Source organism: Daejeonella sp. JGW-45 (assembly GCF_029360805.1).
Taxonomy (GTDB): domain Bacteria; phylum Bacteroidota; class Bacteroidia; order Sphingobacteriales; family Sphingobacteriaceae; genus Daejeonella.
The window spans coordinates 290,113-347,783 of the sequence record NZ_JARKNC010000006.1 but is presented as its reverse complement, the minus strand read 5'-3'; the positions used below and the strand labels follow the sequence as shown (position 1 = coordinate 347,783).

General features: G+C 43.9%; 44 protein-coding genes (1 of these 44 running past the window's edge). 31 read left to right on the top strand and 13 right to left on the bottom strand.

Annotation, left to right across the window (positions count from 1 at the left end):
• The 4 genes from P2W76_RS08980 to P2W76_RS08965 form a co-directional block, all read left to right on the top strand.
• Window positions 1-578, top strand: partial view of an ROK family protein gene (locus P2W76_RS08980; protein ID WP_276347410.1) — the final stretch only. It extends 613 nt beyond the left edge of the window; 578 of the gene's 1,191 nt are visible here — the last part of the coding sequence; the start codon falls outside the window, past its left edge; the stop codon is at window positions 576-578.
• A 94-nt stretch (window positions 579-672) separates the two neighbouring features.
• Window positions 673-3,783 (top strand): SusC/RagA family TonB-linked outer membrane protein, encoded by a 3,111-nt coding sequence (locus P2W76_RS08975; RefSeq protein ID WP_276347408.1) that lies wholly within the window; start codon window positions 673-675, stop codon window positions 3,781-3,783.
• Between the two features lie 139 nt (window positions 3,784-3,922).
• Window positions 3,923-5,830, top strand: coding sequence for a SusD/RagB family nutrient-binding outer membrane lipoprotein (locus tag P2W76_RS08970; protein ID WP_276347407.1), 1,908 nt, complete (start codon window positions 3,923-3,925; stop codon window positions 5,828-5,830).
• Window positions 5,831-6,016: 186 nt separating this feature from the next.
• Complete coding sequence (locus P2W76_RS08965) at window positions 6,017-7,690, top strand: amino acid permease (protein ID WP_276347405.1); 1,674 nt, start codon at window positions 6,017-6,019, stop codon at window positions 7,688-7,690.
• 366 nt (window positions 7,691-8,056) lie between these two features.
• Here P2W76_RS08965 and P2W76_RS08960 read toward each other — a convergent pair whose 3' ends face one another.
• Complete coding sequence (locus P2W76_RS08960) at window positions 8,057-10,000, bottom strand: KUP/HAK/KT family potassium transporter (protein WP_276347404.1); 1,944 nt, start codon at window positions 9,998-10,000, stop codon at window positions 8,057-8,059.
• 215 nt (window positions 10,001-10,215) lie between these two features.
• Here P2W76_RS08960 and P2W76_RS08955 point away from each other — a divergent pair, with 215 nt between their 5' ends.
• From P2W76_RS08955 to P2W76_RS08905, 11 genes are all read left to right on the top strand, one after another.
• Window positions 10,216-10,755: a T9SS type A sorting domain-containing protein gene (locus P2W76_RS08955; protein WP_276347403.1), complete on the top strand. Its 540-nt coding sequence runs from the start codon at window positions 10,216-10,218 to the stop codon at window positions 10,753-10,755.
• A gap of 152 nt (window positions 10,756-10,907) precedes the next feature.
• Entirely contained in the window at window positions 10,908-11,519 is a 612-nt protein-coding gene (locus tag P2W76_RS08950; protein WP_276347402.1) for a fumarylacetoacetate hydrolase family protein, read from the top strand.
• Between the two features lie 15 nt (window positions 11,520-11,534).
• The gene (locus P2W76_RS08945; protein ID WP_276347401.1) at window positions 11,535-13,241 is read left to right on the top strand and encodes a M23 family metallopeptidase; all 1,707 of its coding nucleotides are present in this window, start codon (window positions 11,535-11,537) and stop codon (window positions 13,239-13,241) included.
• A gap of 653 nt (window positions 13,242-13,894) precedes the next feature.
• Window positions 13,895-14,362: a thioredoxin-dependent thiol peroxidase gene (bcp, locus tag P2W76_RS08940; RefSeq protein ID WP_276347400.1), complete on the top strand. Its 468-nt coding sequence runs from the start codon at window positions 13,895-13,897 to the stop codon at window positions 14,360-14,362.
• 87 nt (window positions 14,363-14,449) lie between these two features.
• Window positions 14,450-15,295, top strand: coding sequence for a transketolase (locus tag P2W76_RS08935; protein WP_276347399.1), 846 nt, complete (start codon window positions 14,450-14,452; stop codon window positions 15,293-15,295).
• Window positions 15,296-15,462: 167 nt separating this feature from the next.
• A complete protein-coding gene (locus P2W76_RS08930) occupies window positions 15,463-16,416 on the top strand; it encodes a transketolase family protein (protein ID WP_276347398.1) in 954 nt (317 codons plus the stop codon).
• Between the two features lie 286 nt (window positions 16,417-16,702).
• The gene (locus P2W76_RS08925; protein WP_276347397.1) at window positions 16,703-17,254 is read left to right on the top strand and encodes a sigma-70 family RNA polymerase sigma factor; all 552 of its coding nucleotides are present in this window, start codon (window positions 16,703-16,705) and stop codon (window positions 17,252-17,254) included.
• Between the two features lie 30 nt (window positions 17,255-17,284).
• Complete coding sequence (locus P2W76_RS08920) at window positions 17,285-17,911, top strand: hypothetical protein (protein ID WP_276347396.1); 627 nt, start codon at window positions 17,285-17,287, stop codon at window positions 17,909-17,911.
• Window positions 17,908-18,345 (top strand): hypothetical protein, encoded by a 438-nt coding sequence (locus P2W76_RS08915; protein WP_276347395.1) that lies wholly within the window; start codon window positions 17,908-17,910, stop codon window positions 18,343-18,345. Before P2W76_RS08920 ends, P2W76_RS08915 begins: the two co-directional genes overlap by 4 nt.
• 261 nt (window positions 18,346-18,606) lie before the next feature.
• On the top strand, window positions 18,607-19,791 hold the full coding sequence (locus tag P2W76_RS08910) for an aspartate aminotransferase family protein (protein ID WP_276347393.1): 1,185 nt from the start codon (window positions 18,607-18,609) through the stop codon (window positions 19,789-19,791).
• An 86-nt stretch (window positions 19,792-19,877) separates the two neighbouring features.
• Window positions 19,878-21,140 carry a DEAD/DEAH box helicase gene (locus tag P2W76_RS08905; RefSeq protein ID WP_276347390.1) on the top strand — a complete coding sequence of 421 codons (1,263 nt, stop codon included), beginning with the start codon at window positions 19,878-19,880 and terminating at the stop codon, window positions 21,138-21,140.
• A 93-nt stretch (window positions 21,141-21,233) separates the two neighbouring features.
• Here P2W76_RS08905 and P2W76_RS08900 read toward each other — a convergent pair whose 3' ends face one another.
• Window positions 21,234-21,890 carry an SGNH/GDSL hydrolase family protein gene (locus P2W76_RS08900; protein ID WP_276347389.1) on the bottom strand — a complete coding sequence of 219 codons (657 nt, stop codon included), beginning with the start codon at window positions 21,888-21,890 and terminating at the stop codon, window positions 21,234-21,236.
• Window positions 21,891-22,015: 125 nt separating this feature from the next.
• Here P2W76_RS08900 and P2W76_RS08895 point away from each other — a divergent pair, with 125 nt between their 5' ends.
• The gene (locus P2W76_RS08895; protein ID WP_276347388.1) at window positions 22,016-24,304 is read left to right on the top strand and encodes a glycosyltransferase; all 2,289 of its coding nucleotides are present in this window, start codon (window positions 22,016-22,018) and stop codon (window positions 24,302-24,304) included.
• Window positions 24,304-25,311: a glycosyltransferase family 4 protein gene (locus tag P2W76_RS08890; protein ID WP_276347387.1), complete on the top strand. Its 1,008-nt coding sequence runs from the start codon at window positions 24,304-24,306 to the stop codon at window positions 25,309-25,311. The genes P2W76_RS08895 and P2W76_RS08890 overlap by 1 nt, the downstream gene beginning before the upstream one ends.
• Here P2W76_RS08890 and P2W76_RS08885 read toward each other — a convergent pair.
• On the bottom strand, window positions 25,285-26,772 hold the full coding sequence (locus tag P2W76_RS08885; RefSeq protein ID WP_276347386.1) for a glycoside hydrolase family 130 protein: 1,488 nt from the start codon (window positions 26,770-26,772) through the stop codon (window positions 25,285-25,287). The two genes, P2W76_RS08890 and P2W76_RS08885, sit on opposite strands and share 27 nt — an antisense overlap.
• Before the next feature lie 38 nt (window positions 26,773-26,810).
• Window positions 26,811-27,731, bottom strand: a complete 921-nt coding sequence (locus tag P2W76_RS08880; RefSeq protein WP_276347385.1) for a DUF58 domain-containing protein — start codon at window positions 27,729-27,731, stop codon at window positions 26,811-26,813.
• 203 nt (window positions 27,732-27,934) lie between these two features.
• Here P2W76_RS08880 and P2W76_RS08875 point away from each other — a divergent pair, with 203 nt between their 5' ends.
• Window positions 27,935-30,082: a S9 family peptidase gene (locus tag P2W76_RS08875; RefSeq protein WP_276347384.1), complete on the top strand. Its 2,148-nt coding sequence runs from the start codon at window positions 27,935-27,937 to the stop codon at window positions 30,080-30,082.
• A gap of 66 nt (window positions 30,083-30,148) precedes the next feature.
• Here the strand turns inward: P2W76_RS08875 and trxA are convergent, their stop codons facing one another.
• Entirely contained in the window at window positions 30,149-30,469 is a 321-nt protein-coding gene (gene trxA, locus P2W76_RS08870) for a thioredoxin (RefSeq protein ID WP_276347383.1), read from the bottom strand.
• 76 nt (window positions 30,470-30,545) lie between these two features.
• Window positions 30,546-34,178: a DNA polymerase III subunit alpha gene (dnaE, locus tag P2W76_RS08865; protein WP_276347381.1), complete on the bottom strand. Its 3,633-nt coding sequence runs from the start codon at window positions 34,176-34,178 to the stop codon at window positions 30,546-30,548.
• A 192-nt stretch (window positions 34,179-34,370) separates the two neighbouring features.
• On the opposite strand from dnaE, the gene P2W76_RS08860 reads away from it, so the two are divergent.
• The 5 genes from P2W76_RS08860 to P2W76_RS08840 all read left to right on the top strand — a co-directional run bounded on the left by P2W76_RS08860 (window position 34,371) and on the right by P2W76_RS08840 (window position 38,608).
• Window positions 34,371-35,132: a hypothetical protein gene (locus P2W76_RS08860; protein WP_276347380.1), complete on the top strand. Its 762-nt coding sequence runs from the start codon at window positions 34,371-34,373 to the stop codon at window positions 35,130-35,132.
• A 225-nt stretch (window positions 35,133-35,357) separates the two neighbouring features.
• A complete protein-coding gene (gene mdh, locus P2W76_RS08855) occupies window positions 35,358-36,296 on the top strand; it encodes a malate dehydrogenase (RefSeq protein ID WP_276347379.1) in 939 nt (312 codons plus the stop codon).
• A gap of 31 nt (window positions 36,297-36,327) precedes the next feature.
• On the top strand, window positions 36,328-36,768 hold the full coding sequence (locus tag P2W76_RS08850) for a retropepsin-like aspartic protease (RefSeq protein ID WP_276347378.1): 441 nt from the start codon (window positions 36,328-36,330) through the stop codon (window positions 36,766-36,768).
• Between the two features lie 40 nt (window positions 36,769-36,808).
• Window positions 36,809-37,702 carry a hypothetical protein gene (locus P2W76_RS08845; protein ID WP_276347377.1) on the top strand — a complete coding sequence of 298 codons (894 nt, stop codon included), beginning with the start codon at window positions 36,809-36,811 and terminating at the stop codon, window positions 37,700-37,702.
• A 21-nt stretch (window positions 37,703-37,723) separates the two neighbouring features.
• Complete coding sequence (locus P2W76_RS08840; RefSeq protein ID WP_276347376.1) at window positions 37,724-38,608, top strand: hypothetical protein; 885 nt, start codon at window positions 37,724-37,726, stop codon at window positions 38,606-38,608.
• A 28-nt stretch (window positions 38,609-38,636) separates the two neighbouring features.
• On the opposite strand, the gene gyrB is transcribed toward P2W76_RS08840, so the two are convergent.
• Window positions 38,637-40,595, bottom strand: coding sequence for a DNA topoisomerase (ATP-hydrolyzing) subunit B (gene gyrB, locus P2W76_RS08835; protein WP_276347375.1), 1,959 nt, complete (start codon window positions 40,593-40,595; stop codon window positions 38,637-38,639).
• A 162-nt stretch (window positions 40,596-40,757) separates the two neighbouring features.
• On the opposite strand from gyrB, the gene P2W76_RS08830 reads away from it, so the two are divergent.
• Together P2W76_RS08830 and P2W76_RS08825 are read left to right on the top strand one after the other, a co-directional pair.
• Window positions 40,758-41,348 (top strand): OmpH family outer membrane protein, encoded by a 591-nt coding sequence (locus P2W76_RS08830; RefSeq protein WP_276347374.1) that lies wholly within the window; start codon window positions 40,758-40,760, stop codon window positions 41,346-41,348.
• Between the two features lie 91 nt (window positions 41,349-41,439).
• Window positions 41,440-41,919 carry a nucleoside deaminase gene (locus tag P2W76_RS08825; RefSeq protein WP_276347372.1) on the top strand — a complete coding sequence of 160 codons (480 nt, stop codon included), beginning with the start codon at window positions 41,440-41,442 and terminating at the stop codon, window positions 41,917-41,919.
• 52 nt (window positions 41,920-41,971) lie between these two features.
• Here the strand turns inward: P2W76_RS08825 and P2W76_RS08820 are convergent, their stop codons facing one another.
• Entirely contained in the window at window positions 41,972-42,364 is a 393-nt protein-coding gene (locus P2W76_RS08820; RefSeq protein WP_276347371.1) for an RNA-binding S4 domain-containing protein, read from the bottom strand.
• Between the two features lie 68 nt (window positions 42,365-42,432).
• On the opposite strand from P2W76_RS08820, the gene P2W76_RS08815 reads away from it, so the two are divergent.
• From P2W76_RS08815 to miaA, 6 genes are all read left to right on the top strand, one after another.
• Window positions 42,433-43,251 (top strand): 2,3,4,5-tetrahydropyridine-2,6-dicarboxylate N-succinyltransferase, encoded by an 819-nt coding sequence (locus tag P2W76_RS08815; RefSeq protein WP_276347370.1) that lies wholly within the window; start codon window positions 42,433-42,435, stop codon window positions 43,249-43,251.
• Between the two features lie 65 nt (window positions 43,252-43,316).
• Window positions 43,317-44,426 (top strand): glycosyltransferase family 1 protein, encoded by a 1,110-nt coding sequence (locus P2W76_RS08810; protein WP_276347368.1) that lies wholly within the window; start codon window positions 43,317-43,319, stop codon window positions 44,424-44,426.
• Window positions 44,419-44,985: an L-threonylcarbamoyladenylate synthase gene (locus P2W76_RS08805; RefSeq protein WP_276347367.1), complete on the top strand. Its 567-nt coding sequence runs from the start codon at window positions 44,419-44,421 to the stop codon at window positions 44,983-44,985. The genes P2W76_RS08810 and P2W76_RS08805 overlap by 8 nt, the downstream gene beginning before the upstream one ends.
• A 77-nt stretch (window positions 44,986-45,062) precedes the next feature.
• Window positions 45,063-46,472 (top strand): HD domain-containing protein, encoded by a 1,410-nt coding sequence (locus P2W76_RS08800; RefSeq protein WP_276347366.1) that lies wholly within the window; start codon window positions 45,063-45,065, stop codon window positions 46,470-46,472.
• 71 nt (window positions 46,473-46,543) lie between these two features.
• Window positions 46,544-47,197, top strand: coding sequence for a hypothetical protein (locus P2W76_RS08795; RefSeq protein WP_276347365.1), 654 nt, complete (start codon window positions 46,544-46,546; stop codon window positions 47,195-47,197).
• Window positions 47,198-47,220: 23 nt separating this feature from the next.
• Complete coding sequence (gene miaA / locus P2W76_RS08790; protein ID WP_276347364.1) at window positions 47,221-48,150, top strand: tRNA (adenosine(37)-N6)-dimethylallyltransferase MiaA; 930 nt, start codon at window positions 47,221-47,223, stop codon at window positions 48,148-48,150.
• Between the two features lie 42 nt (window positions 48,151-48,192).
• Here the strand turns inward: miaA and P2W76_RS08785 are convergent, their stop codons facing one another.
• From P2W76_RS08785 to rplL, 5 genes are all read right to left on the bottom strand, one after another.
• Entirely contained in the window at window positions 48,193-48,507 is a 315-nt protein-coding gene (locus tag P2W76_RS08785) for a DUF3467 domain-containing protein (RefSeq protein ID WP_276347363.1), read from the bottom strand.
• Between the two features lie 55 nt (window positions 48,508-48,562).
• Entirely contained in the window at window positions 48,563-48,817 is a 255-nt protein-coding gene (locus P2W76_RS08780) for a hypothetical protein (protein WP_276347362.1), read from the bottom strand.
• Window positions 48,818-48,946: 129 nt separating this feature from the next.
• A complete protein-coding gene (gene rpoC / locus P2W76_RS08775; RefSeq protein WP_276347360.1) occupies window positions 48,947-53,233 on the bottom strand; it encodes a DNA-directed RNA polymerase subunit beta' in 4,287 nt (1,428 codons plus the stop codon).
• Between the two features lie 89 nt (window positions 53,234-53,322).
• On the bottom strand, window positions 53,323-57,132 hold the full coding sequence (rpoB, locus tag P2W76_RS08770; RefSeq protein ID WP_276347359.1) for a DNA-directed RNA polymerase subunit beta: 3,810 nt from the start codon (window positions 57,130-57,132) through the stop codon (window positions 53,323-53,325).
• Between the two features lie 149 nt (window positions 57,133-57,281).
• A complete protein-coding gene (rplL, locus tag P2W76_RS08765; protein WP_079700633.1) occupies window positions 57,282-57,662 on the bottom strand; it encodes a 50S ribosomal protein L7/L12 in 381 nt (126 codons plus the stop codon).
• Between the last annotated feature and the right edge of the window lie 9 nt (window positions 57,663-57,671).

Below are 57,671 nucleotides of genomic sequence, written 5' to 3'. Positions count from 1 at the left end.
TGCAGGATGCCCTGGTAGTTAACGTGGGCTGGGGAACAGGTTTGGGAATAATTATGAAGGGCAACCTGTACCGCGGCAGTACGGGCTATGCCGGAGAATTTAGTCATATCCCCCTCTCAACAACCAACAATCTCTGTTCATGCGGTAAACGGGGCTGCCTGGAAGTAGATACTTCCCTATGGGTGATGGTCGAAAAAGCAAAGGCGGCACTTGCAGAGGGGACTGAATCAAGTATGAACAAGCTCTTTAAGGACCGATCAAAACACTATGGCGATCATTTTTTAGACGCAGTTGTTCAACAAGACCCATTGGCAATATCCATTCTTTCTACCGCCTGCTTCCAATTAGGAAAGGGCTTATCCACATTAATCCATATCCTGAACCCGGAATGTATCGTGCTTAGCGGCCGGGGTGCCCGGGCAGGTAAAATGTTACTCCCGGCAATACAGCAGGCCATCAATGAATTTTGCATACCCCGTATAGCTGATCAAACCAGAATTGCCTTATCAACATTGGCAGATAACGCCGAATTGCTGGCTGCCGCCAGCCTGGTGGTAGAGAACAGCCTGTATGAATAAATTAAAATAATGGCCGGTACACCCGGTTAAAGAATATATACGATAAAAGACCAATTATAAACAACTAACCACGATCAATTAAAACAACAACAACATGAAAAAAAACTACTTAAGGTGTTTAAGTGTGTTGATGCTCATCATGCTGAGCATTACTGCATTTGCGCAAAGAACCATTACCGGAACGGTAAGGGACAATTCGGGGCCGGTTCCCGGAGTTAACGTTACAGTCAAAGGTACAACCAGAGTAACCCAGACTGACGCAGGTGGAAAGTTTTCGGTTTCGGCGAGTCCAAGCGACATACTCGTCTTTACCATGGTAGGTTCTGCCAGGCAGGAAATCACAGTCGGTACACAGCAAACAATTGACGTAACACTTACGTCGTCAGACAGTGAGCTCGGCGAGGTAGTTATTACCGCGTTAGGGATCAAGCGAGAGAGAAAATCGCTGGGATACGGCGTGCAGGAAGTCAAGGGAGAAACATTAGTTTCAGCTAAAGAACCCAACCTGGCTAATACGCTCACCGGAAAGATCGCCGGTTTGCAGGTGGTCAGGTCAAGTGACGGGCCTGCCGGATCTTCAAAGATCTTACTCCGCGGAAGTAATTCGCTTACTGGAAGTAATCAGCCGCTGATCGTTGTGGACGGAGTGCCGATCGATAACTTTACCGGAGCACCGGACAATGGCTACTGGAACAGGGCTTTAGACAGGGGTAACGGTATTGCGGATATAAACCCGGATGATATTGAGACGCTTTCTGTGCTGAAAGGGCCTTCTGCCGCTGCTCTGTACGGTTCACGTGCGGGCAACGGGGTTATCTTGATCACCACAAAATCCGGACGCGCACAGGACGGCCTGGGTATTACCGTATCCAGCACCTATGGCATCTCCAATATCTTCACAAACCCGGAGGTTCAGGACTCGTTCGGTCAGGGTAATAACGGTACTTATAATGCGCAGTTAACCACGAGCTGGGGGCCGCAGGCCACCGGGCAGGCCGTCACAAACTGGAATGGACAGCCTGCTAACCTGACGACCTATGATAACGTGAGCAATTATATGCAGCCGGGTTCAAACTTCAATAATAGCATTGCCTTCCAGCAGCTATACAAGAACACTTCGGTGTACAGCTCTTTCAATCGGCTGGAGGACGAAGGTATTGTACCGGGCACGAAACTCGTACGTAATAACCTGACTGCAAGGGCAGTGAGCAAATTCGGCGCCAACGAACGCTGGGTAACTGATACCAAGATCCAATACAGTAATTCCACAGCCAACAACAGGCCGCAGGGTGGCCGCGACAACAGCAGCGCCTATGTACTGTACATGCTGCCGCGCTCTATGGATGTGAGAGATTTCGAATCCGCCACAAACGCTTCCGGCAATATGCTCTGGTATCCGGGCAGCGGAAACGCCATTAATCCTTACTGGAACAGGCAGTATAATCTGAACGAAGATTCAAGGGACCGTTTCATTATGACCGGTTCGGTTAAATATAATTTTAACAGCTGGCTGAATGCTGAAGTAAAAGGCGGAGCCGATCTATATACTACGAATACCAACTCCCACGTTTACGCCGGCAGCCCGATTGCTGCAAGCGGCCGTTATGGCATGGGTAAACAAACGTTTTCAGAAACTAATTTCAGCACCATGGTAACTGCACGGAAGGACAACCTTTTCGGCAAGGTGGGCGGTATGCTTACCCTGGGCGGTAACCTTATGGCGACTGAATTCACTTCACTGAGTTCAAGCGTAGGCTTGCTGGTTGTTCCCAACCTGTTTTCACTGAATAATGGTGTAAGCCCTGCAGGGGTCAGCGAAAGCGTCTCAAGGCGCAGGATCAACTCTGTATATGGCAGCGGACAACTAAGCTATGACGGATTCCTGTACCTGGATGCGACTTTCAGGAACGACTGGTCATCAACCCTGAGCCCGGCAAACCGTTCATTCTTCTATCCTTCAGTGAGTTTATCATACGTGTTTACCGAAATGATGACCAATATGGGCAGTACTTTGCCTGACTGGTTCAACTACGGTAAGTTAAGAGCGTCTTATGCACAGGTAGGTAACGACCTTGCCCCTTACCAGTTGTACAACACCTTCAACATCGGCAAAGACCCCAACGGAAATACTACAGCGGGAAGAAATTCGGTGCTGTATGATCCAACCGTCCGGAGCGAGCTGATCAAATCCCTGGAATTAGGTGCCGAGATGAGGTTCATTAAAGGCCGCTTAGGATTAGACTTCTCTTACTATAAATCAAACGCCACCCGGCAGCTGATCGATTTGCCGATGGATGCTCAAAGCGGGTACACAGCGATGAAAATAAACGCGGGCGATATCCAGAACACGGGCTTTGAGATCGTGTTAGACGGCCGTGTTATTGAGAAACCAAACGGCTTCAACTGGGCTACCTCGTTCAACTTCTCACGAAATAACAACACCATCGAATCACTATATCCGGGGATCAACCGCTACGCACTAGGTGGCTTTGATGATGTATCAGTACTTGCAGTTGTAGGCGAGAAATACGGCGATATTTATGGCACCCGCTACTCACGCGTGAAAGACCCCGCCAGCCCATATTTTGGCCAGGTTATCCTGAATGCTAACGGAGTTCCAACCCGCGACCCGGAAATTGTGAAATTAGGAAACCAGCAGGCTAAAGCACTGGTAGGCTTCACCAACTCATTCGATTATAAAGGTATTGGCCTGTCGTTCCTTGTTGATGCAAGAATCGGCGGCGAGATATTCTCCGGCACACAGGTAGCCATGCAGGCTGCAGGAACTGCGGCTATAACAGCTCCGGGCGGTACGAGAGAAAGCTTTGTAGCACCAGGTGTAAAGTCTAACGGTACCGGCGGCTATACTCCTAATACCACAGCGGTAACTCCGCAGCTTTACTGGGTTGGTGTTGCCACGGCAAATAACCTGGGTATTTCTGAGGCAAACATTTATGATGCAACTAACGTCCGGCTGAGAAACATTCAGCTTAGCTACACCTTACCGCGTAAACTGCTGGGAACTTCGCCGGTGAAAAGCGCGAAGATCGGGGTGTCAGCCAACAACGTGTGGATGATAAAAAGTCACATGAGAGGCATTGACCCGGAGTCGATCTATGCTACTAACAGTAATGCTGTAGGTTTTGAGAACGCAGGACTGCCGACAATGCGCACGATATTATTTAACCTGGGATTAGGATTTTAATCTTTAAAAAATTACAAGATGAAACCATCATGATTTTGCCAAAGCCCGCAGGGGTATAAACATTAAATCATGATAGCCCGCCCGGCTGAACGCCGTTCGGACAGGCTTCATCACCATTGAAAACCAAATTATATACAAGATGAAAAATAGATATATAGGAACATGTTTACTGGCTGCCGCTTTAGTAACGGCATCATCATGTAACAAGTTCGACGAGATCAATAACAACCCCCTGGCAGCTAACAGCGACCAGGTGCAGGTTGACTATTTTATTAACAACAGTATCATCTCTGCGCAGCAGGATCCGCATATTGCAGAGCGTGTATTCGTACTTTACTGGAAAACTGCAGGACGCCAGCAAATGGGCGGCGGAATTTCAAGCGGCGGCTACGATGACGGATGGTCGTCTGACTACTACGGCGGAGGCTACATGTCCGGCTGGCTGAACCACGCCAATTCTGCCATCGAGGTGGGGAATGACCAAATTGCCAAAGGTACAAGTAAAGCCTACACAAAAAACCTGGTCCAGGTTGCCCGGATCTGGCGCGCCTACCTGATGAGCGAGCTGGCCGATAATTTCGGACCTATTCCCATTAACGGCTTCCAGGGTAAAAACCCCGAGTTCTCCAGTGTAAAGGATGTTTACTATCACTTACTGGACGAGTTGAAAGACGCCACATCAAAACTGGATATGAGTGTGGTCAATCCGGATGCTGTCAAGAAACAAGACCCTGCATTTGCCTATGACTATGATAAATGGAAAAGATATGCTAACTCATTGCGTTTGAGATTATCTATGCGCCTGTCGGAGGTAGACGCCGCCAAGGCCAAAGCTTCGTTTGAAGAAGCTGCCAGTCAGCCGCTATTAACCGGTGCCGATCAGATGTTTACAATTAAAGAGCGTCCGGGATGGGATGCGCTGACAGGTGTAATGAGCCGCGAATGGAACGCTCAGATCATGAGCGCGGCTTACCGGAACATCACTTTTAACCTGGGAGGTATCCCTGCAGCCACCCAGGTGGGTGCAGCGTTGCAGCCGGCGGTTAAGCCGGATAACTATATCGGGCTGCGTTACCTGGATCACTTTACCACGAAGACCAACGATCCTTTTGCAGGATATTGGCTGGACGGTTTGCCAAACAAAGTAGATCCGCGAGCCTTTAAAACATTTATCATTCCCGGTGATGTAACTAATCCGAATTTTAACAGTTACCCTTCCTGGGATAACACTGCAAAAACAACGACCAACACGCTGACAAATGGTACCACTACACTTCAAACCATTGATGCGAAGTATACCTGGAACGCATACACCAGCGGCGACTGGGGAACTCCCGGCTCCAAAAATAACGTAAGAGCTTTCAACGGTACCATGCCGCGTGTTTCCAACGAGTTCAGGACCAGTGCCAGCTCAAGGATATTCTTCGCTAACTGGGAAACTTATTTTCTCTTAGCAGAAGCTGCCGTGCGGGGCTGGACTGTACCTATGTCAGGCAAAGCAGCTTACGAAGCAGGTGTAAAAGCCAATCTGGATCATTGGGGCGTGGGCGCGCAGAGCACTGCCTACTTAACTTCCACAGCTTATAACAATAATGGTACTTCGGCCAGCTGGGATCATACCACTGAGCCGCCTGCCACCCATGCGATGGACTATAAAGATGGCTATACCAACACCACCGGCACGGTTCAGATCAAATATCCGGACAATACCATTTATAAAGCTGGCGCAGTAAAAAATGACCTGCTGACCAAGATCATCACCCAGAAATTCATCGCGCAAACTCCATGGCTGCCTTTGGAAACGTGGAGTGATCACCGCAGGCTTGGTCTTCCGTTCTTTGAGAACCCGGCAATTGAAAATCCCCTGGTTAATTTGCCAAACCTAACCTCAGGCAACTTCATGACCAATAGCGTGAAAAATTTCCCGCAAAGGCTAAGATATCCTTCCGGGCTTAAAAACAGTAATGCTGCCGGCTATGCTCAGGCTGTAGGGTTTTTAGGAGGCGAAGATGCCGTGCTTACCCCGTTATGGTGGGCTAAGAAGTAATTAAAACTAACCGTTTGAAGGCTGCTAAGAATAGATATTTTTAGCGGCCTTTTTTTATTTGCTTACCCATCAATTACCTTTGCAAATTCACCCCCATCAATCCGAATAAATTTTTAAGTTTGATGGTAAATCACCTCATGCAATATGGCCGGGACCTTTTTTCGTAAAAAATCTATTGACCGGATAATGGCAGACCGACACGCCGGTTTTTCAGATTCTGAAGTAGCGGAACAGGGCTTGCGAAGGATCCTCACGGTAAAAGACCTTACTTTCATGGGCATAGCTGCGGTGGTCGGCGCCGGCATTTTCTCCACCATCGGTAACGCGTCTTTTCACGGAGGCCCGGGAGTAAGTCTCTTATTTGTAATCACAGCCATTACCTGCGGGTTCTCCGCCCTATGCTATGCTGAGTTTGCATCCAGGATACCCGTGGCTGGAAGCGCTTACACCTATGCGTATGCTTCGTTCGGCGAGCTGATCGCATGGATAATCGGCTGGGATCTCCTGATGGAATATGCAATTGGAAATATCGCTGTTGCAATATCATGGAGCGAATATTTCACCAACCTCTTAGCAGGATTTAACATACATATTCCGGCTTACCTGACAATGGATTACCTCTCGGCTGCAAACGCTCATGCGGAGGTTTTAGCCGCCGGCGGCAATCTGAGCGCTATAAGTGACAAAGTAAAATTTGCCGCCCGGGCCTGGGATACAGCACCCGGACCGGGCAGCTTCAAACTTATTGCCGACCTGCCCGCGCTCGGCATCGTCTTTCTCATCACCTACCTGGTCTACATTGGCATCCGTGAAACGAAAAAAGCTACTAATGCGATGGTTATCCTTAAAGTCGGGGTAGTTGTCGGCGTAATTATGCTGGGTCTTTTCTATGTCACCCCGGCCAACTGGGACCCGTTTATGCCGAATGGCTTCGAAGGTATGATGAAAGGCGTATCGGGGGTTTTCTTTGCGTACATCGGGTTTGATGCAATATCAACTACCGCCGAGGAATGTAAGGATCCGCAGCGCGACCTGCCCAAAGGCATGATATATTCCCTGGTCATCTGTACCGTTCTCTACATCCTGGTTGCCCTGGTCCTAACCGGCATGGTTAATTATCAATACCTGCAGGTGGAAGATCCGCTGGCTTTTGTTTTTAAGAGCGTCGGACTTGACAACGTCAGTTACGTGATCTCGGTTAGCGCGGTAATAGCCACAGCAAGCGTACTGCTGATCTTCCAGATGGGCCAGCCCCGGATCTGGATGGCCATGAGCCGTGACGGACTGCTGCCTGAAAAATTCTCAAGCATTCATCCCAAATATAAAACTCCCTGGTTTGCTACCATTGTAACGGGCTGCCTGGTGGCCATACCCGCGCTCTTTATGAACCTCACTGAGGTTACCGACCTGACCAGCATCGGAACCTTGTTTGCTTTCGTGCTCGTTTGCGGAGGGGTGCTGCTTTTACCCCGGGAGTCCCCTGCCGACGCCAATCACAAACGCTTCCGGATACCGTATATCAGCAGCCGTTATATTGTGCCGGCATTAATGATTTTCCTGTTTATTGTCTTCCGCACTCAGATCCAGTCCCTGTTTCAATATGACGGCGACTGGCATGTCTATAAAGATAAGCTTCCCTATTTTTTGTTTCTTATCGCTGCAGTAGTGATGTCGGTATTGTCCTTTGTCAAAAAACTTTCGCTGATACCTGTTTTAGGCCTCCTGAGCTGTTTATACCTGATGACAGAGCTTGGCTATACCAACTGGCTGAGGTTCCTGATATGGCTTGGTTTAGGGCTGATCATTTATTTCACCTATGGGTATCGTAAGAGTAAGCTGAATGTGAAGCAGGAGCTATGAGGTAGGTCCCTCGCTACGTTCGGGATGGCAGGTGTTTTTGAAATTATAAAAGGGTGAGGAGGCTCACTGCGGCCAATGTCATGAAGTTAAGGGATTTTGATGTCCTTTTGCTAAATGCAACCTATTGAGACAGATTCACTGACTCCGAAGGAGTCAAATGTTTCCAGAAAATTATTTAGCGCGTTTTACCGACCCCGAAGGGCGGTCGCATGTGATAAACACATTATCATTCAATCCAGCACATACGACCCCGTCCGAACGGTGTTAATCCGGGCGGGCACCCTCGGGGTCGGGTATAGGTGAATGCATTCATCTATAAACATGCGACCCCTAGAGGGTCGGCTGTATCCCGAACGCAGCGAGGGACTACAGCCTCGTCAACCCGATATCATCCTGCGATGACACGATCAGCGGAACACGTTCGATCGTTACAAAACTGATATCCAGCCCGAAGCCACGCTCTTCAGAAAGGGAGAACTTTTTCAGGATGAAATAGTAGTCCATGATAAACCTCTCGACAAAGGTAAGAACATTGGATTTCGACAAGACCTTCTCCAGCACAATAAACCTGAAATCGCCTATTATCCTGTGCTTATTGAGTGATTTATACCTACTGGTAATATCAACTTCGCCGTTTTTTACCAGTTCTTCCACCACCTTCCGGAAGAAGACATTGATCTGCTGCTCCACCCGGAAACCAAGTTTAAAATCGATACGTATCAGCTTATTAGGAATCAGGAAATCCACTTTATAATCACGGGTAAATGGTTCATCAGTTACATCGACATGGACGAGCCAATATACATCTGCCCGCTTCGGCTGCTTTTGCAGGATCGAATACATGATCTTGGATTCAATTTCCGAATTGAAGTTCGCACTGGTCAGATACACCAGCTGTGAGGCATATTTCGGCACCGACTGATCATCGCTCAGTTCCTTCAGAATAGTATAATAGGAATCAATCTCCACGAACTTCACAAAGCGGTTCTTGATCCTGCGGGCAGAAGACCAGGCCCACATCACTGATAGGATCATCGAGGCTAACAATATCGTAAACCAGCCACCGTGCATAAATTTTGCCATATTAGCCACGAGGAATCCCAGCTCTATGATTCCGTAGATACTCAGGAATATTGCAATGATATAATTTGGGAATTTCTTTCTTTTGAGATAAGCAGCTACCAGGATGGTGGTCATGAGGAACGTCAGGTTTATAGCAAGGCCATACGCCCCTTCCATATTTGCTGACTCACGGAAAATAAGAACCACAATGATACATCCTACCCACAAGAGGATATTGATGGATGGAACATATAGCTGTCCCTTCTGATTGCTTGGATAATTAATCTTCACCTTTGGCCAGAGATTTAAACGCACCGCTTCAGATATCACAGTAAAAGAACCCGATATCATTGCCTGACTGGCGATAACAGCCGCGGCCGTCGCGATACAGATCCCAAAAATCCGGAACTCTGCAGGCATAATGCTGTAAAATGGATTTTCGGTCTTTCCTAAGGAACCGCCCAGGTGCTGCCATAACCATACTCCCTGCCCGAAATAATTTAGAAGGAGGCAGGTTTTAACAAAGATCCAGCTTATGCGAATGTTTGCCCGTCCGCAATGGCCCAGATCAGAATAAAGCGCTTCTGCTCCGGTAGTACATAAAAATACTGCGCCGAGAATGAACAGGGCGTTCGGATTTGCCGACAAAAGCGCATAAGCGTAATACGGATTAACAGCCTTCAATATCTCAGGAAGCTGTACGAGATAAATGCTGCCCAGCACAGCCATCATGCCAAACCAGACCGACATAATGGGTCCGAAGGCCTTCCCGATAATGGACGTTCCAAACTGCTGGACTAGAAAAAGAATAGAAATGATGATAATAACGATAGGTACCGTCGGAATATCCTCATAGCCTTTAAGAACCCTTAGTCCCTCAATCGCTGCTGACACTGTGATTGGAGGAGTGATCATTCCATCGGCCAGCAATGCCGAGCCGCCGATCATAGCGGGGATCACCAGCCACTTGGCCTTCTTCTTAACAAGTGAGAAAAGCGATAGTATTCCACCCTCCCCTTTGTTATCGGCGCGTAACGTAATTATCACATACTTTATTGTGGTCTGTAAAGTCAGGGTCCAAAATATGCAGGATAACCCCCCTAAAATCAGGTCGCTCGTTATGGTTCGATCACCGACGATGGCTTTAAAAACGTATAAAGGCGACGTTCCTATATCACCGTAAATAATCCCTAAACTTAATAATAAACCTGCTGCAGATAGTTTATGGAGGTTTTTTAAATTTGACACGCTGATAAATCTATGTCACAAAAGTACACGTTAAAAACAATTAAACAACCTTCAGAAATTTATGTTTAATTATCTGGGGTTTTCCGTAATTTCAGCAGGCTGGCAGCAAGAATATTAACCTAAACGAGAGAATTTAGTTAAAAATTGTTAAAAACTTTATGGACCTGCCAGCGTATAAGTAATAAAGCCCTATATTTATTGTGAATTTAGTGCGTATGAGAAACAACTACCTTAAACTACTTGTATTAATCGTCCTTTTTGCCAGCATCACAATGCCGGGGCAGGCGGATGTTATTGCGGGTATGCGGGCAGTTTTATCTGATACGTCCAGGATTATCAAAGCCACTATCTCCACTAAGATCACGGATACGCGTCTTAACAAACCTGCCTTTCTTAAAAATGGCGTAATGGTAAACTTTGTTCCCTTTAAACCCTCCAAGGAAAAGGTTTTTGCGGGATCACCGAAGTCTATAAAACAATCTGACAATGATAAGGTGTTAAACAACGTTAAAGTTTACCCTAACCCGGTGGCAGATCACCTTAACCTATCTTATTCTATATCCAAAGACGCGAATGTGATAATTAAGATCATGGACGTTCTTGGCAATGAGGTTACAACACTTCTGACTGAGAGGCTTTCGGCCGGCGAGCAATCCAATTCCTTCAATATCGCATCACGCCTCAACAGCGGGTTCTATTTTATCCGGGTTAGCGTATCAGGCGAGACGGTTACGAAACGGATTTCGATTTTATAAGGTATCAGGTGTGAGGTGTCAGGTATCAGGTACTGGATGCATAGCTGGAAAGCGATTTATATAGGAACACACCTCATACTCATACTCATACCTGACACCTGACACCTCATACCCGATCCTCTTCATTATTTGAGAACTCTTTAATAAATTCCATGAAAATAATTGCTATCGGCCGTAACTATGCGGAGCATGCCAAAGAACTAAATAATCCCGTTCCTGCGGTTCCGGTAATATTTATGAAGCCGGATACTGCTGTTCTGAAAGACAATAAGCCGTTCTACCACCCTGAATTCTCATCCGACATACATCATGAGATAGAGCTGGTACTTAAGATCTGCAAAGAGGGAAAGCATATAGCAGAGAAATTCGCGTCCAGATATTACGAGGAAATTGCCTTGGGAGTGGACTTCACGGCCAGGGATATCCAGCAAAAGCATAAGGAAAAAGGATTACCATGGGAACTTGCCAAAGCATTTGATAACTCAGCGCCTGTAAGCGAATTTCTGCCGAAAACTAAGTTTCAGGATCTTGAAAACCTGCATTTCAGGCTGGATGTTAATGGTACAACAGTTCAGACAGGAAACACCCGCGACCTGTTGTTTTCCTTTGAAAGGATAATCGCATTTGTATCGCAATACATTACCCTGAAAAAGGGAGACCTGATCTTTACCGGAACCCCGGCAGGTGTAGGCAAGGTTAATATCGGCGATCATTTGGCAGGCTATTTGGAAGAGGATAAATTACTGGACTTTTACATCCGGTAACACTTCAGCGCAATTATGTTTAGATACCTGGCTTTATGCCTTTATATTTTCGTGTATACCGGTGTGCTCGCACAAGACAACCAGAAGGTTTACCCCGGCTCCTATTTCAGGTACCCACTGGACCTGAGTCCTATTATTTCCGGGAATTTTGGGGAGTTAAGGTCCAACCATTTCCATTCGGGGCTTGACTTTAAAACCAACCAGCGTCAGGGCTACCCTGTCTACGCTCCGGCAGATGGATACGTATCGCGGATCCGCGTTCAGATAGGTGGCGGCGGGAACGCCCTTTATATCACTCATCCTAATGGCTACACGTCTGTGTATATGCACCTGAAAGACTACAATGAACGGATCAGCCGGACGCTAAAGGCCTACCAATACCGGATTGAAAATTACGATGTCGACTTTCCGCTTCTTGCGGTTGAAATCCCGGTCAAAAAAGGTGAGGTCATTGCCTGGTCGGGAAACACAGGCGGGTCGAGCGGACCGCATCTGCATTTCGAGATCCGGGATTCAAACACCGAGGAAACCATCAATCCCCAGCTTTTCGGGATCACTATCCCCGATAGGGTGAGGCCGGTGATAAGCGGGTTATACCTGTACCATCTGAACGGAGAGCCTTTTAGTGAGAATACCCCGAAGCAATACTTCCCGGTAAGCGGAACAGCCGGCAGATACCAGCTGAACCCATCAAGGGTTATTAATGTAAGCGGAGAAGCGGGCTTTGGTATAATAACAACAGACAGGAATTCGGCGTCCGAAAACACGAACGGGCCTTATTCTATCGAACTCAGACTTGACGGTGAGACAATTTATTCATCGGTATGGGAGAAGTTTTCTTTCGCCAATTCGAGAGGAATTAACTCGCACCTGGATTACCCCGCATTAATCAGCACCGGCAGAAGGATACAAAAAGGTTTTATTGAACCGGGCAACCCCTTACAGATCTACAAATCCAGAGTTAATAATGGCCTTATAAATCTTAGCGGACAGGATATTCATGACCTGCAATATATTGTAAAGGATGTTGCCGGGAATGAAAGCATTCTCAATTTCAAAGCCACGTATAACGAAGCTTCGGCAAGGGTTTCCAAAAAAGTTCCGGGTACTCTTTTCCGGTTCGACCAAACCAATGAGCTGGACACGAACGGGATGAAAATTGCCGTCCCTGCTAATGCGCTTTACAGCGATCTGAACTTTGTGTATTCAAGTTCACCGGGGCCGCCGGGCTCATTCTCACCGGTTCACCATGTGCACAACCGCTTAATACCTGTTCATACTCCTTATACCTTGTCGATAGCGGTCGACCCAGGTATGCCTCAGCAGCTTCAATCGAAAGCCCTATTGGTAAATTCCACTAAAATAGCCCAGGGAGGTACGTATGAAGGAGGCAATATCAAAGCTGACCTCCGGGCATTTGGAAGCTACTTTGTGACAGTTGATACAATCCCGCCGAGAATAAGCGCTGTAAATATCAGTGAAGGAAAATCTTTCCCGGCTAACTCTTCCATTCAATTCAGGATCTCAGACAACCTCTCTGGGATCAGGTCATTTACAGGCAAAATTGACGGAAAATGGGTGCTGATGGAATATGACTCTAAAACCGCATCGCTTTGGCATACCCTGGACGACCGTACACCGCCCGGCAGGCATGAGTTCGAACTTACGGTGAGTGATATGAAGTCTAACACCAGTGTGTTCAGGTCGAGTTTTTCCCGATAACCGCCTATACGTGACTTGTCATCCCGATCGAAACGGGTAATGTCATTACGTTAAGGAATTTTGATATCCTTTTGGTTGTTAAATGCAACTTCTTCAAACGGCTTAGCCGCCCTCGTAGGGCAATGCCATTATTTAAGGAATTTTGATATCGTTTTGTCAAATGCAACCTCTTAAGACAGATTCACTGACTCCGAAGGAGTCAAATGTTTATAGAAAATTATTTAGTGCGTTTACCCGACCCGGAGGGGTCACACGTTTATAGAAAAAGCAGCCAGCGTTGATCAACCGACCCCGAAGGCGGTCACATGTTTATAGTGATCGATATTCCCGATAAATCGACCCCGAAGGCGGTCGTATATGTTTAAAATCTTACATACGACCCCGTCCGAACGGTGTCCATCCGGGCGGGCACCTTCGGGGTCGGAAAAAGATCATAATGAATTCTTCTATAAACATGCGACCCCTTCCGGGTCGGCCTATAGTGTGATCTACAGATCAAATCGCTTAAATGATGTCAATCAAAATTCTGAATCCCTTAAATAATGCTACCGCAGGCAGACCAGAACCTCCCAAATCATTCGTTCAGACACTTTTCATTACCTAATACCCTTACGTTATTTATTTTATTAATTTAGCCCTCAAATACCTCTTCTATGGCTGAACTACGCGAAGGACAAAAAGCGCCGGGCTTTACCTCTAAAGATCAGAATGGCGATACCATTTCGCTAAGTGATTTCCTGGGCAAAGATGTGATCCTATATTTTTATCCCAAAGATGATACACCGGGATGTACTGCTGAGGCCTGCAGCTTCCGGGACAATTACGAATCGCTGCTGGGAAAAGGATTCCAGGTATTGGGAGTGAGCACAGATGATGAAAAATCGCATCATAAATTCATCACAAAATATAGCCTGCCATTCCCGCTCATCGCGGACACCGGTAAAAATATCGTCGAAAGTTATGGTGTGTGGGTAGAAAAGAACATGTATGGCAAGAAATACATGGGAGTAGCCCGTAAAACTTTCATTATTGGTAAGGACGGGATCATTAAAAAGATCATTGCAAAAGTGGATACCCAGAATTCATCACAGCAGGTTATCGATGCTGTTAACGACCTGTAATTATTAAGCCTTTCGAACAGTCTAATCCATTTAACCTTCTCAATTCAAACAACATTAGCTAATTTAGCGGCGCTTTAAGCAAATATTATGACTCCAGACATTGATAAATTAACAAAACTTGCTGCCCAGGTTCGACGTGACATCGTCAGGATGGTACATGGATGCCAATCAGGCCACCCGGGCGGTTCTCTTGGCTGTGCCGATTATTTCGTGGCTTTGTATTTCCACGCGTTAAAACATAATAAGGATTTCAATATGGACGGAACCGGCGAAGACCTGTTCTTCCTGTCGAACGGACATATTTCCCCTGTATGGTATAGTGTGCTTGCACGTTCAGGATACTTTGACGTAAGCGAACTGGCGACTTTCCGTAAGATAAATTCCCGGCTGCAGGGGCATCCTACAACTCATGAGGGCCTGCCAGGCATCAGAGTTGCTTCCGGTTCACTTGGACAAGGAATGTCGGTGGCCATCGGAGCAGCATTGGCAAAAAAGTTAAACAACGATGGACGTGTCGTTTATTCCCTTCACGGAGACGGCGAGTTACAGGAAGGCCAGACCTGGGAAGCAGCTATGTATGCTAGTCATAATAAAGTTGACAACCTGATCTCGGCAATCGACGTTAACGGACAACAAATAGATGGCTCAACTGAAACTGTTCTTTCTCTGGGGAATTTAAGAGCTAAGTGGGAAGCATTCGGCTGGGATGTATTAGATATGAATGGTAACGATATGGCTGATGTTGTTCGTGTTCTTGACCTGGCTCTTGCAAAAACAGGCAAAGGCAAGCCGATCATGATACTCATGCAGACCATGATGGGCAACGGAATTGATTTTATGATGCATTCACACAAATGGCACGGCGTGGCTCCGAATGATGAGCAGTTAGCCCTTGCCCTTGCCCAGGTTGAAGAAACGCACGGGGATTATTAGCTGTGAGTTGGGGGCTGGGAGCCGTAGATATCAGGTGTCAGCTATCAGCGTCTTTCAAGCGCCTAACTACCGTCGCTTAGAAGCCCTAAGCTGAAACCTGATACCTGAAACCTGATACCCGATACCGCTCAGTAATTATTAAACTTTCACCTTACAAAGGTTTTTAAATGAAAAAATACACATACACCGAGAAAAAAGACACCCGTTCTGGCTTTGGGGCCGGTTTATTGGAAGCAGGAAAAAGAAATGAGCAGGTTGTCGCCTTATGTGCCGACCTGATAGGTTCCCTGAAGATGGACGCCTTTATAAAAGAATTTCCTGACCGCTTTTTTCAGATAGGGATCGCGGAAGCTAACATGATGGGAATTGCTGCCGGTTTAACCATCGGGGGCAAAATACCGTTCACCGGCACCTTTGCGAATTTCTCTACCGGCCGTGTGTATGATCAGATCAGGCAATCTATTGCTTATTCTGACAAAAATGTAAAGATCTGTGCGTCGCATGCTGGTCTTACCCTCGGCGAAGATGGTGCTACGCACCAGATCCTTGAGGATATAGGCATGATGAAAATGCTCCCGGGGATGACTGTGATAAATCCATGTGACTATAATCAGACCATGGCTGCTACGATTGCTATCGCAGACCATCATGGTCCGGTTTACCTGAGATTTGGCCGCCCTGTAGTTCCTGTGTTTACTCCGGCGGATCAGAAATTTGAGATCGGCAAAGCCTGGATGGTCAATGAAGGTACCGACGTTTCCATTTTTGCTACAGGCCATATGGTGTGGAAAGCTATTGAAGCGGGAGAGAAACTTGCAGAAATGGGCATCAGTGCAGAGATTATTAATATCCATACCATTAAACCATTGGATGAGGAGGCAGTCTTAAAGTCGGCAGCCAAGACAAAATGTGTTGTTACCGCCGAAGAACACAACCGTTACGGTGGTTTGGGCGACAGCATCGCACAGGTGCTGAGCACAAATAACCCGGTGCCTCAGGAATATGTTGCAGTGAATGACAGTTTTGGCGAGAGCGGCACTCCTGACCAACTGATGAAAAAATACGGTTTAGATACTGAGGATATAATTAAGGCAGTCCAGAGGGCGATGAAACGGAAGTGATCTTGTTGGTGATTGGTATTCGGTGATAGGTAATAGGTAATGGGTAATGGGTAATGGGTAATGGGTAATGGGTAATGGGTAATGGGTAATGGGTAATCGGTGATCGGTAATCAGTGCCAACGTACCTAACGCTTAGTACAATTCTTAATACTGATCACCTGGCGCAGCCACTGATCACTGATTACCGATTACTGGTTACTGATTACTGATTACTGATTACTGATCACCGATCACGGCGCAGCCACTGGTAGCTGATCACGCGGCGTAGCCACTTGATAACAAACAAATGCACGCAGAAGACTCTGAAATTCTCGAAAAATTCGCTTCTGACAGCACCCGCAATGAGGCTTTCAACCTGCTCCTGAAGAAGTACCAGCAAAAAATCTACTGGCACATCAGGAGGCTCGTCATCGATCATGATGATACGGATGATCTCGTGCAGGAAGTTTTTATTAAAGTTTGGAAAAGCCTGGCCAATTTTCGCAGCGATTCCCAGCTTTATACATGGCTTTACCGGATTGCTACGAATGAAAGTATCACCTTTCTTAATCGTAAAAAACAAAAGAACAATATTTCATTAGATGAAACTGCGGGCTATGAGCTTGCAGAAACTCTTGAGGACAGCCCTTATTTCGATGGCGACAAGGCTCAGATGAAACTCCAGAGAGCCCTGCTAACATTACCCGAAAAACAAAGACTCGTCTTTAATATGAAGTATTTTGACGATCTTAAATACGAAGAGATCTCTGAGATCCTTGGCACAACAGTAGGTGGCCTTAAAGCTTCGTTTCATATAGCGGTTAAAAAGATCGAAGACTATTTATTGAACACGGATTAAACCTTTTTATACACAGAGTATCAAAAGAGTATGGAATTAAATGATAGAGATATAGATTTGCAGAGGGACGCGCCAACGCTTGCTGCAATAGGGAAAGCAATTCCTTTCACCGTACCTGCAGGCTATTTTGACGAATTACCCGGTATTGTTAACAGCAGAATATATATAGAATCCACCCTCGGTAAAGGTTCCAATGGATTGAAGGTTCCTGAAAAGTATTTTGAAGAACTTTCTTCAAGGATTGAAAATAATATTGCGGTTGAGAACCTTAAAGCAATAAGCCCTGCCGGGGGATTTGCTGTACCGGACGGATATTTTGAAAGCCTGTCTGAGAGAATAAATCATAGGCTGGAACCGCCGGTAAGAAGTAAAACACCTATCCGGAGCATAATGACCTCATGGGTTGGTTATGCCGCAGCAGCCTGCATCACTGTGATGATCGCAGCAGGTATCTATTTTAACACCGACGCCTATAATTTTAACGAGCAACTGTCTGAAATACCCGAGCAGGAAATTATTAATTACCTCCAGGTCCACAGCACTGCGGGTGATACACCTTTCATCATAGAGAACCTTAATCCGGAAGCACTTACTAAGGTTTCCACGGGCGTTTCGGCAGATGAACTCGAGCAGTACATTAATAGCACAACATTATGAACGGATTAGTAAAAAGGGGCTTGTGGATTTTCGTATTGTGTTTGATGTTCACCCTACCCGCACTTGCACAAAAAACCTGGGGCAGATCACAACAGATCGAATCGTTAAAAGTTGCTTTTATTACAAGTAAGCTGGACCTGACGAGCGAGGAAGCAGAAAAATTCTGGCCCGTATACAATAACTACACAAAAGAATTTTTAGAGCTCCTCAGGAAAAGAAGAGAGGCGCGCTATAATAAAAGTGCCGACCCTGATGAGACTATCAGCGCCGATCTTGCTTACGAAAGCAAAATGCTGGAATTAAAAAAGAAATACAGGAAATTATACGCCAGGGCCATTCCTCCGCAAAAGATCCTGGCTTTATATAAAGCCGAAGCCGAATTCAGGGAACACTTGTACAGGCAATTGAATAACAGGCGAAAGGGGAGTGATTAGAAGATGATGATCGGTAAAGGGTAATCGGTAATCAGTATTCGGTAATCGGTAATCGGTAATCGGTGCGTACGACTTGGGTTACCTATCACCCGTTATTGATCACTGAATACTGATCACTGATTACTGATCATTGAATACCCATCACTGGTCACTGGTCACTGACTATTGATCACTGATTACTAATTACTGATTATTAACTACTGATCACTGGTCACGTATCTCCTGATTACCTTGTTAAGGAAAGTTTCCCTAATTTCGCAGATGCTCAGTACCCGTCAGCTTTTCCTTCTCAATACGGCGCAAACATCTTCTTCTCCCCGCTCTCTTGAAGTTGAACGTGCCGAAGGCATGTACCTGTTCGATCCGTCGGGGAAAAGCTACATGGACCTTGTATCAGGCTTTGCGGTCAGCAATACCGGCCACCGGCATCCGAAAGTTGTTGATGCCATCAAAGAGCAGGTTGATAAATATTTGCACCTCACGGTATACGGCGAATTTATCCAATCGCCACAGGTAAAATTTGCAGAAAGACTGGCATCAATACTCCCTGACAATCTGCATTCAGTATATTTTGTTAATTCTGGCACTGAAGCAACAGAGGGCGCTCTGAAACTTGCTAAGCGCTATACCGGCAGGTCAAAGATCATTGCCTGCGCCAAGTCCTATCATGGGAGCACCCAGGGTGCGCTTAGTGTGATGGGAAATGAATATTATAAGCAAGCCTATCGTCCGCTCCTCCCGGGAATTAGCTTTGTAGAATTTAATAACCCGGGCCACCTGGACCAAATAACAACTGAAACAGCTGCTATTATTCTTGAGACAGTGCAGGGTGAGGCAGGAATACGGGTGCCGGATATGGAATATATGCAAATGTTGCGCAGGCGATGTGACGAAACCGGAACGCTTTTAATACTCGACGAAATTCAGACAGGCTTTGGCCGGACCGGCAAGCTCTTTGGCTTCGAGCACTTTGGAATTGTTCCCGATATTCTGCTAATCGCCAAGGGAATGGGTGGCGGAATGCCGATAGGGGCGTTTGTGTCGTCGGGGGAAATAATGGGTGTCTTAAAAGAGAACCCCATACTCGGGCACATTACGACTTTCGGCGGGCACCCTGTGAGTTGTGCTGCCGGCCTGGCTAATTTAAACGTCATTCTTGATGAGCATCTCATTAGCAGTGTTGATACTAAAGAACGGCTCTTTCGCAAACTGCTTCAACATCATCAAATCAAGGAAGTCCGGGGCCTTGGCCTCATGTTGAGCATCCAGCTTGACTCCTTTGAGCAGGTTGAGAGCATTAGCACACGGTGTCTGGAAAATGGGATCATTATAGATTGGTTCTTACATTGTGATACCGCCTTACGGATTGCCCCGCCGCTTATTATTTCAGAGAAAGAGATCATTGAAGCTTGCAGGATTATCGTTGAAGCGATGTCGGAGGTTTGACCTCATTCCTCATACCTCATAATAAAGGCGTACATTTGCGCCAAAATAATTGCAGGCATTTTTACCAGCAATCCTAAAATCAATACATGTCATTCGAAAATTTAAATTTAATTGAGCCTATTTTAAAGGCTTTAAAAACAGAAGGTTATACCACCCCTACCCCCATACAGGAACAATCAATTCCGATCATATTAGAACGTAAAGACCTGCTGGGCTGTGCACAGACCGGCACCGGAAAAACAGCAGCATTTGCCATACCTATACTTCAGATACTGGAGGGCGGCAAGATATACGATAAAGGACCGCGGGCCATAAAATGCCTTATACTAACCCCTACCCGCGAACTTGCCATACAAATTGGCGAAAGTTTTGCGGCTTATGGCCGCCATACCGGGATGAAACATAGTGTTATATTCGGCGGAGTTTCGCAGGGCTCGCAGGTGTCTGCGCTAAAGTCTGGGGTCGATATTCTTATAGCCACTCCCGGCAGATTGCTTGATCTTATAAACCAAAAGTTTGTGCACTTACATTATCTTAAGATCTTTGTGCTGGATGAGGCTGACAGAATGCTGGATATGGGCTTTATTAATGATGTAAAAAAGATCATTACCAAGATCCCCCAGAAACGCCAGACCCTGTTTTTCTCGGCAACTATGCCGCCGGAGATACAAAAATTGGCCAACACCATATTAGTTGATCCTGAAAAGGTTGAGGTTACTCCGGTTTCAAGCACGGCAGATACTATAGACCAATCGATCTTTTTCGTTGAAAAAGGGGACAAGAAAAAACTGCTTATTCATTTGCTGAATGATAAAGCGATCAAATCTGCTCTCGTCTTTACGCGAACGAAGCATGGTGCTGATAAAATTGTAAAAGACCTGGTCAAAGCGGGCATCAGAGCAGAAGCTATCCACGGCAACAAGTCGCAGAATGCAAGGCAAAAAGCTTTATCGAACTTCAAAAGCGGGCAGATAAAGGCTCTTATCGCCACTGACATAGCCGCCAGGGGAATCGACATCGAGGAACTGTCGCACGTTATTAACTTCGAACTGCCCAATGTACCGGAAACCTATGTACATCGTATTGGGCGGACAGGCCGTGCAGGTTCAAGCGGCATAGCTCTTTCATTTTGTGACGAGGAAGAAATGGAATATCTTAAGGATATAGAGAAACTCATTTCACGTTCGATCCCGGTAGTTGAAGAGCAGCCTTACCATTTGAGAGGTGCAGCTTACCTGTTATCGAAGTCCACGAAGAAAAAAGGCGGCTCAAAAAAGAAACCAGAACGTTCAGAAAATACGTCGGGTTCCAAGGGAGCTCCAAAGAGGTATTTTGGAAAGAGACGGTAATTAGTTGAAAGTGGAGAGTGGAAAGTGGAAAGTGACTGGATCATTAACTTTCAACTCTCAACCCGATACCTATCGGGTTTCAACTTTCAACTTTCACCTCCCTTCAAGTGCCTTCATCATTAGCCCCGCCACCAATTTATTCCCGGCAGCGTTTAAGTGAACCCGGTCTGTGGTAAGTATCCCTGATTCTTTATTTTCGGGGTTATTAGCGAGGTTATAGGCTAGAAATTCCTTGCGGAGATCTACCAACGTACAATTATACTCTTTGGCGAGATTTCTTATTAGCTGGCTATATTTGTTAAGATCGCCATCCTGGGCATTACTGAAGTCGGTTCTTTCACCAATCACGGCGGGGGTGCATACGATCACCTTTATGCCTGCAGCCTGCATTTTTTTGATCATCGCTGAGTAAAATTTTATAAACTTATCAGCGTCTGTTCCGGTCTGAAGACTCGATTTATGCCAGACATCATTCACTCCGATATAAATAATTACAACTTCTGGTTTCCTGTTAAGGACATCCTCTTCCATTCTTAAATAAAGATCGTACACCTTGTTGCCACTGATGCCGGCGCCTACCAGTTCATAATCTGATGTGGATTGCTGCATTAATGTAATATACCCTCCCGGGCGAACACCCGCCTGGGTTATGGAATCTCCAAACAATACAACTTTCACCGGTTTCTGGGTCGTCATACTTGTTAGCGCAAGTAATAAAATAGCGGAAGCAAATAATTTCAGGTATTTCATCTTTAGGTTTTGGGTAGTAATACGTATTTTCTCTGATCAGCCTTAAATCTAGAACAAAAACTGAACAAAATACAAGGGAATGTGTTAGAAATATAGTAAAAAGTTCAGACGGGAATCTAACACTTATGAAAATCGCATATATTTCTTCTTACACACCACGTGAATGTGGAATTGCAACCTTTAATTACAATCTTATACGGGCGATAAACGCTGACAATCCAGATGGAACTTTAAATGGATTCGTGGTGGCGATGAATGATTCGGATAAACTCGATGAATACGATTACCCGCCTGAAGTTAAGCTCATCGTGAGGCAGGAACAGCAGAAGGATTATATAAAAGCAGCAGAATTTATCAATAACAGTAATGTCGACGCATGCATCGTCGAACACGAGTTTGGCATATATGGAGGAGAAAGCGGTGTATATCTGCTTCCATTGATCAGCAGGCTGGAAAAGCCCCTTATCACAATTTTGCATACTGTTCTCAGGGAACCCACCTTCATGCAGCAAATCATTATTCGTGAGATTGCCAAACAGTCTTCCAGGATCGTAGTAATGAGTAAAAGGGCGGTCCAATTCCTGCAGAATATCTACCATATTCCAAAGGAAAAGATTCAGCGTATAGAGCATGGTGTGCCTGATCTGGAACCTATAGAAAGCAACCCTGTCAAAAATCTGCCCTCATTCAGAAACAGAAAAGTACTTTTTACTTTTGGGTTGATCAGCCGGAACAAGGGGTTAGAAACAGTTGTACGTGCTTTACCGGCAATCGTGGAAAAGCATCCTGATGTTATGTACGTGATATTAGGGAACACCCATCCGGGCGTGAGGAGAAATTCAGGCGAGGAGTACCGGGATAGCCTGAAAAGGATGGCGAAAGCACTGAATGTGGAAGATCACCTGACTTTTATCAACCAATTCGTGTCGGAAAATGAACTCCATAATTATCTAACAGCTTGTGATATCTATGTAACGCCCTATCTTAACGAGGCCCAAATAACGAGCGGAACATTATCATACGCTGTAGGCTCGGGAGCTGCGGTATTATCTACCCCCTACTGGCATGCCCAGGAACTTCTTGAGAACAGGAGAGGAAGGCTTTTCGGCTTCAGGGACTTTGAGAGCTTAGCCGCATCAGTCAACGATCTGCTCGACCATCCCGAAAAATTAACTGCATTAAAAAAGAATGCATTTAATTACGGTTTAAACTTACGATGGCCTGCGATCGGGAGGGAATATACAAGACTCCTTGAGGAAGCTTCCATGCAGCCTCGTCCGATAAAAAACAAAACAAGGCATATTATTGATTCAGACATTATTCCTGAATTCAATCTTACACATGTTAAACGTCTCACAGACGATACCGGTATCGTGCAGCATGCCAAATACGGTATTCCTAACTTAAAGGAAGGCTATTGCCTGGATGATAATTCGCGCGCGCTGATCATGGCCCTGATGGCCTATGAACAGAACAAAAGCAAGGAAGCTCTGGAGCTGCTGCCCATCTATCTGAGCTATATCCAGTATATGCAGATGGATGACGGAAACTTCAGGAATTTCCTTAGTTTCAGGAGAGAATACCTGGATGAGGTGGGCTCAGAAGATTCGTTCGGACGAACTATATGGGCCCTGGGCTACCTTATTAATTCTGCCCCTAATAATTCTTACAGGGAATTTGCTGAAGAGTTGTTCCAGAGATCTATTCCTCATTTTAAAACGCTGCACCATTTAAGGGGGCTGGCCAATACAATTATTGGTGTGTCATATTACCTGGCAGTACACCCGCACGATGATGGACTAAAAGATGAGCTCAGCCAGCTAACAAAGCCCCTGATTCACGCCTATGAGAGCCACAGAGATAACAAATGGCACTGGTTTGAAGATAAGCTTAGCTACGACAATGCCATATTGCCGCTTGCTCTCCTGCACTCCTCGGAAATAACAGGCGATAACCGAACGCTTGAAATTGCGCTTGAGTCTATTGAATTCCTTGATCGCCTCACTCTCAGCAAAGGTTATCTCAGTCCGGTAGGCAGTGATGGCTGGTATTACCGGAACGGAAGCATGGCTTTGTTCGACCAGCAGGCTATAGAGAGCATGGCAATGGTGCTGATGTATTTTAAAGCCTTTGATATTAGTGGTGAAAAGCAATATTTAAGTAAAATGTATTTGTGTTTTCAGTGGTTTCTTGGAGAAAACACGCTGCGCCTTCCACTTTACGATCATGAAACCAAAGGCTGTTGCGACGGTTTACAGCCAGGGGGTCTAAACCGAAACCAGGGGGCGGAAAGCACGCTGGCGTATTTCATATCGCACCTTCTTGTGCTTAAGGGGCTCGAACTTGAGTCTGTACAGAGTGATGAGAAAAAGGTAATGATCATACAGGCTGAGGCTGATGTAGAAGCAGCCTGATGAGGGTCGCAATATTATCTCCGATTGCATGGAGAACGCCCCCGCGGCATTATGGGCCATGGGAACAGATGGCGTATAATATCGCCGAGGGAATGGTGAAAGCTGGCATTGAGGTAAGCTTGTTTGCAACCGGTGATTCGATAACCTCCGGCAAACTTAATTACGTAGTAGATACCGGGTATGAAGAAGATAAAACCCAGGATGCAAAGGTTGTAGAATGCCTTCACATCAGCAATCTTATGGAAAGATCGGCTGAGTTCGACATCATTCATAACCACTTTGATTTTCTGCCGCTTACTTATTGCGGCCTTATTAAAACCCCTGTTATCACTACAATTCACGGGTTCTCATCGTCAAAGATAATTCCGGTATACCAGAAATATAATCACTTATCGTCTTACGTTTCGATCAGCAATTCCGACCGCTCGCCAATTCTCAAATATATAGCTACCGTATATAATGGCATTGCGACAAACGATTTTAGCTTCAGCCCGGTGTCAGATGATTACCTCTTGTTTCTGGGACGCATCCATCCTGACAAGGGAACACTGGAAGCAATCCGCATAGCTACAAAAGGTAAAAAGCGGCTGATTATTTCCGGGATAGTTCAGGATGAGAGCTATTTTAGAGAAAAAATACAACCTCAGCTCAACGACGATATTATTTTCGTTGGGCATTCCGGGCCCCAAGCGCGAAATAAGTTGTTGGGCAAAGCTCTTGCTTTGCTGCATCCTATAAATTTTAACGAGCCTTTTGGTCTTAGTGTAGTCGAGGCAATGTACTGTGGAACCCCGGTCATAGCATTTAACCGGGGTTCAATGCCTGAATTAATCCGTGACAATAAGAACGGCTTCCTTGTTGAGAATGTCGACGAAGCTTCCGATGCTGTTGACAGGATCCACCTTCTCGACAGATCAGACTGCCATCAGTGGGCGAAAGCAAATTTCTCAAGCGAAAAAATGGTTGCCGATTATCTTGCCCTATATAAACAGATCGTACATAGATGATGATTTGCTTTTTAGCTTATCCAGAAGTGCGTTTATATCAACAGTAGCGAACGATGAACAATAATCAGACAAGCCATACGGTATTATCAGCTTATCATTATGGATAATAGAGCCGCATGAATAAAGTACGTTAGGAACGTAACCTTCCCTTTCATCTTTATTAGGAATGATAAGGGGCTCAGACAAGCGGCCGATCTCAACAGAGGGGTCGTCGAGTTTCAGCAGACTTGCACCAAGACAATAACGACGCATCGGTCCTACACCATGTGTAATAATAAGCCATCCATCTTCTGTTTCGATGGGAGAACCGCAGTTGCCTATCTGGATATACTCCCATGCCGCATGAGGCTGCTGCAAAAGTTCGGGGCTTTCCCAGACCTGGATCTTGTCTGAGTACATAATGTAATTATTCCAGCCATCAATTCGCGACATCATTGCGTATTTGCCGTTTATTTTGCGCGGGAATAGCGCCAGGTTCTTGTTCTGCGCACCCGCGCCATAGAGAGGACATATCTTGAAATCATAAAAATCGGTTGTCTGGAGTAGTTTGGGCATGATCAGGTGGCCATCATACGCGGTATATGTCGCATAATATATAACTGAATCATCGTCGTCTATAAACTTGACAAACCTCGCATCTTCAATTCCCTTTTTTTCAAATTCAGAAATAGGAAAGATAACCCTGTCTGAGATATCTGTATCTTTTGAGAAACTGATATCGTGATACGAGTCTGACAGCCAGAGCACCTTATCGTAATTCAGCCTGGCTTCGTCCGAAGTTTGCTGATTCTTCAATCCTATAATAACATTCCGGAGCTCCTGATATTCGAACTTATCGCCCAGCTTTTCCCTTACGTTATTCAGAACGTCGCCATCGATATTATTATCAGCAGCTTTGCTAAAAAACAGCTTTTTGATGTACACTGCGTTCCTCACTATCTCAGCCTCATCGATATAGTTACCGGCAGGTATCACTGTGAGATCGCCATTCTTCTCAACCATCGCTCTCCGAAAAACTATGGACGAAATATGCCCTTCCCCCACAGCCCTGAAGCTGATGATCATTCTCTTTTGTCCGTCTACAAGTTCAGACTGGTCAGGATCTTCTACAATAGACGGGTTAAAGAATGCGGCCGATTCAATCGAATACTCGTGGGTGAAATACGACCCGATAAGCAGCTTCCGGAATTGCTCGATCGAGGCGTAATCAACTCCAACTTCCGCAATAAGTCTCTTGACCTTGTCACAATGCCTGTTAAGAATCTTGGTGATATTACGATGCCTTTTAGAATACTCTTGCAATAACGGCGAGATGATATTGAAAACCTCTTCTTCGGATAATGCCATTACCCGGAGTATTAACTCTTTGGCACGTTCATCCTGGCTAAAGAAAAATCTGGCTATAACACGTTTGGGATCCGGATAAACTTTTACAGGACTGCGTTCTACTGATAATCTCATATATAATTGTTCGGCTAAATTCCTTTACTAAACAGATATTATGCCATCTTCGCCCGTTTTATCAGATAAGAATATAATATCTGATAAAACCCTGCATGAATATCGGCGTCTACCAGGTCAATCTTGTATTGGGCACATTTCAATTTAAGCTCCTGATGATACGAATCTATTGCATTCAGATACGCCTCCTTAATATTTCCGGGATGTACCTTCAGCTCCTCACCGCTCTCAAGATCAATGAAATGATAGGGCCGGCTTTCAAAGTCAAACTGTAACTCCGTCTTATGATCCAGAGTGTTAAAGATAACCACTTCGTGTTTGTTATGTTTGAGATGCTGCAATGCTGAGAATATTTCGGTAAGCTGGCCCTGGTCTCCGCCTTCCAGCATATCGCTGAATATGATGACAAGCGAACGTTTGTGTATTTGTTCAGCAATTTCATGAAGCGCGGTAGCTACCGTGGTACTGTCGCCCCTTCCCGTCCTGCTCATCAGCTTCTCAAGTTCTGAGAACAGATATTTTTGATGAACAGCGGTTGATTTAGCAGGAGTTGACAGCTCAAGTTTATCTGAAAAGCAACTTAACCCAAATGCATCACGCTGTTTTTTAAAAAGATACATCAACGAAGCCGCAGAATAAACAGAGAATAACAATTTATTGAAACTCTTTTCCGGATAATACATCGACGAAGACACATCCATCACAATCTGACAACGCAAGTTAGTCTCTTCCTCAAAGCGCTTTACAAAGAGCTTATCCGTGCGGCCATACAATTTCCAATCAATGTTCTTGATCGAATCTCCCATATTGTATAAGCGGTGTTCTGCGAATTCTACCGAGAAACCGTGAAACGGACTCTTATGAAGCCCTGTTATAAATCCTTCAACAACCTGCTGGGACAGCAGCTCAAGATTCCCAAAGTCCTGGAGTTCTCTATAATTGGTCAGATTTGGTTCCATACCCTAAAATAGGAATTAATTATTTTTCTATCAGGATGCATGAAAGATTCGAAGGTAATAAAGTGACAGTTAACTGTCTACACTGCTTAGCGGATGGCATTTATTAAAAAAGATTTATACCTTCGGTGTTTGTACGTCGTTTTTACCAGACGATATCATTCCATCAATTTACTCGAATTATTAACGCAACAATCAGGCATACGATGATTAATACATCCAGGGTTGTAATATTATTGAGCTTCCTGTCTATTTCATTTACTGCTGCCGCCCAGCAAAAGGAATTAAGTTTCCGGGAGATTTTTGTAGCCCCCGCGAAAGACATACTTAATCCATTACCGGTCTATTCGGGATGGATAGATGACAATCATTATATAGAATACCGGCAGGAGGGGCAGCAGACCAAGCCTTATACTGTGGAAGCGAAAACGGGATCTGCCGTTCCATCAGCGCCCGCCCAGGTGAACGAAGCAACAGTGTTTATCCTCAATAAGGATATTTTCTTTAAAGATGCCGCCGGCAATGAAAAACAGCTTACGCGGGATACGCTGCTGGAAAAGAACCCTACGCTTTCACCTGATAAAAAACGGGTCGCGTTCACACGCAATAATGACCTTTTTTCAGTTGATGTGACATCAGGAAACGAAACCAGGTATACTACTGATGGCTCGGATGTTATCTATAACGGCTGGGCTTCCTGGGTTTATTTCGAGGAGATCCTTGGCCGGGCGACACGATATAAAGCCTTTTGGTGGAGTCCTGACAGTAAAAGAATTGCTTATATGCGTTTCGACGATTCAAAGGTTCCTGTATACCCTATTTACAATTCCGCGGGACAACATGGCTTTCTTGAGAACACACGTTATCCAAAAGCAGGGGATCGTAACCCTGAAGTAAAAGTGGGTATAGTATCGGCTGGAACAAAAGGAACAGTATGGGCTGATTTCGATCCCAAAGCTGATCAGTATTTTGGAACCCCTTACTGGATGGCAGACAGCAAGAGTCTTTGGGTGCAGTGGATGAACAGGGATCAGAACGACCTGATAATTTATAACGTAGACCCTCTTTCAGGATCGAAGGGTATCATTTATGAAGAAAAACAGGAAACCTGGGTCGATTGGTTCGATAGTATGTATTTTCTTAAAAATGGTTCGGGGTTTATCCTTAAAAGTGACAAAAGCGGATGGGGACATTTTTACTTTTACGACCTGAAGGGAAACCTGAAGAAACAGCTTACATCAGGCTCGTGGAGAGTTGGCGAATTACTGCGGGTGGACGAGGGCGATCAGGAAATATTCTTTACGGCCCGCCAGGAGGTCTCGACACGATATGACCTTTACACAGTTGGATTAAGGGGCAACGACGAGCCCAAACGGCTAACTTTTGGAAATTACGATCACCAGGTTAGTCTCTCCCCGGACGGAAAATATTTCATCACTACTTATTCGAGCCTTAGCAGTCCGCCGAAAGTTGCTCTGGTCGATCATAAGGGAGAAATCGTACGAGAACTGGCAAACGCCCAGGGGACGGCCTATGAGTTCCATAATATCCCAAAAACCGAGTTAAGCTACTATAAGACCCGTGACGGGCTGGAATTGCCAATGACCATAACCCTGCCGCTCAATTTCGATGCGTCTAAAAAATATCCGGTTTGGATAACGGTATATGGAGGACCCGATGCAGGAACTGTTTATGACCGATGGAAAAGCCCTCTTGGAATTAACTATTGGTGGGCAAAAGAAGGCATCATTCAGGTGGTAATCGATAACCGGAGCGCCGGGCATTTAGGGAAAGTTGGGATGGATTTTATCTATAGAAAAATGGGCAAGTACGAAATTGAGGATTACATGGATGCTGCAAGCAGCCTGAAGACAAAGCCGTACGTTGACCATACCAGGATAGGGATTACGGGGGGAAGCTTCGGCGGCTATATCACCACTATGGCATTGACCTATGGCTCGGATATATTTACTCACGGGATCGCAAATTACTCTGTTACGGATTGGGCGCTTTACGATACTCATTATACAGAGCGCTTTATGGGAACACCGAAAAATAATGCTGAGGGCTATAGGATAACTTCACCTCTTACTTATGCCGACAGATTGAAAGGTACCCTGAGAATTGTACATGGCACTATGGACGATAATGTTCATATGCAAAACAGCATACAACTTGTAAACAAGCTACAGGATCTGAATAAGCATTTCGAGTTCATGTTATATCCCGGCGAAAGACATGGCTGGGGAGGATTGAAGGCAAAGCACAGCACTCAGGAAACAGTACGATTTATGTATACCCATATATTGCAAAAGCCGCTGCCTCAGGAGTTCCTGGATTATTGGAAGAAATAGTTGCGAAACAAAAAACTCCATCAACTTGCGTCGATGGAGTTTTTTTAATATGTTAATATATTAAGATTAAGCTAATTGTTTTATCAATTTTTCGGCTAGAACCGATTTAGGCACTGCCCCGATCTGCTTATCCACAATTTCACCACCTTTAAAGTATAATAAAGCAGGGATATTGCGAATACCGAATTTCATTGAAATTTCCGGATTATTATCCACGTTTACTTTACCGATTACTGCTTTACCTTCATATTCTTTAGCCAATTCTTCTACTACCGGCCCTACCATGCGACATGGCCCGCACCATTCCGCCCAAAAATCTATCAATACCGGTTTGTCCGATTTAAGCACTAACTCGTCGAAGTTTGCATCTGTTATTTCTAATGCCATGATATTATTATTTACTGTTTATAATCAAATATACTATTCAATATCTCTGCCACAAATTCGTTCTGCTAATGTGACACTAATTCAACTTATACCGCACCCCGACCAATTTGGAAATATCCTCCAGAAATTCATTGCTCGGACTAATCTTCAAAGTTTTCGAGGGCATTTCCAGCGTCGTCTCCTCATCATAATCCATGATCATGAATTTAAGCTGACAATTCCTTACGGGATTCTGTTCCGAATTAATTTTAACAATCTCGTCAATCTTCTCCATAAATCCATCAGAAACCTCAGTTAGTGGTAATTGGATCGTAAGACATTTTGACATCTTATCTCTTAACTCGGAGAGAAGAACAATACTGTTAACCTTAAATTCCCAGTTGTCTTTTTGCTTAAACCGCTCAGTTACCAGGCCCCTGACCTGGATGAAATATCCTTCATTTAAATACTGTTTCAGCCTGACATAATCTTCCCCGAAAAGCACTACTTCAAAGGTATCGCCATAGTCTTCCAGCATAAACGAGCCAAAAGGCTTGCCGGTCTTCGTGGTTCTGTGACTGGCAGCAGACACCAGACCGCCAATGATCAGATCGCGATTGCTGATCTTTCTGAACTCTTCCTGGTCTTCCGGTAATACCTCTGCGCCCTTCATGCGATTTACAAGGCTAAGATGTTTAACCTGGTGTGAGCAAAAGTTATCCAGTTCGAACTTGTAGTTATCCAGAGGGTGCCCGGTTAGATATATACCGATCGATTCCTTCTCATATTTAAGCTTCTCGATCAAACCCCATTCTTCACACTCAGGAAGCTGGGGTTCAACTATCTGGGCATCACTTGTGCCTCCGAAAAGGGAAGCCTGGGATGAATTCAGGTTGTTTTGGAAGTCATTTGTATATTTTACCAACCGCTCTATACCGTTATAGAGGCTTCCCTCAGGCTTATGAAAGAACTGAGATCTTTTAAACCCGAAACAATCGAAAGCACCGCCATACACGAGATTCTCGTATACCTTCTTACTAACAGCCCGCGAATTTGTGCGTCTTGAAAAATCATAAATACTCTGATAAAGTCCGTTTTCCAACCGCTCTTCTACAATACTCTCGACCGCCTTCTCTCCTACTCCCTTCATTCCGGACATACCGAACCGGATTTCTCCCTTCTTGTTTACTGTAAAAGTCAATTCAGACTCATTGATGTCCGGGCCAAGAACAGGGATCCCCATTCGCTTACATTCTTCCATGAAGAATGAAATCTTTTCTATGTTATTCTGATTGTTCAGGACCGCAGCCATATATTCTGCTGGGTAGTTTGCTTTCAGATATGCAGTTTGATAAGCTACGAACGCATAACAGGTTGAGTGGGATTTGTTAAATGCATATTGCGCAAAGGCCTCCCAGTCTGTCCAAACTTTTTCAGCTACTTTAATATCATGTTTATTGGCCTCACAGCCTTCCATGAATTGTGCTTTCATTTTGTTCAGCACTTCGATCTGCTTTTTACCCATAGCTTTACGAAGTACGTCTGCATCCCCTTTACTAAACCCGGCAAGCTTCTGTGATAAAAGCATTACCTGCTCCTGGTACACGGTGATTCCGTAGGTTTCCTCCAGATGTTCCTGCATATCCTGCAGATCATAGGTGACATCTTCGCGGCCATGTTTTCTTGAAATGAACTTAGGAATATACTCCATCGGCCCGGGACGGTAAAGGGCGTTCATTGCGATCAAATCTTCAAACTTGTCGGGTTTCAATTCCCGCAGGTACATCTGCATTCCGTCGCTTTCAAACTGGAAAGTACCGTTTGTATCCCCACGCTGATAAAGTTCGAACGTTTTCTCATCCTCAAGAGAGATATAATCGATATCAATGTCGACATTGTGGTTCTGCTTGATCAAACGGAGCGCATCCTTAATAATTGTCAGGGTTTTAAGTCCCAGGAAGTCCATCTTGATTACACCTGCATCTTCGATAACCCGTCCGTCAAACTGCGTCACGAGGAGGTCCGATTCTTTTGAAGTTGCAACCGGTATGATATCGGTAAGATCATAGGGCGCGATTATTATACCCGCAGCATGGACTCCTACGTTCCTGACTGAACCTTCGAGCACGAGTGCTTCCTTCAGTACTTTTGATTGCGTGGTGTTCCCGTCTTCCAGTATCTTTCGAAGCGTTTTTATATTTTCAAAATCTTCCGGATTCTGTTCCTTACGCACACTGTCAATAGGCGCCGTCATGACCTGCACAAGACTTGTTCCCGGTCTGTCGGGCACTAGCTTGGCCAACATGTTAGATTCAGCTAATGGAAGATCCAGTACGCGGGCAACGTCCTTGATACTGGATTTGGCGGCCATTGATCCATAGGTAATAATCTGAGCTACCTGATTTTTACCGTATTTATCGACCACATAGTCAATTACCTTTTGCCGGCCCGCGTCGTCAAAGTCGGTGTCAATATCGGGCATTGACTTACGATCGGGATTCAGGAATCTTTCAAAAAGCAGGTTATATTTAATAGGATCTATATTAGTTATCCCGATGCAATAGGCAACGACAGATCCGGCGGCAGATCCTCTTCCAGGGCCTATAAATACGCCCAGGTCGCGGCCAGCTTTTATAAAATCAGCAACGATCAGGAAATATCCGGCAAAACCCATTGTTCTGACCGTAAACAGTTCAAAATTAAGCCTCTCTTCAACCTCCGGGCTGATGTCGCGATACCGCTCCTTTGCCCCGGTGAAAGTAAGATGTTTAAGATATTCCCATTGGTTCATATTATCCGACTCGGGACCGGTATGAATTCTGAACTCGTCAGGAATAGGGAAATTAGGGAGCATAATATCCCGTTTCAACTGCAGGTGTTCTACCTTATCTACAATTTCATTGGTATTATCAAGAGACTCGGGGAGATCATGAAAAAGCTGTCCCATTTCAGCCTGGCTCTTAAAAAAGAACTGATCATTCGGAAATCCAAACCGGAAGCCTTTTCCACCTTCCTCATCTGTGGCGATGGGAGTACTCTGCATATCGCCGGTATTCACGCAAAGTAAAATATCATGAGCATTTGCGTCCTGTTGATCTACATAGTGAGAATCATTAGAACAAATGACCTTAACGTTATATTTTTTTGCAAATCTCAGGAGAACCTCATTAACGGTTGACTGCTCCGGAATATCATGGCGTTGGAGTTCAATATAATAGTCTTCACCGAAAAGATCCAGCCACCATTTGAATTCTGCCTCGGCTTCGATTTCTCCCTTTTTAAGGATCACTTGCGGAACGGAGGCACCGAGACAACAGGTTGTTGCAATCAGGCCTTCGTGATATTTCAGGATCAACTCCTTATCGATACGCGGCCATTTACTATAAAGACCTTCCATGTACCCCAGCGAGCATAGCTTTACAAGATTCTTATAACCCTGAGCATTTTTTGCGAGTAAAAGCTGGTGGAATCTCTGGTCGCGCTTCTCTTTCGTAAAAGATTTTATGGTCCTGTCCTCAACCACATAAAACTCACAACCAACAATTGGCTTTATCCCGTGTTTTCCGGCTTCCGCAACAAACTTAAATACGCCAAACATGTTACCATGGTCAGTGATCGCCATAGCCTTCATGTTATCGGCCTTCGCTTTCTTAAAAAGCCGCGAAATATCTGCGGCACCATCAAGAAGCGAAAACTGTGTATGAACGTGGAGATGCGAAAAATCAGGCATATAGGACCGCGGTAGTTAATGACATGGTTGAGGTTCAAATTTACAAATCTTTTAAACGGCGGATGTGCTTGTGGAAAAGTAAAAAATAAATTTTACGGATGATTTCCCTGCCCCGGCACGATTTTTTATGTCAACCTGGAATTACAATATTTCGTTTAACTGAGAGTTTAATTGCAAACCGACTTACAAATTATGCGTTTCCCCTTTCTTTACCTGGCGATCCTACCCATTCTTTTTGCCAGCTGTTCTTCTCTTTATATGCCTAATGTCCCAAACACGCCAATGTTAAGCTCCAAAGGCGAATTAAATGCAGCAGGACACACTACACTCAAAGGAAACGTATCTGTAAACGCAGCCTATGCCCCGGGCGAGCATTTTGGCATATTATTAAACGGATCTGTAATGAATAACAATAGGGCACGCAAAGATTTCAACCATAACCTAATCGAAACAGGTCTGGGGTACTTTGACACTTTCGGGCCTGAAAACAACCGTATTCTCGAAATTTATCTGGGGCTTGGTAAAGGCAATAGTGAGCGGGTTTATAAGGATAAAACATCCGCGGGTATCGTTACTGAAGATCGCCAGGAAACGAACTTTAATAAAACATTTATCCAGGTAAACTACAGTTCCAAACGAAAACAGGACCTTAAACTTTTTGGTGCACGGTTTCCGCTTAACTATGGAACAGCATTACGAATCAGCCATGTAAAGATGACTGACTTCAAAAGAAACGATATAGACCAAATTAAAGAAGACAATATATTTCTTGAACCGGTATTCTTTACGCGCATGGCGCTGAGCAATGCCGTCCAGATACAATATACCAGCGGCAGCAATTTCGGTTTAAAAAACAGAAAATTTCTGACCGCCGGAAATTCTGTTTTCAGCCTGGGATTGGTTATCAACGTCGGAGGCCGAGACATGGGCGTCTCTGGACAACCGATGCCTTAGATCAGCAGCTTCGTCGGAAAACTGTATTCTTATCTTCCATCTTTAAGTGCACTGTGAAAAATAAATATTACACAAATACCACCCTTCAATTTCATAAAAAAGATACTAATCTCTATATTCGGGCAAATATTTTTCTACAAACAAATCAATTTTAAATTGAAGCAGGCTGGAACGACTAAAACATGTAAGCTTCCGCCTTTTATATCATTAAATAATTAAAAAAACATGAAAATTACAGTTGTAGGAGCCGGTGCAGTAGGAGCAACCTGTGCTGATAACATTGCAAGAAAAGAATTAGCGGAAGAGCTTATCTTACTGGACATCAGGGAGGGTTTTGCTGAAGGCAAGGCGATAGACATGATGCAGACATCAGCCTTGCTTGGCTTTGACACAAAAATAAAAGGTGTTACTAACGACTATGCCAGCACTGCCGATTCAGAGGTTGTAGTTATTACCTCCGGTTTACCGCGCAAACCTGGTATGACCCGTGAAGAACTGATAGGCACAAATGCAAATATCGTTAAAAGCGTAACTGAAAACATCCTTAAATATTCTCCTAATACCATCATAATAGTTGTTTCCAACCCGATGGATACAATGAATTACCTTACTTTAAAAACCTCAGGTCTTCCAAAAGAACGTATTCTTGGAATGGGTGGTGCGTTAGATTCTGCCAGGTTTAAATATTACTTAAGTGTAGAATTGGGCTGCTCACCTGCCGACCTGAATGCTGTTGTAATTGGGGGCCACGGGGACACCACAATGATTCCTCTCATTCAGCATGCAACCTGGAATAGCATTCCTGTTACTCAGTTACTATCAAAAGAACAGCAGGATCGCGTAGTTTCCTCTACTATGGTTGGTGGTGCTACCTTAACTAAACTGATTGGCACTTCTGCATGGTATGCGCCGGGAGCCGGAACAGCTGCAATGGTTGAAAGCATTGTTCGTGATGAGAAAAGATTGATTTCCTGCGGTGTTGCGCTTGACGGTGAATACGGCCAAAAAGATATTTCTCTTGTTGTACCGGTTATCATCGGCAAAAACGGATGGGAAAAAATCCTTGATTTTAAACTTTCCGATGCTGAGCAGGCTGAATTCAACAAGAGTGCAGATGCCGTTAGAAATATGAATCAGGTTCTTCGTGATTCAAACGTGATATAAAAATCCGGGCGGATAAGGCTGCCCGCGAGCAATGAAAAGAACAACAGTTCCTTTAGAACTTATAAATTTACAAGACGACGGCTTCCACCTTTTGGTGGAAGTTGTCGTTTTTGGCAAAAAATTTAACGCCGTGCTGGATACGGGTGCGTCTAAGACAGTGCTTGACAAGTCGATCGTCGAACACCACATCCCGACAAACGAGCTCCTTCTTTCCGATAAACTTTCTACAGGGCTGGGTACCAACACAATGGAAAGTCACACTGCTGTTCTTCCATATTTAAAAATTGGCAGACTCAGGCTGGAAGCTTTCGAAGTCGCCGTTCTGGACCTTTCCATGATAAGCACTGCTTATGAACGCCTGGATCTGCCGCCGGTAATCGGTGTATTAGGCGGCGACATTCTGCAGAGCAGGGGTGCGACGATCAGTTACGAAAAATTAACGCTAAAACTTTTCTTGAACAGTCTGCTATAAAGTAATTTAAAATCGTTAACTTGATTTAAATTGCTGCAGTATGAGATGGCTTATACTTTTTGTAGTCTGCCTGAGTTTTAAAAGTTCTTTTTCTCAGAACGTCCATGGAAAGTGGATAGGCAAGATCACTCAACAACCAGGTGGCTACAGCCAGCTTTATGATCTTGAACTGGACCTTAATCAAAGGAAAAATATCTGGGGCGATTCCTACGCCTATGAAGGTGACTCTATACAGATAAGAATTGGCCTGTCAGGATTTATAGACAAAGACAGTATTCGCCTTAATGAAAGTGTTGGATGGATCCGTGAAGATAAAGTTCCTTTCAGCTGGATTGCCTGCGTGAAAAAATTTGTTCTTGCCCACAGGATTGAGGGTAATTTCGAATATCTTGAAGGAAGCTGGTCGGGAGTCAGCAAAGACAATCCAGCGGATCCTTGCTTCCCTGGCAAGGTTATTCTGTCCCGGACTATCGAAGGACTAAACCGGTTTCTTGAGGATCACCGCGATTCTGTGATCGTTGCCCAACCTATCGCAGTATCCAGTGCGCCGCCCGTTTTAGATTTCAGCCAGCGTTTTCTGAATACCGAACCGAAAAAAATAACTGAAATTACAGTTACTCATCCAGACCTGCAGATCCAAATCATAGACTACATGAAAGTTGATAATGATACTGTATCTGTTTATTTGAACAGAAATCTACTTGCCAGCAACATTCGTATAGATAAGCGGCCTGCATTGATTAATTTCAAACTTGATACCCGTATTGAACTGCACGAGATACTGTTATATGCTGAAAATTTAGGACGAATTCCGCCAAACACATCGGAAATGATTGTTGTAGATGGCGATAAGAGACACCGGGTTATGATCGTTTCCGACAAAGAAAAAACTGCAGCAGTATATCTCAGGTATAAATCCAAGAAACGAAGTTAATCAAGCTGATAAATTGGTAAGATGAAAAAATTACTTCTCCTATTCTTGCTGTTCTTATCGGTTCATGCCGGGATAGCCCAGGATTACAAAGGCATCTGGACTGGATATCTCCGCGCTGAGGTTTATGATGCTACCGTTCTTAATATACAATACGTGCTCCACGTTAAGGATCAGAATCAGAATATTATAAATGGCAAAGCCTATCTATACAGAAATAACCCGCTTAAAGCTGAGGGAGCGCTCGACTTTATTGGTGTGATGAAGGGGCCGGAACTTAAGATCAAGGAACTTAAGATCTTGTATTCAAGAATACCTGCAGATACTGCCAGGTTTCTTTGCATCAAAGACCTGGAACTAATGCTTTCTCAGGACAATGGCCTTGATGCGCTTAGGGGTACATTTACAGGTGCGGGCGAAAACACTTTGCCTTGCTACCCGGGAAAAGCTTATTTGCAACGTTTTAATAAAGACAATCAGCATAACATTCCCGCACAAATGCTTACAAACCTCTTACTTGACGATCGCGATCCGAACGTTTTTATGCAGACAAAATTAGCCCGGCCTATAGTAATCGATGTGAGCAACAACGTTATCGAGTTAGAAATTGGCGACTATTTGAAAGAAGATGGGGATATTATCTCTATTTATCACAACAGGAAGCCGTTTATAAAGAATTTACCAATAGTCAATAAGAAATCGACTCATACGTTACGGCTCAACCGGGATTCAGAGCTACATGAAATCATTCTTTACGCTGAAAACCTGGGAAGAATATCTCCAAATACATCCACCCTAAAGGTATTTGACGGCACTCGTGAACACCAGATACAAATTACCTCCAGCAGGGAAGTTAGTGCCGTAGTATATTTACGGTATAATCCTGCACAAAAAAGCCCTTCACAATAAATGTAAAGGGCTTTCTGATATAAGAAAATTAAATATCTATTCTTGCATATTTGGAGTTCTTCTCTATAAAGTCGCGTCTTGGTCCTACCTCATCGCCCATCAACATAGAGAAAATATGATCGCATTCTGCGGCATTTTCAATGGTAACTTTTCTTAGTGTTCGGGTTTCAGGGTTTAAAGTGGTATCCCATAATTGCTCTGCGTTCATCTCACCAAGACCCTTATAACGCTGAATACCTACACTTTCTTCCTTACCGCCGCCTTTCAGGCGCTGAACAGCAGCATCACGCTGATCATCGTTCCAGGCATATTCGAACTCCTTACCTTTCTTAACCTGATACAATGGTGGTGCTGCAATATAGATATAACCATACTCTATAAGTTCTTTCATGTAACGGAAGAAGAACGTTAATATAAGAGTCGTAATGTGAGAGCCGTCAACGTCAGCATCCGTCATAATAATGATCCGGTGATAACGCAATTTCTCCATATTTAATGCCTTGGCATCGTCGGGAGTTCCGATACTCACCCCCATGGCCGTGAACATATTCTTTATCTCGTCATTCTCGTAAATCTTATGTTCCATTGCCTTTTCCACATTCAGGATCTTGCCCTTTAATGGAAGAATTGCCTGGAAATTACGGTCGCGGCCCTGCTTAGCGGTACCACCCGCAGAATCTCCCTCGACAAGGTATAATTCACATGCAGCCGGATCATTATTTGCGCAGTCAGCGAGCTTACCAGGCAAGCCGGATCCGCCCATCACGGTTTTACGCTGAACCATCTCGCGGGCTTTACGAGCCGCTGCCCGCGCGGTAGCCGCCAGAATCACCTTGTTGACAATCATTTTCGCTTCCCGCGGATTTTCTTCAAGATAGTCACCCAGGATTTCGCCAACAGCTACATCAACCGCACCCATAACTTCATTATTTCCCAATTTAGTTTTGGTTTGGCCTTCAAACTGCGGTTCCTGAACTTTTACTGAAATTACAGCTGTTAATCCCTCACGGAAATCATCACCTGTGATTTCTACCTTCATGTTCTTCAACATCCCGGATTTTTCCGCGTATGCCTTGAGCGTACGTGTTAAACCACGACGAAAACCAGCCACATGAGTTCCACCTTCATGGGTATTAATGTTATTTACGTAAGAGTGCACGTTTTCCGTATAAGTGTCATTATACTGAAGCGCCAGTTCTACCGGAATCCCTTGTTTAATTCCTTCGACATAAATCGGCTCGGGTATGATTGACGAGCGCATTCCATCGAGGTATTTGACAAACTCCTTCAGGCCACCCTCAGAATAATACTCCTCTGCTAACAGAGAACCATCTTCCTTCACCTCGCGTTCATCTATCAGCGATAAACGAATACCCTTATTCAGATAAGCAAGCTCCCTGAGACGGGCAGCCAGCGTATCAAATTTATATTCCGTTGTGAGCGTAAATATTTCGGGGTCGGGCTGGAACGTCACCATCGTGCCGGTACGCTCGCTCTCACCGACTATCTTAACATCGAAAAGAGGCTTTCCGCACTCATATTCCTGGGTAAATATCTTGCCTTCGCGATGAACGACAACCTTTAATGGCTTTGACAGGGCATTCACACAGCTCACACCAACTCCGTGCAAACCTCCGGACACCTTATAGGTATCCTTATCAAACTTGCCCCCTGCATGGAGAACAGTCATGACAACTTCAAGCGCAGACTTTTTCTCCTTCGTATGCATTGCGGTCGGGATACCTCTTCCGTTATCTTCAACCGTTATGGCATTGCCCTTGTGAATGGTAACTTTAATATCAGTACAATACCCAGCGAGTGCCTCATCAATGGAGTTATCAACCACTTCGTAAACCAGGTGATGCAGGCCTTTGAAACCCGTATCGCCTATATACATTGATGGTCTTTTACGAACGGCCTCAAGCCCCTCTAAGACCTGTATATTATCCGCTGAATAATTCGATTTATCTATTGTTTCTTCGCTCATATTTTAAAATAACGATAAGTACAAAAATAACGATTTTACACCGGATATCCCACATTGTGGATAAATTTAACGCTCTTTCAAGGTACTGTAAATGAGCTGGAATTAAATGGTTGGGATACTTAGATTGAAAGATTATATTTGCGTAAATTTTTATTAAAAAACATGAAGAAATTATTGGCAAATTTAAGTAAAGCAGCAGCCGGATTTGCGATTGCAGCAGTTGTTATCTCCTGTGGCAAAGAGCAACCTAAAAGCGCTGCTCCGGCCACGTCGAATTCACAGAATTCAGAGACTATCGTTTATGTGAACTCGGATTCATTATTGAATAGTTACGAATATTTCAAAGACGTTAAAAACGTCTTCCAGGAGAAGTCAAAGAAAGCACAGGCTGATCTTACAGCTAAGGGAACTGCTTTTCAGCGGGAAGTGGCTCAATACCAGCAAAGCGCAGCCAATTTGAGCGCTGAACAACGCACAAGCACTGAAGAACGACTTGCAAGGAAACAACAGGAACTGGCCGCTTACAATCAAAATGCCGGCAATGCGCTTGCCAACGAAGAGGCTGTAGAAAACGAGAAATTATATAACAAGGTTTCGGATTTCCTAAAAGGTTTTGCTAAAACGAAAGGTTATAAAATGGTTCTCACTTATTCTAAGGCCAATCCCACCGTTTTATATGCCGACGAAAGCCTGGACGTTACAAAGGAAGTTTTGGCTGGTCTGAATGCTGAATACAAGAAAGAGAAGAAATAATTTAATGATAGATCATTAGAAAGGAACCCCGGCAATGCTGGGGTTTTTTATTTTTGTATACAGGCAGAAACTGCCTTAAAAATATCTTGATATGCAGGGTAAACAACATGAAGATTTTATGCGGATAGCCATCCGGCTATCGGAACAAAATGTGAGCAATTCATTGGGAGGCCCCTTTGGTGCCGTTATCGTTAAAGAGGGTAAAATTGTTGGTAAGAGTGCAAATAAAGTGACCAGGACACTTGACCCTACTGCGCACGCTGAAGTATCTGCAATTCGAATAGCAAGTAAAAAGCTTAAGACCTTTGATCTCAGTGGTTGTCTGATTTACACAAGTTGCGAACCCTGCCCGATGTGTTTAAGCGCCATTTACTGGGCACGCATCGACAAGATATACTTTGCGAATACCAAAGATGATGCCTGCAAAATCGGATTTGACGACCAATTCATTTACAACGAAATGGCCCTGCCCCGAGATCAGCGTAAAGTTATTATTGAGCAAATGTTAAGGGATGAGGCTTTAAATGCCTTTAGGCTTTGGGATAAATCGCCCATGAAAATCAGCTATTAATCAGTTCAACAAATTGGCGAACATGAGCTATTACATATTCACCCGTAACTGTTCAATCAAACCAACCCTCCTGCAGATCATCAATTTCCCGTCTGTCTTTCTTGGTAGGTCTGCCGGTACCCCGATCACGGCTGAGGTTGGGTGTATGAAACATCGATTTATATGCCTGAGTATCTTCAACCGGAGTTAGGTCTTCATAAAAAGTCACGGCCGTTTTGGCATCCACACGTCTTTCCAAAAGACCGGTTACCTTGATAACCTTTTTATCCGGCCCTTTTTGAACGGTATATTCTTCTCCTGTTTTAACTATGTGAGAGGGTTTAAGATTTTGTCCGTTCATTTTTACACGCCCGGCCTTGCATGCCTCTGTAGAAATGCTGCGTGTTTTGAAGGCGCGAATAGCCCATAAATACTTATCAATGCGTAATTTCTCAATCTCAGCCATGATAGCAAATTTACACAACGATCGGCTATTTGCCAGAAAAATCCCGTATTTTGGCTCAAAATTACCGTATGACTTCTGATTTAAAAAAACTTATAGAAACGGCCTGGGAAGACAGGACGCTTATTACATTTAAAGAGTACAGAGATGCTATAGAGCGTGTCATTTTACACCTTGATAAAGGCGAATTGCGTGTAGCCGAACAAATTGGAACTCGCTGGCATGTTCACGACTGGATAAAAAAAGCTGTCATCCTCTATTTTCCAATCAGCGAAATGAAAGAAATAGAAGTTGGCCCGTTTGTGTTTCACGATAAAATGAAATTAAAAACGGATTATAAAGCTACCGGCGTACGGGTTGTGCCTCATGGAATAGCCCGCTACGGTGCCTATTTGGCTAAGGGAGTAATTATGATGCCTTCGTATGTTAATATTGGTGCTTATGTTGATGAAGGTACAATGGTTGACACCTGGGCGACAGTGGGTTCCTGCGCTCAAATTGGGAAGCATGTACATTTGAGCGGAGGTGTTGGAATTGGCGGTGTTTTAGAGCCTGTGCAAGCATCTCCTGTAATAATCGAAGACAATTGCTTTATCGGTTCACGTGCAATAGTTGTAGAAGGCGTACATGTAGAAAGCGAAGCTGTTTTAGGAGCAAACGTTGTGTTAACGGCGTCTACAAAGATTATTGATGTAACGGGCGACGAACCTGTTGAATATAAAGGCATCGTACCGTCCCGTTCTGTTGTGATTCCGGGATCGTACGCCAAGAAGTTTCCTGCCGGCGAATTTCAGGTACCCTGTGCATTAATCATAGGCAAAAGAAAGGAATCTACAGATAAAAAGACCTCTCTAAACGACGCGTTGAGGGAAAATAACGTTGCGGTTTAATTTCAGTCAGCATCAAAGTTTAAAAGGCTGAAAACGATTTCAGCCTTTTATTTTATACACGGGCGATGAGAATAGGTTTCGACGGCAAACGTATGACACAAAATTTTACCGGCTTAGGCAACTACAGCCGTTATTTAGTTCGTTTACTGACAAAATTTTATCCTGAAAATTACTATAGTAGCTATGCTATCAAAGCCCCGTCAACCAAACTTCTTATTACCGGTGTTAATTATAAATATCCCGGCAGTAAATCAATTAAATCCTATTGGCGAAGTTTAGGTATTATACAAAATCTCAAATCAGACAACATTGATGTCTTTCATGGTCTGAGTAATGAGATTCCCTTCGGCTTAAAAAATGCAGGAATTCAGTCAGTTGTTACAGTCCATGACTTGATCTTTATAAGATATCCTGAATATTATGCTTTATTCGACAGGATTATTTACAAACTTAAATTGCGTTATGCAATTTCATCAGCCGACAAAATAATAGCCATCAGCAATCAAACCCGGAAGGATTTGATACACTATCTTAACGTCGAAAGTGACCGTATAAAAGTGATATACCAAAATTGTGATCCCATATTTTTCACAAAAGCTTCCGTTGAGAATAAGCATAAGGTTCAGAAAAAATATAACCTGCCGGAAAGATATATTTTGAACGTAGGCACGATAGAAGAACGAAAAAATCTCTTATTGGTAATAAAAGCGTTGAAGGATATTAAAGATATTCATCTTGTAGTTGTTGGCAAGGATACCCCCTATTCAACCCGGGTAAAGTCCTATATCATGAGTCATGACTTACAACAACGGGTGCATTTCATTAAAAATGCAGATCACAGCGATTTACCGGCAATCTATCAATCGGCGCAATTATTTATTTATCCATCTCGTTTTGAAGGCTTTGGCATACCAATCGTAGAGGCCTTGCATTCCGGCATACCCGTTATTGCGGCTACAGGTTCCTGTTTGGAAGAAGCTGGCGGGCGGGGAAGCATTTATATTGATCCCGATGATGAAGCCAGTCTTGCGCGACAAATAAATATGGTGCTTGGCAACAGTGAACAAAGAAATATGATGATCCGGGCAGGCTATGACCATGTAAAGAATTTTAGCGATGAGAAAATTGCAACTGAAATTATTGAAGTTTATAAGGAGGTTTTAACTCATGCTTAAGGAAGAAATAAATAAGGCTTTTGAGGTTTTAAAGAATGGCGGCTTGATCCTTTATCCCACTGATACAATATGGGGCATCGGATGCGATGCAACTAACCCTGATTCAGTAAAAAAGGTTTATGAATTAAAAGGCCGCTCTGATGAAAAAAGCTTAATTATCCTGTTAGATACGGAAACCAAGCTTCAGAGTTATGTGAGCGAAGTTCCTGAAATTGCATATGATCTGATTGAATTTGCTGAAAATCCCCTGACGATTATCTACTCAGGCGCAAAAAATCTTGCTTCAAATGTGATAGCCTCCGACGGAAGCATTGGAATACGTGTTGTGAAACATGATTTTTGCCAGCAACTTATACATCGCTTCCGGAAACCAATCGTTTCGACATCAGCAAACTTAAGCGGTGATAAGTCACCCGTAAGCTTTTTTGATATAAGTCCGGAAGTTATGAACGGAGTCGACTATGTTGTTAATTGGCAGCAAAATGTGATAACCGATGGTAAGTCTTCAACGATCATGAAACTGGAATCAGGGGGTAAATTCTCTTTTATCCGGAAATAACGCCTGCTAAAAACGATTTAACGATATTTGATTAAAATTTTCGAGCATTATCCCTGATCCTGTAAGGATTGGACTCTATGAAAAAATACTTGCAAAACCCCATTTTTAAAAAACTCGGCAATATAGCTGATGCTTCTGATACCGAAATCTATGTGATTGGTGGATTTGTCAGGGATATATTCCTGGATCGGCCTTCAAAAGATGTTGATATTTTGGTCGTGGGAAATGGGATAACGTTTGCTGAAGAAGTGGGTAAGATCTTCCGGACGAAAGTTTCTGTTTTTAAAAATTTTGGCACTGCAATGCTTCGCCATGACAACCTTGAAATTGAATTCGTGGGTGCAAGAAAGGAATCTTACCGCGCAGATTCCAGAAAACCTGTTGTAGAAAACGGCTCTCTTGATGATGACCAAAAGCGACGTGATTTTACAATAAACGCTATGGCCATCAGCCTGAATGCATCCAGCTTCGGCCGCCTGTTGGATCCATTTGACGGACTGACAGATCTAAGCCAAAAACTGATACGTACTCCGCTGGATCCGGAACTAACGTTCTCTGACGACCCTTTAAGAATGATGAGAGCCATTCGTTTCGCCTCGCAACTAGGCTTTACCATCGATACACGCGCCCTTCATGCTATTCAGAAAAATAATAAGCGCATTAAGATTGTTTCGACGGAACGCATTACCGATGAGCTAAACAAGATCATCTTATCACCCAAACCTTCTGTTGGGTTTGAATACTTATTTAATTCTGGTCTCTTAAAAGAGATATTCCCACAGATGGTTGAACTCCATGGTGTGGATATAATAGACGGAAAAGGGCATAAGGACAACTTCTACCATACGTTACAAGTGCTTGACAACCTATCAGAAAATACAGACGATCTTTGGCTAAGGTGGTCGGCCATTCTGCATGACATTGCAAAACCAGCAACCAAACGGTTTGAGCCAGGGCATGGCTGGACATTTCATGGACATGAGGACCGCGGAGCCCGGATGGTTCCAAAGATCTTTGCTCAGCTAAAGCTACCATTGAACGAAAAAATGAAAATGGTCCAAAAGCTTGTACAACTTCATCTAAGACCTATCGTGCTTGCCCAGGATGTTGTTACAGATTCAGCAGTGAGACGGCTTCTATTCGAAGCAGGAGAAGACATTGAAGGCCTTATGTTGCTTTGCAATGCCGATGTAACCACAAAGAACGAATATAAGATTAAAAAGTACCGCCGTAACTTCGAACTGGTTAAACAAAGGCTTAAGGATGTAGAAGAAAGTGACCACATAAGAAATTGGCAGCCTCCGGTAACCGGAGAAGATATTATGATGGCATTTAATTTGAGGGCAGGTAGAGAGGTGGGTATTATCAAAAATCAAATCCGGGAAGCGATTCTAGAGGGAGTAATAAAAAACTCCCGGGAGGAAGCCATGGAGTATATGATACTTAAGGGTAAGGAAATTGGACTAATTCCCTCAAAAACGACTTAATAAAAATTTAAACAAAATCAATAATCGTTTTTTGCAAATCGTATTTTTGTACTTTAAAATAACATACAATAATGGCTATATATAGATTTAGGGTTTCTTTTGAAGATTACGATGATGTGGAGCGGGATATTGACATCAAATCGAACCAAACCTTCGAGGATCTTCACAGAGCCATACACGAATCTACCGGATATAAAACTGAAGCTTCTTCGTCATTTTACGTAAGTAACGATCAATGGATCAAGAACGAAGAAATTGCTTACTTACCGAATCAGAGAAAGATAAATAATGGTGTCGCTTTAATGGAGAACTCCAAACTGAGTAGTTTCATAGACGATCCCCACCAGAAGTTCTATTATACCTACAACTTTGACAGACCTTATGACTTCCACGTAGAACTTATTAAAATCCTTCTAAATGAGGAGTCGGGTAAAAGCTATCCTTATATTTCAAGAAGTCTCGGTGAGGCGCCTAAGATGGCCGGTATGGCAATTGTGCCACCTGTAGCTGCCGCTACAGCTTCCTCTGACGACTTTGATTTTCTTAATGAGGAAGAATTTCAATTGGAAGACACGGACGACCTGGAACAAATGACAGACCTGGGAATAAGCACAGATCAAAAAGCCGATGAGGGCGAGGATGAGGACGAAAAAGACGAATTCATGGATGAATTCTCAGATAACGAAAATTACGATGCAGATGACCTCCAGAAAGATGACTATTAATTTTTAAAAAATCATCTCTGCTAATGGCTAAGACACTGATTATAATCACAGGGCCAACCGCCATTGGAAAAACCTCTTTGGCTATTCAGCTAGCCACTCACTATCAAACAGAAATTGTATCTGCTGATTCCAGGCAGTTCTACCGGGAGATGGATATTGGTACGGCTAAACCCTCATCTGGGGAATTGATGGCCGTAAAACATCATTTCATAAACTCACATTCTATTGTTGACAACTTTAATGTTGGGGATTATGAAAAAAAAGCCCTGGAATTAATCGAGGACCTGTTCAGTAGACATAATGTAATCATTGTTGTGGGCGGATCCGGGTTGTTTATTAATGCAATAACCAACGGCTTTGACGAGCTTCCATCATCGACAAAGGAAATTCGTGAAAAACTGAACCAGTTATTCCGCGATAAAGGTATTGCTCCTCTTCAGGAAAAATTAAAAAGAGTTGATCAAACATTCTACACAGAAGTAGATATAAATAATCCGCAACGGCTTATACGGGCGCTTGAGGTGTACGAAGCGACTGGAAAACCATTTTCCGAATTTCGTAAAAGAACTAAGAAGCAGCGGTCTTTCAATATTGTAACTATTGGCCTCAATACTGATCGGAAAGCGCTATACAAAAACATTGACCACAGGGTTGACTTAATGATAGAGGCTGGTCTTGTAAAGGAGGCAGAGGGTTTGAAAGAGTTTCGTCACCTCAATCCACTTAATACCGTGGGCTATTCTGAGTTATTCGATTACTTTGACGGACTTTACACTCTTGAAGAAGCTGTCGAAAAGATCAAACAAAACACAAGAAGGTTCGCAAAACGACAACTAACCTGGTTTAACAAATCCGAAAACATCAAGTGGTTTGAACCAGCGGACGATGAAAAGATATTTAGCTATCTCGATTTCCAGCTGAAAAATCTTGAGCTCCCCGCGCAAAAGAGTTGAAGAATAATATAAGAAATGATGGTGCGTTAAAGTGTCTCTTCACTATGCTTGCGCAGGTGGTCCGCCGAAATTCATGGGAAAGGCAGGAGGATCTTCGTTAATCTTGATACGCCCGTTAATTGTCTCGAACTTTTCCAGATTGTCCTCCAGTGCTCTCATGAATCTTTTAGCATGCTCGGGAGTTAACACGACCCGGGACTTAACTCTGGCCTTTGGAACTCCTGGCATTACACGCACAAAGTCTAACACAAATTCTGTATTAGAATGTGTTATTATGGCTAGGTTTGAATATATGCCTTCTGCGACTTCTTCAGACAATTCGATATTTAATTGATTCTCGGGATTTTGCTCTTCCATAATGTAATAAAAAAGTCCTCGCCAAATAGGAGGACTTCATCGTTATAATTTTGAATTATTTTATTATAAAATTAATAATAGCCAAAACTGAGCCTGTAATTGCCAGAAATTGGATAAGGCCCACAACATAAATTGACTTCGTAAGATCGGACTTCACATTACCCACGTCATCCTTAGTAGCAAAGATTTCCTTCCTGTTATCAAATTCATTTTTTATCTCGGAACTTACGAAATGAACTAACGCTTCGGCTTCTTTGTTACCAAGCCTATCTTTAAGTATTTGATACAATTTAATTTCAGATACACTCATCAGCTTCGAAATTTAATATTTAGGATCAACTAAACAATCGTAAAATTCATATCATAAAATTACAAATTCTGCGCCACACAAAAAAGCCCCCGATCAGATCGGAGGCTTACAATTAGTTAAAGGCTAGGACTAAGCTTCTACTTCTTCCTGTTTTGATGCCAACAATTTATCGTATTCTTCCTGAGAACCAACGATGATACGCTCGTAGTGACGCAATCCTGTTCCTGATGGAATCAAGTGACCTACGATCACGTTTTCCTTCAGTCCTAACAAGTTATCACGCTTACCGCTGATCGCTGCCTCATTCAATACTTTGGTAGTTTCCTGGAAGGAAGCTGCTGAAATGAATGATTTAGTTCCCAATGATGCACGGGTAATACCCTGAAGCATCTGGCTTGAAGTAGCTGCAATAGCATCACGGGTTTCAACAAGTTTCATGTCTTTACGTTTAAGAACTGAATTTTCATCCCTTAATTTACGCACAGATATGATCTGACCAGCTTTCAGGTTAGTTGATTCTCCCGGATCAGTAACTACACGCTTGTCATATATCTCGTCATTTTCCAATTGGAAATCCCAACGGTCAACAAGCTCTTTTTCAAGGAAACGTGTATCACCGGCATCCTCGATCATTACTTTCTGCATCATCTGGTGAACAATGGTTTCAAAGTGCTTATCGTTGATCTTCACACCCTGCAGACGGTAAACTTCCTGGATACCGTTAACAAGATATTCCTGAACTGCCGCCGGGCCTTTGATCGAAAGAATGTCAGCTGGAGAAATCGATCCGTCAGATAATGGCATACCTGCCTTCACAAAGTCGTTATCCTGTACCAGGATGTGTTTTGACAGTGGAACGAGATATTTCTTGATCTGTCCGTCTTTTGATTCGATAGACATCTCACGGTTACCACGTTTAACTCCGCCTAAGGTTACCACGCCATCGATTTCAGTTACAACTGCTGGATTCGAAGGATTACGAGCTTCGAATAATTCCGTCACACGTGGGAGACCACCTGTGATATCTCGTGTTTTACCGGTCGAACGAGGGATCTTTGCAATGATCTGCCCCATTTTCACAGATTCGTTCTCCTCAACAGCAATGTGCGCTCCTACCGGAATGTTATATCCTTTAAGACCATTACCTTTCTTATCCGCTACACGGATAACAGGGTTTTTAGTTTTATCACGGGTGTCAATAATAACCTTTTCTCTGTGACCGGTTTGCTCATCCGATTCTTCACGGAAAGTAACCCCTTCGATGATCGCTTCAAATTCAGCTTTTCCTTCAAACTCAGAAATAATAACCGCGTTATATGGATCCCAGCTACAGATCTTATCTCCTTTAGAGATCTTCTCGCCATCCTTAACATACAGATAAGCTCCATAAGGGATGTTATTAGCCATGATCATTTTGTTCGTTCCAGGCTCAACGATCCTGAACTCACCCGAACGCCCTAAAACAACTTCAAGAGGTCCTTCTTCAGTTTGGTGACTCACAGTTCTAACGTTTTCGAACTCGATCACACCATCGAACTTAGCCACGATCTGAGATTCTGCAGCTATGTTAGATGCAGTACCACCCACATGGAATGTACGAAGTGTCAACTGCGTACCCGGCTCACCGATTGACTGAGCAGCAATTACGCCGACAGCTTCACCCATTTGAACACGTTTACCAGTAGCGAGGTTACGTCCGTAGCAAAGAGCACAAACACCGCGTTTGCTTTCGCATGTCAGAACCGAGCGAATCTCAATACCTTCAAGAGCAGAGTTCTCGATCTTTACTGCAACATCCTCTTCAATATCCTCACCTGCGTTAACAAGCAGTTCATTAGTTAATGGATCGTATACATCGTGCAGACTTGTACGTCCCAAAATACGATCGTATAATGGCTCAACGATATCCTCGTTGTCTTTTAATGCCGTAGTGTATATTCCTCTCAACGTTCCGCAATCAGTTTCACCCACGATCATATCTTGAGCAACGTCATGTAAACGACGGGTCAGGTAACCCGCATCTGCAGTTTTCAGGGCTGTATCGGCAAGACCTTTACGTGCACCGTGAGTAGAGATGAAGTACTCAAGTACCGATAATCCTTCTTTAAAGTTAGACAAGATCGGGTTTTCGATAATTTCACCACCTGAACCTGATTTCTGAGGCTTAGCCATCAAACCACGCATTCCGCAAAGCTGACGGATCTGCTCCTTGGAACCACGGGCTCCGGAATCAAGCATCATGTACACCGAGTTAAACCCTTGATTATCGCTTGACAGTTGGTTCATCACATTCGCCGTTAAACGATTGTTGATACGTGTCCAGATGTCGATGATCTGATTATAACGCTCGTTGTTTGTAATGAAACCCATATTGTAGTTATTCATTACTTCTTCAACTTCTTTACTAGCCTGACCGATAAGCTGTGCTTTTTCAGCCGGAATGTTAAGATCCTGAAGGTTAAACGAAAGACCGCCCTGGAATGCCATTTGGAAACCCAGCTCCTTAATATCATCAAGGAATTGTGCTGCGCGTGCCATACCAGTAGTTTTCACTACCTCACCAATAATATCACGAAGTGATTTCTTCGTCAATAGCTCATTGATATATCCAACTTCAGCAGGAACTCTCTGGTTAAACAAAACACGTCCTACGGTAGTTTCGATCAGCTTATTAACGATCTGACCATCCTTCTCTTTCACATTGGTTTTAACCTTGATGAAAGCATGCAGATCAAGCTTCCGCTCGTTATAAGCTATAATTACCTCTTCAGGTGAATAAAAGCTTTGATCCTGTCCTTTAACCACGCGCGTTTCATCAGTTCTGCGGCCTTTAGTTATATAATAAAGACCTAAAACCATGTCCTGAGATGGAACCGTGATCGGCGTACCATTTGCAGGATTCAAGATATTGTGTGAGGCAAGCATTAGCATCTGCGCTTCCAGGATAGCAGCATTACCTAATGGTAAGTGCACCGCCATCTGGTCACCGTCAAAATCCGCGTTGAACGCTGTACACACTAATGGGTGCAACTGAATTGCTTTTCCTTCTACCAGCTTAGGCTGGAAAGACTGGATACCCAAACGGTGAAGTGTAGGAGCACGGTTTAGTAATACCGGGTGACCTTTCAATACGTTTTCCAGGATATCCCAAACAATAGGATCCTTGCGATCAACGATCTTTTTGGCTGATTTCACTGTCTTAACCACGCCTCTTTCGATCATCTTGCGAATGATAAATGGTTTGAACAGTTCAGCTGCCATATCCTTAGGTAAACCGCATTCGTGCAGTTTCAGGTTTGGTCCTACAACAATTACAGAACGTGCTGAATAATCTACACGCTTACCCAACAAGTTCTGGCGGAAACGTCCTTGTTTACCTTTCAGGATATCTGAAAGAGATTTCAAAGCACGGTTACCTTCAGTTTTAACTGCATTTACTTTACGTGAGTTATCGAATAATGAATCGACAGACTCCTGAAGCATACGTTTCTCGTTACGTAAGATCACCTCCGGCGCTTTGATCTCGATCAAACGTTTCAAACGATTGTTACGGATGATCACACGACGGTAAAGATCATTCAAATCGGAAGTAGCAAAACGGCCACCCTCGAGTGGAACGAGAGGCCTCAACTCAGGCGGAATAACCGGAACGATCTTAACGATCATCCACTCTGGGTTATTCTCAATACGAGTATTTGCACCGCGGAAAGCTTCCACAACCTGAAGGCGTTTCAGGGCCTCAGTCTTACGTTGCTGTGAAGTTTCAGTAGCGGCCTGGTGACGAAGGTCATAAGACTGCTGATCCAGATCCAAACGGCTTAAAAGATCCTGAAGCGCCTCAGCGCCCATCTTAGCGATGAATTTCTCCGGATCTTTATCGTCCAGGTATTGATTTTCTTTTGGTAAAGTATCTAAGATGTCAAGATATTCCTCTTCTGTGAGGAAATCCATTTTCTGAATACCGTCAGCTTCTTTCAAACCTGCCTGAATAACAACATAACGCTCATAATAAATGATGAGGTCCAGTTTCTTTGTAGGCAATCCAAGAAGGTAACCGATTTTATTCGGAAGGGAACGGAAATACCAGATGTGCGCAACAGGAACTACAAGATTAATGTGTCCCATACGCTCACGACGTACTTTTTTCTCAGTTACTTCAACACCGCAACGATCACAGACAATTCCCTTATAACGGATACGCTTGTATTTACCGCAATGACATTCGTAATCCTTTACAGGACCGAAGATCCGCTCGCAAAATAAGCCATCACGCTCAGGTTTGTAAGTCCGGTAGTTGATAGTTTCCGGTTTTAACACCTCGCCACTTGACCGCTCCAGAATAGATTCCGGAGAAGCCAGGCTAATGGTTATCGAGGTGAAATTACTCTTGATTTTATTATCCTTTTTGTAAGACATAGCTCTTTTTTAGTTGAAAGCTGAAAGTTGAAAGTTGAAAGTTAGCGGGCGTACCGTTTTTAACTTTAAACTTTCACCCTTCACCTTAATTAGTCTAATGTGATATCCAATCCCAAACCTCTCAGTTCATGAACCAATACATTGAATGATTCCGGAACTGACGGCGTTGGCAGGTTTTCACCTTTAACGATCGCTTCGTAGGTTTTTGCACGCCCTACAACGTCATCAGACTTAACTGTTAATATCTCCTGAAGTATGTTAGCAGCACCAAATGCCTCAAGTGCCCAAACCTCCATCTCACCAAAACGCTGACCGCCAAACTGAGCTTTACCGCCCAATGGCTGTTGTGTAATTAATGAATATGGTCCGATTGAACGCGCGTGCATTTTATCGTCCACCATGTGACCCAGTTTCAGCATGTAAATAATACCTACTGTGGTCTGCTGATCGAAACGATCACCAGTTAAACCATTATATAAGTATGTTCTTCCTGAGGTTGGCACACCTGCTTTAGCAACCCACTCTTCAACCTCATCATGCGAAGCTCCGTCAAAGATTGGCGTTGCGAACTTCATTCCAAGTTCTTTACCAGCCCATCCTAACACAGTTTCGTAGATCTGTCCAAGGTTCATACGTGAAGGTACACCCAGCGGGTTCAACACGATATCAACCGGAGTTCCGTCTTCAAGGAACGGCATATCTTCGTCACGAACGATACGGGCAACGATACCCTTATTACCGTGACGTCCAGCCATCTTATCTCCAACTTTTAGTTTACGCTTTTTAGCAACATAAACTTTAGCCATCTGTACAATTCCTGATGGAAGCTCATCTCCTACACTGATCGCAAACTTATCACGTTTGTAAGCACCAAGCTCTTCGTTAAGCTTAATGTTATAATTGTGAAGGGTTTGTTTGATCAACTCGTTCTTGTCTTCATCAGTTGTCCACTTTGTTGGGTTCACATTTGCATACTCCAGTTCAGTAAGGATCTTCTGAGTGAATTTCACACCCTTCGCTACCAGTAACTCTTTGTACACATTGTAAACGCCTTGCGATGTTTTACCATTCACAATGGTGAACAATTTATCAATCAAGGTATCTTTCAATTCCTTGGTGGCCTTATTATGTTTGTTATCCAGTTTCTCGATCATCACCTTCTCTTCAGGCTTAGTGGTTTTCTTAGCACGCGAGAATAGCTTAGTATCGATAACTACACCATGGATTGACGGTGGAGTTTTAAGTGATGCATCTTTCACGTCACCGGCTTTGTCACCAAAGATGGCACGTAAAAGTTTTTCTTCCGGTGAAGGATCAGACTCTCCTTTCGGAGTGATCTTACCAATAAGAATATCACCTTCTTTAATTTCTGCTCCAACCCGGATAATACCGTTCTCATCCAGGTCCTTAGTGGCCTCCTCAGAAACGTTAGGAATATCTGGAGTAAGTTCCTCTTCTCCACGTTTTGTGTCACGAACTTCAAGTTCGAACTCTTCTATGTGAAGTGAAGTAAATATATCCTGGGAAACAACACGCTCAGAGATAACGATCGCATCCTCAAAGTTGAACCCTTGCCAGGGCATGAATGCCACTTTCAGGTTTCTACCAAGAGCAAGTTCACCATCCTGGGTTGCATAACCTTCACAAAGAACCTGTCCTTTTTCAACCTTCTGGCCTTTTCTTACAATTGGCTTCAAGTTAATACAAGTACTTTGGTTGGTTTTCTTAAACTTGATCAAACGATATGATTTAACCTCTCCTTCAAAAGATACAAGAACATCGTCCTCATTTCTTTCGTAACGGATACGGATTTCATTCGCATCAACATATTCGACAACTCCGGCACCTTCAGCGTTGATCAGAGTACGTGAATCACGTGCAACACGCCCTTCTAATCCTGTTCCAACGATTGGCGACTCAGGGCGTAACAACGGCACAGCCTGGCGCTGCATGTTTGATCCCATCAATGCACGGTTGGCATCATCATGCTCCAAAAATGGAATCAATGACGCAGCAATTGACGTGATCTGGTTAGGAGCAATATCCATCAAATCAAGCTTAGTTGGCTCGATTACAGGAAAATCACCTTCGTAACGCGCTTTAACGTGCGGAGTTTCGAAATTACCTTTATCATCATACACTGCACTCGCCTGACCAATAGTCTTACCTTCTTCATCCTCTGCAGAAAGGTAGATAACCGGCTCTTCAACTACAACGCGTCCGGCATCAACCTTACGGTATGGAGTTTCAATGAATCCTAAGTTATTGATCTTTGCATGTACACATAGTGAGGATATCAAACCAATGTTCGGTCCCTCAGGAGTTTCGATAGTACACAAACGCCCGTAGTGGGTGTAGTGAACGTCACGAACCTCGAAACCTGCACGCTCACGGGAAAGACCACCAGGGCCTAAGGCTGAAAGACGACGCTTGTGCGTGATCTCTGCCAGAGGATTGGTTTGGTCCATGAACTGTGACAACTGATTCGTTCCAAAGAACGAATTGATCACAGAAGATAGCGTACGTGCATTAATTAGGTCAGTCGGTGTGAACACCTCGTTGTCACGGATGTTCATACGCTCACGGATAGTACGAGCCATACGAGCCAGACCAACACCAAACTGTGCGTATAACTGTTCGCCTACTGTACGAACACGACGGTTTGATAAGTGATCGATATCATCCACCTCAGCTTTCGAATTGATCAGTTTGATCAAATATTTCACGATGGCAATGATGTCCTGTTTCGTAAGAACCTTCGTTTCAATTGGAGTAGTAAGCTTCAATTTGCGATTAATACGGTACCTGCCTACATCGCCAAGGTCATATCTCTTATCAGAAAAGAATAAACGGTCAATAATACCACGTGCTGTTTCCTCATCAGGTGGTTCAGCGTTACGCAATTGACGATAGATATGCTCTACCGCCTCCTTCTCTGAGTTTGAAGTATCTTTCTGTAAAGTATTATATATAATAGTATAATCACCGCTGTTCACGGCATCATCCTTAGTTAAGATGATCGTTTTTACGCCAGCTTCGATGATCATATCAATATGGTCTTCTTCTAAAATGGTTTCGCGTTCCATGATGATCTCATTACGATCAATTGAAACCACCTCACCGGTATCTTCATCTACGAAATCTTCTACCCACTTCTTCAACACTCTCGCTGCAAGCTTACGTCCGACCGCTTTCTTTAAGCCAGACTTACTTACTTTAACTTCGTCAGCTAATTCGAACAATTCAAGGATATCCTTATCAGAATCATAACCTATAGCACGGAGAAGTGTAGTTACTGGGAATTTCTTTTTACGATCGATATAAGCATACATGACGTTGTTTACGTCGGTAGCAAACTCGATCCATGAACCTTTAAAAGGTATTACCCGGGCTGAATACAATTTAGTTCCGTTAGTGTGGCGGCTTTGGCCGAAGAACACACCCGGAGAACGGTGAAGCTGTGATACAATTACACGCTCGGCACCATTTATAACAAATGTTCCTTTAGGCGTCATATAAGGGATAGTTCCCAAATAAACATCCTGAACTATTGTTTCGAAATCTTCATGTTCCGCATCGTTACAGGATAAGCGAAGCTTCGCCTTCAAAGGCACACTGTAAGTTAAACCACGCTCTATACACTCGTGTATATCGTAACGCGGGGGATCAATGAAGTAATCAAGGAATTCTAAAACGAAGATATTTCTTGAGTCAGAGATCGGAAAATTTTCAGAGAACACTTTAAACAAACCTTCCTGATGACGGTTGTCTGAAGTAGTTTCCAATTGAAAAAATTCCCTGAAAGATTGTAATTGAACATCCAGAAAGTCAGGATAGTCCATCACATGCTTACTGGTAGCAAAATTTACTCTTTCGGATTGCTTAATTTTGTTTGCCAAGGGACTGAGAATTTATTTAAGTAAATAAACTTCGACTTGTTTTCCGCCAAGGGACGGAGATGTAAGCCATACATCAAATGGGTATTATACAAATGGCAATAGACCCCGATGAAAATCGGAGTCTAAGGCCATAATTTTATGAGTTAAGATTACTTAATCTCAACAGTAGCTCCAGCTTCTTCTAATGCTTTTTTCAATGATTCAGCTTCTGCTTTATCAACACCAGTTTTCACTTCTTTTGGTGCACCGTCAACTAAGTCTTTTGCTTCTTTCAAGCCAAGGCCTGTAAGATCTTTAACTAATTTAACAACACCTAATTTAGAACCACCTGCTTCTTTCAGGATTACATCGAAAGAAGTTTGTTCTGCTGCCGCTGCTGGTGCATCACCACCTGCTGCCGGACCTGCAACTGCAACTGCTGCTGCAGCTGGCTCGATACCATACTCATCTTTTAAGATTTGAGCTAATTCGTTAACTTCTTTTACTGTTAAGTTTACTAATTGCTCAGCAAACGATTTTAAATCTGCCATTTTATTTTA

Bases quoted from the DNA above. Each gene is read 5' to 3' on its own strand.
- P2W76_RS08975 (WP_276347408.1), top strand. From the start codon at position 673: ATGAAAAAAAACTACTTAAGGTGTTTAAGTGTGTTGATGCTCATCATG.
- P2W76_RS08970 (WP_276347407.1), top strand. From the start codon at position 3,923: ATGAAAAATAGATATATAGGAACATGTTTACTGGCTGCCGCTTTAGTA.
- P2W76_RS08965 (WP_276347405.1), top strand. From the start codon at position 6,017: ATGGCAGACCGACACGCCGGTTTTTCAGATTCTGAAGTAGCGGAACAG.
- P2W76_RS08955 (WP_276347403.1), top strand. From the start codon at position 10,216: ATGAGAAACAACTACCTTAAACTACTTGTATTAATCGTCCTTTTTGCC.
- P2W76_RS08950 (WP_276347402.1), top strand. From the start codon at position 10,908: ATGAAAATAATTGCTATCGGCCGTAACTATGCGGAGCATGCCAAAGAA.
- P2W76_RS08945 (WP_276347401.1), top strand. From the start codon at position 11,535: ATGTTTAGATACCTGGCTTTATGCCTTTATATTTTCGTGTATACCGGT.
- bcp (WP_276347400.1), top strand. From the start codon at position 13,895: ATGGCTGAACTACGCGAAGGACAAAAAGCGCCGGGCTTTACCTCTAAA.
- P2W76_RS08935 (WP_276347399.1), top strand. From the start codon at position 14,450: ATGACTCCAGACATTGATAAATTAACAAAACTTGCTGCCCAGGTTCGA.
- P2W76_RS08930 (WP_276347398.1), top strand. From the start codon at position 15,463: ATGAAAAAATACACATACACCGAGAAAAAAGACACCCGTTCTGGCTTT.
- P2W76_RS08925 (WP_276347397.1), top strand. From the start codon at position 16,703: ATGCACGCAGAAGACTCTGAAATTCTCGAAAAATTCGCTTCTGACAGC.
- P2W76_RS08920 (WP_276347396.1), top strand. From the start codon at position 17,285: ATGGAATTAAATGATAGAGATATAGATTTGCAGAGGGACGCGCCAACG.
- P2W76_RS08915 (WP_276347395.1), top strand. From the start codon at position 17,908: ATGAACGGATTAGTAAAAAGGGGCTTGTGGATTTTCGTATTGTGTTTG.
- P2W76_RS08910 (WP_276347393.1), top strand. From the start codon at position 18,607: ATGCTCAGTACCCGTCAGCTTTTCCTTCTCAATACGGCGCAAACATCT.
- P2W76_RS08905 (WP_276347390.1), top strand. From the start codon at position 19,878: ATGTCATTCGAAAATTTAAATTTAATTGAGCCTATTTTAAAGGCTTTA.
- P2W76_RS08900 (WP_276347389.1), bottom strand. From the start codon at position 21,890: ATGAAATACCTGAAATTATTTGCTTCCGCTATTTTATTACTTGCGCTA.
- P2W76_RS08895 (WP_276347388.1), top strand. From the start codon at position 22,016: ATGAAAATCGCATATATTTCTTCTTACACACCACGTGAATGTGGAATT.
- P2W76_RS08890 (WP_276347387.1), top strand. From the start codon at position 24,304: ATGAGGGTCGCAATATTATCTCCGATTGCATGGAGAACGCCCCCGCGG.
- P2W76_RS08885 (WP_276347386.1), bottom strand. From the start codon at position 26,772: ATGAGATTATCAGTAGAACGCAGTCCTGTAAAAGTTTATCCGGATCCC.
- P2W76_RS08880 (WP_276347385.1), bottom strand. From the start codon at position 27,731: ATGGAACCAAATCTGACCAATTATAGAGAACTCCAGGACTTTGGGAAT.
- P2W76_RS08875 (WP_276347384.1), top strand. From the start codon at position 27,935: ATGATTAATACATCCAGGGTTGTAATATTATTGAGCTTCCTGTCTATT.
- trxA (WP_276347383.1), bottom strand. From the start codon at position 30,469: ATGGCATTAGAAATAACAGATGCAAACTTCGACGAGTTAGTGCTTAAA.
- dnaE (WP_276347381.1), bottom strand. From the start codon at position 34,178: ATGCCTGATTTTTCGCATCTCCACGTTCATACACAGTTTTCGCTTCTT.
- P2W76_RS08860 (WP_276347380.1), top strand. From the start codon at position 34,371: ATGCGTTTCCCCTTTCTTTACCTGGCGATCCTACCCATTCTTTTTGCC.
- mdh (WP_276347379.1), top strand. From the start codon at position 35,358: ATGAAAATTACAGTTGTAGGAGCCGGTGCAGTAGGAGCAACCTGTGCT.
- P2W76_RS08850 (WP_276347378.1), top strand. From the start codon at position 36,328: ATGAAAAGAACAACAGTTCCTTTAGAACTTATAAATTTACAAGACGAC.
- P2W76_RS08845 (WP_276347377.1), top strand. From the start codon at position 36,809: ATGAGATGGCTTATACTTTTTGTAGTCTGCCTGAGTTTTAAAAGTTCT.
- P2W76_RS08840 (WP_276347376.1), top strand. From the start codon at position 37,724: ATGAAAAAATTACTTCTCCTATTCTTGCTGTTCTTATCGGTTCATGCC.
- gyrB (WP_276347375.1), bottom strand. From the start codon at position 40,595: ATGAGCGAAGAAACAATAGATAAATCGAATTATTCAGCGGATAATATA.
- P2W76_RS08830 (WP_276347374.1), top strand. From the start codon at position 40,758: ATGAAGAAATTATTGGCAAATTTAAGTAAAGCAGCAGCCGGATTTGCG.
- P2W76_RS08825 (WP_276347372.1), top strand. From the start codon at position 41,440: ATGCAGGGTAAACAACATGAAGATTTTATGCGGATAGCCATCCGGCTA.
- P2W76_RS08820 (WP_276347371.1), bottom strand. From the start codon at position 42,364: ATGGCTGAGATTGAGAAATTACGCATTGATAAGTATTTATGGGCTATT.
- P2W76_RS08815 (WP_276347370.1), top strand. From the start codon at position 42,433: ATGACTTCTGATTTAAAAAAACTTATAGAAACGGCCTGGGAAGACAGG.
- P2W76_RS08810 (WP_276347368.1), top strand. From the start codon at position 43,317: ATGAGAATAGGTTTCGACGGCAAACGTATGACACAAAATTTTACCGGC.
- P2W76_RS08805 (WP_276347367.1), top strand. From the start codon at position 44,419: ATGCTTAAGGAAGAAATAAATAAGGCTTTTGAGGTTTTAAAGAATGGC.
- P2W76_RS08800 (WP_276347366.1), top strand. From the start codon at position 45,063: ATGAAAAAATACTTGCAAAACCCCATTTTTAAAAAACTCGGCAATATA.
- P2W76_RS08795 (WP_276347365.1), top strand. From the start codon at position 46,544: ATGGCTATATATAGATTTAGGGTTTCTTTTGAAGATTACGATGATGTG.
- miaA (WP_276347364.1), top strand. From the start codon at position 47,221: ATGGCTAAGACACTGATTATAATCACAGGGCCAACCGCCATTGGAAAA.
- P2W76_RS08785 (WP_276347363.1), bottom strand. From the start codon at position 48,507: ATGGAAGAGCAAAATCCCGAGAATCAATTAAATATCGAATTGTCTGAA.
- P2W76_RS08780 (WP_276347362.1), bottom strand. From the start codon at position 48,817: ATGAGTGTATCTGAAATTAAATTGTATCAAATACTTAAAGATAGGCTT.
- rpoC (WP_276347360.1), bottom strand. From the start codon at position 53,233: ATGTCTTACAAAAAGGATAATAAAATCAAGAGTAATTTCACCTCGATA.
- rplL (WP_079700633.1), bottom strand. From the start codon at position 57,662: ATGGCAGATTTAAAATCGTTTGCTGAGCAATTAGTAAACTTAACAGTA.